We start from the raw sequence: 51,910 nt of genomic DNA, 5'->3' as shown, positions 1-51,910 counted from the left end.
CGCGGTCGGCCGCACTGGTGTTGGCGGTGAAGTACAAAGTGTTGCCTAGGACAGTGAGATTCGACGGTGAGGAACTGGTGGAGCCGGTAAAGATGTCTTTCACCTGCGTGGTGCCCACCGCTGTGCCATCCGTGCTCCAGAGCTCCGTGCCCGAGGCTGAATCTCCAGCCGCGAAATAGTACTTTCCGTCCATCAGGACCCAACTCGACGGAGCGGACGAATTGCTGCCGGGATTGATGTCTTTGATGATCTGTGTGCCTGTATGGGTGCCATCGCTCTGCCAGAGTTCGAGTCCCAGCAGGCCGTTTGAAGCGCTGAACATCAGCCCGCCGTTGAAGGCACGCAGGTTCCCGATGCTGGAGCCTCCCGTGCCAATGAACGTGTCCCCCAGCATGTAGGTGCCGCCCGTGGTGCCGTCCGTCCGCCAAAGCTCCTGACCATGGACGCCGTCCGTGGCTGCAAACACGGCCAGACCCCCAGGAATGGCGGCCATGTTCGACACGTTTGAATTGCTGCTGCCGACCTGGATGTCTTTGACCAGCGTCGTGCCCGCTTCGGTGCCATCGCTTCTCCACAGCTCGAGCCCATTCGTGCCGTCGTTGGCATAAAACAGAAGCTGGCTGCCAAAAGCCAGCAGGGCGGTCGGGAAAGAGCCGGTGCCGCCTGCGAGGATGTCCTTCACCTGGGCCGTGCCCGCATCCGTGCCGTCACTGGCCCATAGTTCCGTGCCAGTTGATGGACCCGTGGCAGCAAAAAACACCTGGCTGCCAATCACCGTCAAACTGGACGGGTTGGAACTGGAAGTGCCTGAGAGAATGTCCTTCACCTGCACCGTTCCAGCGAGAGTTCCGTCACTCTTCCAAAGCTCGTTCCCCTGGGTGGCTGTAGTTGCCCGGAACACCAGCGTTCCGTTGAGATTTCGCAAAAACCCGGGTGAACTGGCTGCGGTGCCCGCATTGATGTCCTTGACCAGGATCGTGCCAGCGGTGGTGCCGTCCGTCATCCAAAGCTCCGTGCCGTTCGTGGGGTCCGTAGCCGTGAAAAACAGCGTGCTGCCCACCACCGTGAAGTTGGCCGGCGAGGAGCTCGATGCGCCGGAATTGATGTCCTTCAGGATGGCCGTGCCCGCGTTGGTGCCGTCACTTTTCCAGATTTCGGTGCCGTTGGTGCCGTTGTTGGCGGTGAAAATCAGGCTGCCATTGAAGTAAGTCAGGTTGGATGGTGAAGAGCTGCTATTCACCGTCGGATGGATGTTTTGGACCATCACCGTCCCTGCGGCTGTGCCGTCGCTTTTCCAAAGTTCGGCTCCGTTGCTGGTGGTGTCAGTGGCGGTGAAGAAAATCACGTTTCCGGCCGCTGTCAGGTTCGCCGGGTTGGAGTTGCTGGAGCCGACATTGATGTTGAGTACCAAACTGGTGCCCGCTGAGGTCCCATCGGTTTTCCACAACTCGGTGCCATTGCTACTGTCAAAAGCGGCAAAGTACAACCACTGCCCTGCCGCGACAAAATTGGCCGGATTGCTGCCAGTAGTGCCGCTCGCAATGTCTCTGACCAAAAGAGTGCTGTCGAGTGTGCCATCCGTCTTCCAGAGTTCGGTGCCTTGCTCAAGCGTGGTCCGCGGCAGGTAGTAGGTACCGTTGAATAGCGCTCCTCCGCTCGAATAGCCAGTATTCCCCACCTGATTGATATCCTGCACGAGGCTCAAGGGACTCGCCGGACCGGAGCACACACCCACCAGGACGATTTCATAGGAAGCCTCGTCCGCATCACTGCTGAGCACATGCAACACCGCATTCCGCGCACCTGCGGTCACAGGATTGAAGGTCACATCAAAGGTGGTGCTGCCCCCAGTCGCCACGGTGGAGGTCGCTGGCGTGCCAGCGGTGTAATCCCCCGCCGCCACCCCGTCGAGCGTGATACCCGTGATGGTCAGCGTGCCCGTTCCGGTGTTTTTCACCGTGAAACTGCGTGTCACCGTTGACCCCAGGGCTATCGTCCCAAACCCAATAGGCGCTCCGTCCGGCCGCGTGGTCCCGGCTGGCTGCTCCAGCGCAATCTCAGCCGGTTCGAGGCAGGTCAGCGTGATGTCATTTCCGTCACCGCCCGTGTAGCTGATCTGGAAGGCGTAACTGCTGCCTCCGAATGTCATGGAGTAGAATGCCCCCTGCGGCAGCCCCGGAAACGTGCCCGTGATCGCGCTGGAGCCTGTATTGTTCACCACCGTGAGCACGTCGCCGACAGTCGGCGCATAACTCAGCGTCGAAGTAAGGCTTGAAGTACCTGCGTTGAATCCCTCCTCGGTGTGTCCGATTCCACCAGCGGCCGAAAAGCTCAGTGTGAGCGCATTATTGACCGTTAATGTGAAAACCGTGGGCACCACGGCATTCCATGCTGAGTCATCCCCCGCCTGAGAAACGGAAACCTCAATTGTTCCCGCTCCAGTGGCCGTGATTGAGTCACCACTGACTGTCGCCGGGCCGGAAATCAGATCCACACGTGCTGGAAGGCCACTGCTGGCTGTTGCCCGCACTGCCGGGCCATGAATCGACACCGCCATCGGCACTGAGACCGTCTGCGCTTGGAGCTGTGGCAGGACCGGGGCCAAAACCGTGGGGTTTCGTCCCGCCCCCAGCAGTCTGGCAAAAGAATTCGGCCCAGCCCCCCAAAGCGTCTGGTCGGAGCGTGTCGCAAGCGTCCACGCATTGGCACCTGCGGCCAATCTCCACCTTTTGTCACTACCCACCTGAGTTAGGCTCGTCACGTTTGCTGGTGCACTCATGCCGAGCTGCCCGTAGAGACCTTGCCCGCAGACCCAGAAAGAACCGTCTGACTTGATCAGCGCCGAGTGCACATTGCCAGCATGGATTTGAGTCCAGTCCGTGGCGGTGCCCACCTGCACAGGCAGGCTCCGGCTTGTCGTGTTTCCACTGCCCAGCTGACCACCACCGTTCCAACCCCAACTCCAAATGGAGCCATCCGTTTTCTGTGCTATCACATGATTGCTCGCCGAGATTTTGAGCCAATCATTATCCGTGCCCACACGCACCGGAGCGCTTTGTGTTACTCCGCTACCATCCCCGAGTCGCCCGTCGGAATTGGACCCCCAGGCCCAGAGTGAGCCATCATTCTTGATCGCGTAGGAGGAAGTGTAACCTGCAAACACCTCTGACCAGTCCGTGTCCGAGCCGATCCGCACGGGCGCATTGCGCTGAGTCGTCGTGCCATCGCCGAGTTGGGAATTCGAATTCAGTCCCCAGGCCCATAGTTCGCCACCCTTGATTGCCAGGCCGTGGCTGGAACCCGCGCTGACCCGAACCCAATCGGACGCCGTTCCCACCCGCACAGGGGTGCTGCGGTTGCTCGTGTCATTGAGTCCCAACTGTCCATTTCCGTTGATGCCCCAAGCCCAGAGTTCACCAACGTTCTTGATCGCTAGACTGAATCCGCTCGTGCCGTCACTCACTCGTACCCAGTCGCTCGCTGAACCGATCTGCACTGGGGAGTATTTGTCCACGGTGGTTCCATCACCGACCCCACCGCTACCGTTGCTCCCCCAACCCCATATTTTGTTGTCGGAACTCAAATAATGCACGGTGTCATTTCCCCCTGTAAGCAGGCTCACTTCTCCAGTGCCTACGGCCGCGAGTGCCAAATTTTTTGGCAACACCCCTGGCATACCACTCGAATGACCCGACACCCAGACCGAGCCGTCGCTTCTGCTGGCCAGCAGGTGATTGCTTCCCGCCATGACGGCGGTCCAGTCATTTGCCGTGCCAATTCTTGTAGGACTGCTGCGTGGGGTGCGTGTCCCATCGGCCAGATGGCCTTGAGAATTGTTCCCCCATGCCCAGATGCTCCCATCTGGCCTCCGGGCCGTCGTGAATCCGTTTCCGCAGGCTACTGACGACCATGTTACTCCAGTGGCAATCTGCACGGGTGAGGTCCGCTGTGTGAGTGTGCCGTCCCCGATTTGCCCAAATCCATTCCAACCCCAGGCATACAATTTGCCGTCCGTACGCAGACCGGCTGCACTCGCATTGCCAGCACTTACCACGCTCCAGTCCGCCGCAGTACCCACTCGCACGGGAGAGAGCTGCTGGGTCGTGTTGCCTATGCCCAGCCGACCGTTTCCATTGTTCCCCCAAGCCCACAGTTCGTTACTGGTATTGATAGCCAGCGTGTAAGCTTCACCGCATGCCACAAACCGCCAATTTGTCGCTGTCCCCACCTGCTTCATCGTAATGCTTTGCGTCGTCGTCCCATCCCCGAGTTGACCATTTCCATTCCAGCCCCACACCCAGAGTGTCCCATCAGACCGCACCGCTGCCGAATGGTCGTTTCCAGCCGATATTACAGTCCAGGTCGAGCCACTTCCGATCTGGGTCGGCACGCTGCGCGTAGTCGTCGTTCCATCCCCCAATCTGCCGTTGGAATTATTTCCCCAGGCCCAGAGACTGCCATCAGCCCGCAAGCCCAAAGAATGGGCACCACCAGCAGCCAAATCCGTCCAATTCGTCGCCACACCGATCTGTGTTGGTGTGTAGCGTGATGTTCCTGTGTCTCCCAATCGGTTGCTTCCGTTATCTCCCCACGTCCACAGAGTTCCGTCCGCTCGGATCGCGAGCGTATGGACTGCTGCCTGGCTGCTCACCACCTTGGTGAAACTCTGAAACCCTGTCGCTACCACAAAACTCCGGTATTCATCCGCCGCAGGCAAAAAGCTCCCATTTCCAGCCTGGCTCGCCTTCAGCGTTACTCCGCCCGGTGCTCCCGTCAGTGTCACCGTAGCCCCGGAGACCGTCGCTGGCCCTGCCACGACCTCAAAACTCACCGGCAGGCCACTGGATGCCGTCGCAGAGAGCGCAAATGGTGCCGCTGTGGGCAATTTCGGCGGTGGTTGCTCAAACGTGATCGTTTGGGCGGTTTGGGCCAGCAAAGAGGCGGATTCATCACCGAAAGCCGTCCACAGCAGCGCAATAACTCCTAACTGTCGGGTAACACTGAACATGACGGATCAATTTTGAAAAGATGATGCTTAAACTAGAGAATTGAGGCAATTGTACGCCAGAAAAACTTATGGGCGGCAAGCCCTATTTGCTCCCATCGTGAGGTTGTGCCGCGCGGAGGGGCGGCCTATAAGGCTGCCAGCCTCCTGTTAGCCACTCCGCCCCGGTTCATTACGCAAAAAGTTTCCGGACCGTCCGCCAAGCTAAAATCCTGGTGCCGAGGACAAAGGAAGGGACTGCAATCCGCCGCCTGCCGAAATAGTTCCGAAACCAGCCGAGTTGTACAGGTGGTTGTTCGAGTAAATGTCTGCCTGTCCGCTCACGTTCACACTGCCCCCCGCCTCCACCTGCACTGTCTGACCCGCAAAAATCGCATGCGGGCTGTTTACCGTCACATCTCCGCGGAAGAGCACCGAGGAGGCCCCTGCGGAGTAAAATTTCAGCAGGGAATCCGCATTGAAGGTTCCTCCATCGATCAAAAGCCCGGTGCCTCCGGCTACTGAGCTGCGCACCCGGATGACATCTGCGGACAAGCTGGCGTTTTTCAGTGTTACCAGCCCGTTGGCTCCTGGGTCGGTGGCATCCATGGCATCCACGGTCAGATTGGCCTCCGCAGTCAGCGTCGAGCCGTCGAGGGTGACTGGCGCTCCCTTGGATTGCACCGTGAGGTGACTGAGCAATGCAGCCAGTTGAGTCGAATTCTGCAGCGTGACACGTGTCCGTGACTCCAGGGCACCCACCGTCACCGTGTTCCGGCCTGTCACCGTTGTCTGGTCCAGGGTGATCTGCTGTTCCGGCCCGGTATTCACAGTGCTGCCTGCCAGTGTCACAGTGTAAGCAGTCAGGGTGCTCTGAGTGAACGAGATGTCCCGCTCGGTGGCACGAATTTCGAGAACCTCGTCCGGGTGTGTGGCGTTCCCGGCCTGCACCGTCGCGTTTGTGCCAGTCACCCCCAGGGCACCGCGGAGGCCGATCCCAACCTCCGAAGGCGTCTGCAGGTCCGTGCCTGCCGCTAGTTGCAATGAATAATCATTGAAAGGATCCACTCCGAATTCCTGCGTCTCAAAGACTAGCTTTTTCCCTGCCACGGCGCTGAAAAGGTCGGCATCCGCCCGGATGGTGCCATGCAACTCAGCGGGGGCGAGATACCCGCCAAAATCATCCACGGCACTCGTCAAAAGGACCGTCAGCTCCTTCGTCTTGGCTCCTGTGCGCGTCATGAGGATGCTAGGCTCTGTCGCTGGAAAGGGAAAAGACGTGTAGGACAGTCCATCCGCATAAGTCTTCTGTGCCACGTTCGCGCTGGAATCTGCCAGATCGTTCACCAGTTGGAACACCGAGCGTTCCTCATCCATCACCCGCCCGCGGGCAGCGTTATCCACCAGATACATGTCTGGCGAGGCCCCCGTGAACACCAGAGGAGTGCGAGAAAGATTGCCATCTCCGCCCTGCGCGCCTGAGGCGGCGTCCATCAGCCCCTTGGTGCTGGGCGAACCCAGGGGGGAGGTGATCAGTTGGGACGTCGCGATGATCCGGCTTAGATCCACTTCCACGGGTTCCGGCAGGCGTTTGTCGCTCGGGTTGATGATCAGCATCTGGCCCGGTTCCAGTTCCTCAAACTCACCCGCCAGCGATTGCAGCGCTACGGTTACCTTTCCTTCCAGCACCGTCACTTTCAGGTATTGCCCTGGATAGTAGGCGATCTGTACCGAGCCGCGCACCTTCATCCGGTAGCCCGGCACATTCACCTCCACGGTCTCCCGCCCGCGCCCGGGATCGCTGCCCACCAGCATCACGCCTTTCTCCATCACAATCTTCTGTCCCTTGTCCAGCCGGACCTGCGAATCTGACCCCACACGGAAAAACGATTTCTTCATGCCCACCTGGGACTGGCTCTTGTTTCGCGTGGCAAAGGTGTCTCCGGGCTGCAACTGCGCCCCTTGTGGTGCGCTCGCTTTTCCCTTCACAAACTGCACATCCGCACCGGGTGCTCCGGTCACGGCACAAAGCATCGTCAGGAAGGTCAGAAGATGGTTTTTCATGTTGGCAAGAGGGGGAGGTCAAAACGACACATGGAAGCTCATTCCGGCACCTGTGGCGAAGTTGTTGTAGTCAAAGGCTGGCTGGTTGGAGCGATTCATCGTCCCTGCGATGGACAAGGTGAGCCGTGCCCAGTCCGTCAGTGCGTAGGAGACGCCGGCGGTGAGGCCCAGATTCCAGTCCGCACGCTTCACCTCAGGATAGTAAAAGTAACCTCCTCGCAACCCTGTCTGTACAGTCCAATTTTCTGTCAGTCTCAGTGTATGTCCGGCATAGGCCGTGAATTCATGCCGCCCTGGACCTGTTGGCTGGGCAGCCAGGCTCAGATCAGCGCTCATCCCGAGGATGAACTGCTGTCCACGCGACACTTTCCAAGTCTTCTGCAGGTTCAGATTGACCATGTGATTCTGGAAGACCGACCGCTGAAACTCGGTGTCAGCGATGTGAAACCAGTAATAGTGAAGGCCTGCATAAGTGTCATTCAGCCATGGCAGCCGTCGAGTCACTCCCAACTCCGTGCGCAGCAGATGAAAGTCGAAGAAGTCATACTTCCCATGTAGAAACCAATGGCTGGAGACGGAGGCATCCATGAACCAGTCACCCACGATGCGATTCGCATACTGCGCGTAAAAGCCCGTGCGCCAGTAGGTGTCGGATAGCGTGTTGTCCGGTGTCAGTGCCACGTTGTTGGTGTGAAAGAACTGCACGTCCGCTCCCAGCGTCCAAGGTTCCACATGCGCTTTTCGTGCCAGGATGATCTGCTCGCCGAATTCGTCATCCCCCTGCATTTTCGGTGCTGGCGCGTTTCTTCCACCGTGGTTGTCATCTGGGCTCACACCAGAAGCGGACTGGTCGGCCTGCCTGATCTGGTTCCGCATAGCATCCACCGCGCGGTTCTGCACCTGCGGCAGCATCTGCGCTTTCGCATTGCCAACCACTGCCAGGAGCAGGCACGCCAGGAGACACAGATGGAATCTGGAGACAGTGTATTTCATGAACGGGAGGTTTTTCTTTTGCCACAGCCTCACTGATCGGACAACCTTCGTTAGCCGTCCCGTTCGCATTCGTTATTCTTCAGACTCATGAATCTCATCCAAAACGCCCGCGAGCTTTCCGAGCATTGGCACAACACCAAGGTCCACTGGCGTGACGCCAAGACGCTGGAGTTTGAAAAGCGCTATCTGGAACCGCTGCCCGGCATGGTCACCAAGACTGGTGCCGTGATGAACGAACTCGAAGTCCTCCTCAAAAAGATCCGCAAAGATTGTGAGCAGTCCTACTGACCTCCGCGCCTCGCGCATTCTCTCCCTCCATCATTCGCTGCGTGACACCGTGGCCGACTTCGCCCGGCGCAGCGAGCAGATCGCGCGCGAAACCCGTGCCCGGCGCTACACCGCGGAGCAGAATCACCTGCAACAGCTTGAAGCCTTCGACGCGCAGCACAACGCCACCCTCGGTGACACGGCGAGGCAGTGGGATCAATATGGCGAGACGATCCGCGCCCGCCATGCCGCCCGCACCACCGCCTTCAAACGCTATGAGGACCGCATCAAACGTGATCTGCCCGCGATGACGCAGAAGGAGCGCGAGCGCTGGCTCGGCAAACTGCAGATCCGTCGCGTGCAGGCGGACTCCGCCCGCAAACGTGGCGTGCAGCAGGCCGACGCCATCGCGGCCTCGTTGCTGGAGCGGCTAACCGCCGCAAGAGACAGGCTGCTGGCGGTGGTGAAGGCCTCCGGCGAGCGTCTCAGCCGCCGGAGCACACCGCGTGTCGAGGGGCTGCTCACGCTCTCGGAGATCCCGGCCTGTGTGGAAGCCATCGAGGCGCATGCCCAGACTCTTGAGGAACAACTGGCGTCCGGCAAGACCTCCGGGCTGCTCAAGATGTTCTCCAAGCCCAGCATCGATCTTGCGCTGCTCAGCCAGGCCGTCGCGGATTACGAGGCCTGTGTCGAGGAGTTGAACATGGCCCGAGAGAACGAGGTGAAACGCCTCCATGCGGAGTTTGAGGCCACCGACGCCCAGGTCACCGCCAACTGGGGCAAGGCGGACGAGGTGGCGGAGAAATACCGCGCGGCGATGCTCAAGCGCCTGGCCACGCAAATTCCCGCGTGCCTTGCGCGCAACGAGCGTCTGCTCGCCCGCAACTTGCGGCGGTTTGAAGCGCAGAAGGCCGCCAGCCTGGCCGAATACGGCGGACCCGTGGCCCAGCAACGCCAGCAGATCATCGATCAGCACGCCACAGCGTTGAATGGGATGCACGCGGCCGCGGAGAAACGCTGGAGCGATCTCACGGCCGAATGGGAGGCCAAGGTGCCGCCACTGCTCGCCGCCGTGGATGAGATCAACAGCGACGAAGCCTCGAAGTCAAAGCCATGGTCGCCGCATTATGAGGCGAGAGAGGCATTTCCAAACGCCTGCCGGTTTGGGCAGTTGAGCCTCGATTTGAGCGCCCCTGCCGCCTTGCTGGAAAAGGACACGCCGCTCAATCTCGCCGGGCATGAGCACGTCACCCTGCCGCTTGCGTTGGCGTTTCCGGGCGAGGGCTCGCTGCTGATCGAAACCGATGATGACGGTGGCAAATGGGTGGCCGATGTGATGAATGGCATCGTTTTTCACCTGCTCAGCCTCGCACCGCCAGGGAAAGCCCACTTCACCATCATTGATGCCGTCGGTCTGGGCCAGAACTTCGCCGGTTTGATGCATCTGGCCGATTACGAGCCGCTGCTCATCAACCGGCGCATCTGGACGCAGCGTGATCACATCGAGGAGCGCCTCGCCGAGCTGAACGAGCACGTCGAGAAGGTGATCCAGATGTATCTGCGCAATGAATATGCGACGATCACCGAGTACAACGAGCATGCCGGCAGCGTGGCGGAAAAGTATCACTTCCTGGTCATCGCCGGTCTGCCTGCCGGCTTCAGCGAGACGGGCATGGCACGGCTGAAGAGCATCGTCACCAGTGGTGCGCGTTGCGGTGTGTTCACGCTGATCCACTGGGATCGCCGCCACAATCTCCCGGAAGGCCTTGCTGCTGAGGATCTGCGCAAAAACAGCCTCCGGGTCGTCAGGGAGAAGGGCGTCATCACGTTTGGCGGGCTGAACACGCTCACGCTTGAGTCTGCGCCGACGGATGCCGTCGCGGCTGAGCTGGCGCATCAGATCGGACAGGCCAGCATTGATTCGAATCGCGTGCAGGTGCCGTTCAGCGTCGTGGCTCCGAAGGAAATGTGGTCGGAATCCACCACGAACGAGCTGCGCATCGCCATCGGCCGCACGGGCGCGACGAAGCTGCAATACCTCGCCATCGGCAAAGGAACGAAGCAGCACGCGTTGCTCGCCGGGAAGACCGGTTCGGGCAAATCGACCTTGCTGCACATCATCATCACGAATCTCGCGCTCACATGCAGCCCGGACGAGGTGGAGTTTTACCTCATCGACTTCAAAAAAGGCGTCGAGTTCAAGTGCTACGCCGATGCGAAACTGCCGCACGCCAAGGTCATCGCTATTGAAAGTGATCGCGAGTTCGCATTGAGCGTGCTGCAACGCATCGACGAGGAACTGAAGCGTCGCGGCGAGTTGTATCGCAAGCTCGGCGCACAAGATCTGGCAGGTTACAAACGCGCCGGTGGCACGGAGCCGATGCCGCGCAGCATGCTGATCATCGACGAGTTCCAGGAATTCTTCGTCGAGGACGATTCGGTGGCTCAAGGTGCCGCGTTGCTGCTCGACCGCATCGTGCGTCAGGGCCGTGCGTTCGGCATTCACGTCTTCCTCGGCTCGCAAACGCTCGGCGGGGCCTACACGCTCGCCCGCACGACGTTGGGCCAGATGGTCATCCGCATTGCCTTGCAGTGCAATGAAGCCGACGCCGCGCTGATCATGGACGAAGGCAATGTCGCCGCGCGATTGCTCTCGCGGCCCGGTGAAGGCATCTACAATGACGCCGCGGGCGCATTGGAGGGCAATTCGCCCTTCCAGGTCGTCTGGCTCACCGACGAGGAACGCGATGAAAACCTCGCCAAGGTGTCGAAACTCGGCCAGGAACGTGGATTTGCCAAAAAACGGCCCATCGTGTTCGAAGGCAACATGCCGGCCGATGTGCGTGACAACCCGCTTTTGGTCGCCGCGCTCGAAAATCCGCCTGCGAAGGCTCCCACCGATCCGCGTGTGTGGCTGGGCCTGCCCAACGCGATCAAAGGCCCCACGGATGCCATGTTCCCGCGCCAAAGCGGCCGTCATCTGCTGCTCGTCGGCCAGAACGACGAAGCCATCGCCGCCATCATGGGCCTGGCCATCATCGGACTCGCCGCACAACATCCTCGCGACAAAGCGCCGACGTTTTACCTCGTCCACGGTGCGCTGGCCGAGACGCCAGAGGTCGCATTCCTCGAAGCCGCTGCCGCCAAAGGGCGTGCGAAGGTCACGCAGGGCCACGAGGCGCCCGATTTCATCGCCGAGATCCACGCCGAGATGAAACGCCGCAGCGACGAAGGCAGCGCGGGCGATCCGCCCATCTTCCTGCTCGTGCATGGCCTGCAAAAGTTCCGCAAGCTGCGCTACGAGGAGGATTTCTCCTTCGGCGGTGACGACTCGCCCAAACCCGGCAACCAGCTCAACGAAATCATCAACGAAGGCCCGCCGCTCGGCATCCATCTCATCACCAGCCTCGACACGCTGAACAACATCCAGCGCTGCCTCAGCCGCAAAGCGCTCAGTGAACTCGGCATGCGCGTGCTCTTCCAGATGAGCGCGAACGACAGCGCCAGCCTGATCGACTCACCCAAAGCCGGCTCGCTGGGCCTCAATCGCGCTTTGTTCTACTCCGAGCACGAGTCACGCATGGAAACCTTCCGGCCGTTTGCGCTGCCGGGGGCGGATTGGGTGGCGGAAGCCACGAGCGTCTTGAGCTGATCGAGGGGCCTGGAATGGCCCCGCTACTTGCCGGTGCCGCTGACGATCAGCGGGGCTTTGCGGCGGACACCGATGTAGATCGGCGAGCGCTGTCGCTCGAGCAGCTTGTATTGAATGGGCAGTTCCGTATTGGCGGCATGGAAGTGCCAGGGACCGTCGTCTGTGCGGATGGAGTATTGCAAGGCGCGGCCGCCGTCGAGCAATGTGGCGTGCTGGACGTCGAGCTTGCGGGCGATTTCAGTGACTTCGCCCACGTTCATCACGCCGCCGTCGCCGGAGAGCACGAAAACGATGGTCCCATCCTGCCGCATGCCGCCGAGGGCACGATAGCTGACTCTCGTGCCGTCGAAGTATTCGTCGGGCTTCATCTCCACATAGGAAAAGATGGTGTGGTTCTTCATCACTGAGGGATAGACCTGCGATCCCTCCTGAATCAGGCCGGGCACGTCGTTCAGGAGAGATTTCGGGCCGAACCACGGACGGCCATCCTTCACGAAAAAGCAGCCGCTCCAGTCGCCGAAAGGCGGATTCACCTGCTTGCCTTCGTGATAGACCCAACCCATCGGGCGTCCCTTTGGATCGCGGAAATTGGCGGTGATGGAGAACCACAGATTGCCGTCGTCCATGCGTTCGCGAGCCGTTGTGAGCGTGAACTTCGGCTGGAAGGTGGTCATGAAGTCGAAACGCTCCGGTGAGAGCGTGACGACATGCAACTCCGCACCGAACACACGCTGCGCTGCGTTCGCCAGGAAGCCGCCGGGACGGCGCACTTTCAGCGTGGACCAGCGCATGCCGGGCTCCTCATGCCGTTCGATGAGCGCCGCGGCGAAATCACCCGGTGTCAGGCCGGTGGCGGGCTTCCATTCCCCCCGTTTGGAGAGAATCTGGAGCGGTTGCCGGGATTCGCGGACGGCCACGGCCACGAGGTTGCTGTTCACGTTGAAGAAATGCTCCACGACGAGCCAGACGAGCAGCACACCGATGAAGGCGGGCAGCAGGAGCTTCCGAAGGCATCCGCGTTTCTTTTCAGACATGAGGGCGTGGCAGAATGGAAGCACTGCGCCGGACGATCAAGCGGGATGTCATTCGCGCAGTTGAAGATTGATTCACCGGACGCTCTGGCGCAGCATCGTCGCATGATTCACCGATCTCTTTTTCTCGGACTTCTCGGCATCACGTTCAGTTTGCAGGCACAGACCGCCCCGCCGGTGCTCACGCTCAAGGCGACCGCCGACCATGCTGACGCGCTCTACAAAGTGGGGGAGACAGCGACTTTCACCATCGAGGCCGCGCAGGATGGCAAACCACTGCCGGAGGGCAAGGTGACGTGCGTTTTGTCCAAGGACGGCGTGCAATCGCAGCCGCCGCAGACGATCACGGTCAAGGACGGGAAGGCCACCGTCATCGGCAAGCTTGATGAGGCGGGCTTTCTGCTGATGCGTGTGAGCAGTGGTAAAGCGACCGCGATGGCCTCTGCTGGTTACGATCCGCTGCTGCTGAAGCCGAGCATGCCCGTGCCGGACGATTTTGAGGCTTTCTGGGCCGCGCAAAAGGCTGAACTGGCCCAAGTGCCGCTGAAACCCACGCTCACACCCGTGCCGACGACGGTGAAGAACGTCGAGGCCTTCGATTTGCAGGTGGAATGCCTCGGCAAGCCGGTCAGTGGCTACTTTGGCCGCCCAAAGAACGCGAAACCGAAGTCACTGCCGGCCATCCTGCACGTGCATGGCGCTGGTGTGCGCAGTTCGAATCCGGGCAGCGTGGCCTGGGCGGCGAATGAAGGCGGCATGCTCTCGCTCGACATCAATGCGCACGGCATTCCGAACGGGAAGCCGAAGGAGTTTTACGATGCGCTGGCTGCGGGTGAATTGAAAGACTATCGGAACGAAGGGAACAAGGATCGCGAGAAGTGCTATTTCAAAGGCATGTTCCTGCGGTTGATCCGCGGCATCGACTTCCTGACCGCGCAGCCGGAGTGGGATGGGAAGACGCTGATCGTGTATGGCAGCAGCCAGGGCGGTTTTCAGGCCTTCGCGGCGGCGGGGCTCGATGAGCGCGTCAGTTTCATCTGTGCGGGCGTGCCGGCGGGCTGCGATCACACCGGCAGCCAGGCCAATCGCATCGCTGGATGGCCGAAGATCGTGCCGAACGACGCGGACGGAAAGCCGGATGCCGCCGCGTTGCAAGTCTCCCGCTACTTTGACAACGTCAACTTCGCCACGCGTGCGACGTGCGAAGGCGCGGCGGTCACCGTGGGTTTCATCGACACGACCTGCCCGCCGACGAGCGTCTATGCGGCCTACAACGCTCTGACCGTACCCAAATCGATCCATGTGGATGTCCTCGCCGGTCACACCAACACGCCCGGCGCCTCAAAGTTCATGCAAGAGGCGGCCTTCAGGCATGTGCGGGAGATGAGGAAGCGGTGAGCGCTGATCAGCCAGGATTTCCGCGAGCGAGACGGGAGTGGTTATCAACCGTGATGATTGGGAAGATCAGAGTTCATTCACGAATGACAGGAACTCGGCTGCCTTGCTCTCCCAAGTCTCTCCAGCGAGCCGCTGGCGCAGCCGTTCAAGCTCCGCCCCGGGCTGGGGCGCAGCCAGGGCAGTGCGCAAGTGTCCGATGAATTCATCGTGATTCGAGGCGACTTTCACGTGCTCGCTCCAATGCATGACTGTCGGATTCATGGTCGAGACGACGGGCCGGCCTGTGGCAAGGTATTCCTTCAACTTGAGCGGGGTGCAGCTTTCCGTGAGAGGATTGACGGCGAAGGGCAGAATGAAGAGGTCCGCCGTCGCAATGGCTTCCGGCAGGCGGGAGTATGGCACGCCTGGTTCGATCCGAATGTTGCGGCACTGTTTTAGAAGCCGTGGCTCCAGCGACTGGGGACCGATGAGCCGAAGAGTTGCGTCTGGAAATTCGCGGGAGACCTGGAGCAGCAACTGCTGATCGAGCCGGTCGTCGATCATTCCGAAATAGACGATTTCAATGCCTGTGCGTGCCTGGCGGACGGGGGGCAGCGTGAAGTGGGAGAGATCAACGCCCTGAGTGATGACGCGGATCTTTTTGCCATGCCGGTCGAGGTGTCGGGCGAGATGATCGGAAACGGTGACCACACCATCGACCCGCCGCAGCATCTCCTCCTCCATTTTGAGCACCTGCGCCGAGTTCATGCCCAGCCACAGTGAGTAGTCATCCATGCCGAAATAGACACTGCGGCTCTCCCGGAGGTGCCCGATGTAATCCACCTGATGGGGACACGAGAGCACCAATACAGGGTTGTTGAGCTTTGCAGCCAGATTGAGCCAGCGCAGCCTCCTTTGCACGCTTCGCAGGTTGAATTCGCGGACCAGCCTGAACTGAGTGAAGGGCAGGGTGACGGGGGAGAGAATGTGAAGATTCGGGTGATCTGGCCGGCTGAGTTCCCGACGGGTCGTAGCAAAGTCGGCAAGTTTCTGGCCTGAGCGTTTGAGATCACGCCAAGTGAACGCCGGAGAACGCAAGCCGACCGTCTCGACCCAGATGACCTGGGTGGCGTCCAGCAAGCAGCGGGCCAGGTGCTGGATGGTGGACGGATGACGATCCCAGTCAGGGCCGAAAACGATGAAGTCACGTTTGGACGCGCCTTCTGCGTGAGTTGGAGACTGGGTGGGGGTGGGCATGTGCTGCTGGCCTGGGCTTCACCCTGGAAGCCACGCTTTGGAAAAACACCATCCAAGCCATTTGTAAAGGGGCAGTGTGGATGTGATGGAAACGACGCCTAGGCAGTCGTTGGGGCGGGCATGCGCCGACGGTGGCCAGACAGGACGGAATCTGCGCCTTTGGGGACGGTGCCTCCGGGGTTATGCTCGACTCAGCTGGAGAACAACCTATACATCCGGTCCTCAGCCAGCGATCGCATTCAGCCGTCATGTCCTTTCTTGGCATTCTCCGCCGCATTTCTCCCACCCTGGCAAAGGCCGCGGTGGTTGCGCACACGTTGTTTGTCAAAAAGGGCCTGTGGCGGAGCCAGTCCTCAGGTCAATCGGTGCGGGCAGACGGCGAGCCGACCCCATGGATCACCTATCCCGCCTTGGACTACCTCTCCCAGTTGGATTTTTCAAAGGCTTCGGTTCTCGAATATGGCTCCGGCAGCAGTTCCTTGTGGTGGGCCCGGCGTGCCCTGCAGGTGACGACCGTGGAGAGTGAAAGTGAGTGGACGGAGTGGTTGAAACATCGTGCTCCGGCCAATTTGAAGGTCATCGGCCCCGTCACGGGAAGCGAATACGTGTCCCGCGCTTTGGAGGAAGGCCAAATGTTTCAGGTCATTGTGGTGGATGGCAAACAGCGTGAAGCATGCGCCGCGGCAGCCTTGCCCCATCTGGCGGAAGGTGGCCTGCTGATCCTGGACAATTCGGACTGGTATCCCCAGATCTGCGCTGATTTGCGGAAGCGCGGCTTGTTTGAAATCGATTTCCATGGCTTCGGGCCCGTCAACGACTACGCGTGGACCACCTCGATCTTTGTCCGTGCCGGATGCGTGGTCCCGCACCTCGGCCAGCAGTGGAATCCGGCTGTGAACGGCAACCTGGTGCAAAACACATGACCAAGGCAGATGATGCAACCCTCTGCCTGCCGCGTGCAACGAAACGCGAAAGACTGGCCGGCATCGTCAGGCCTTGGCTGGAGTCGGTCGGAATCGACTGGTTGTCGCGGCCGGGACTGCATGGCCTTGATGTGAGACTGGCTGCATTGCTTCCGCAAAGGAACGGCTTTTTTGTCGAAGCGGGTGCCAATGATGGATTCAGGCAGAGCAACACCTATTACCTGGAGCGTTTTCGTGGCTGGAAGGGCGTGCTCATCGAGCCTTTTCCACATCTTGCCGACCGTTGCCGCCAACTCCGCCGCCGCAGCATCACAGTCGCCTGTGCCTTGGGCGGTCCAGCAGCCGCTGGAACCACCGTCCGCCTTCGTCATGCCGGACTCATGAGTCATGTCGAAGGGGCCTTGGGCTCGGATGAAATGGAGCTCAATCGTGCCAGACAAGGTCAAATGACGCAGGGGATGATCTGGCACGACTGGGTGATCAAGGCACCGGTCCGCACATTGACAGAGGTGCTCGATGAAGCCGGTGCGCCATCGAAGTTCGATCTTCTCAGCCTCGATGTGGAAGGATTTGAGGTGGAGGTGCTGAGGGGGCTGGACCTGGTCCGCTATCTGCCGGGGGCGATCTGCGTGGAGGTGCGCCATGAGAACCGGCCGGCGGTGCGGAAACTGCTGGAGAATCATTACCAGCCTGAATTGGTGCTGACCTCGCATGCCGGGCACGCGGATTGCTATTTCACCGCGAAGACGGTCTCCTGATCTGAAGGTCGTAGCAGATCTGCAGCAATGCCGAAGCTACCTCGTCGGGTGGAATGTGGCTGATGCAGCGAGGCTCGGGGTGAATGCAGTTCCACCGGCATTGAAAACAGTCCATGGGATGTGTCAGCCAAGTCTGGGCACGGCTGCGCCACCAGGGTGCGAACATGCCGTGATGTCCACCACCGAGCAAAAAGACTCCAGGTTTGTCCATGGCCACAGCCAGATGCGCAGGTGCGGAATCAGGGGCCAGAACCAGACTCGCCTGGCTGATCAACTGACGTAATCCTTGGAAATCCCCCGGCTGCTGCCAATCCACCTGCGATTCAATCCCTTCATTCTTCAGCGCCTGCAGCCACGGAGTGAGAGGCGCGCCAGCGGGAAGACAAAACGTGATGGGCATCTCCGGTTCAGCCTTGATGAAGGAGCGTAGCGCCCTGGCGAGGCTTGCGGCAGGATACTGCCGGATCTCGCTGCCTGTCATGGGACAGACCAGCAATGTGCGCATTGGATGATCGGGCCGGTCATTGAGCGCCGGGAGAATCTCGTGGTGTTCCACGTGGCGGGACAGGACGCTTTGAACGATCCGCCGGTGAGCTTCCAACTCAAGGCAGCCGTCACAGGATTGCTCCGGGTATGGGACTGGATGAAGTCCAGGATAGTTCAGGGCTGTTCGCTCCCACGTTTTCTCCCAGAGTGATGCATGCACCTCGCCGGCCTCCATGAGGGAGGATATGCCATGGAGATAATCCGAGGCTTGATGACGCAGGATGACAAGCTGCTCCGTCTGGATGGCTCTGAGCCGTGCGGCATGACGCGTCATGGCCATCACAAAATCCGGCCAGAAGCGGCTGCAAAAGGGAGGCATCACCAGCAACGCCACCCCTGGAAATTCCTGGCGGAACAAAGGTTCTGCGATGGGGGACACCACAAGCAGGCTCGAAGAGCTTCCACATTCCCGGATCAGCAGCCGCACGGCACCGAGTGACAGAACGGCGTCGCCAAGCCGGTCGAGCTTGATGATCACAAGCCGGTAATGCGTCTTCCGAAAACGTGGAATGAGACGGAGGAGTCCCACCGTGATGCGGTAGAGACAAGTTCGGAGCCAGGCGCTCATGGAAAAAGAACTGCGCGTAAAAGATCGAGGTAGCGCCCTTTCATCTCGGCGATCCATTGGAGTGGAGCGGCGGTGGCGGGCGCCTGAAGCAGTTCTCGCATGCGATGAGGGAGTGCTTCCATGGCATCACTGACGGGCAGAATGGTGACTCCTGGAACCTCCGAGGCAGTGAGCAACCGCGAATCATTGCCGATGAGAAGCGCCTGACGGCCCATGGCACCCGACACTACGGCGGCATGCACGCGATTCACCACCGCAGCCCGGCAGCGTGAGTAGGTGTGCAGGTACTCCCGCCAATCTTCGCTGTAAAAGCGTGGGATCTCTGGAAAAAGCCGAGCGGCTTCGGCGACCTCCTCCTTGTCGTGGCAGACAACCAGGCAGGGATGATTGCGAGCCAGTTCTTTTACTGAGGAACAAAACTGTTGCTCCCATTTCGTCTTTGCATGGGGCCCTCCGCGGTTCAGATCGTAATGTCCTCCGTATGGCATGTAGTTCAATGCCACGAAATCTCCGCCACCTGGCTCAACTCCAACGGATTCAGGGGCTAATATCGATGGACAAGGCAGCATGGGCACGTCGTGGCCGCACTCGTGCAGGATGCGCCTGGCCAGTTCATCCCGCACCGTCGTCAGCGCGCTCCAGGATGTGAACTCTTGAATGAACTTGCGGCACCTGGCATCCGCGATGATCTCGGAACCATCACTTCCCCAAGATTGGCAGGAGCCAGCTCCCAGATTCAGGAGTGGAACGTGTCTAGGATGCTTCTTCCAGCGGCGCCTGATCAGCGGTTCGAACCACTCGGTCCGGGCGCATGAGGACCAGTCGTTCTTCCAATAAACCGGTGTGCCTGCCTGGATGACGAGGTCGCTGCTCAACACAGCATCGGTGGCGGCTTCAACTGGCATGAAATCCGCCACATCGGACAGGCGGGAGCGCCAACGCAGCCAATCAGGGACATGTCGGGTCCTTTGATCGAGGATTCTCCAAAACTCCCCACGAGTGGTGGCGGGGAAGTGTTTGTGCACGACGCGGGATTCGACTTCGCCGAGAAGCGACTTGAGCAGGCAAAGAATGCCTTCACGAACAAAGTCGTCGCCGACATTGTGATGCACTGTGGAAATGAAACAGACCCGCTTCATCGGCGAAAAAGAGATCGCAGCCTGCGCCGGAGGCTTTTTAAGGACCAAGCGCTTCGTGGCAGTCCGACAACTTCCGTCAGATACGCACGATCGCCTTCCAACCACGGCTCCACGGCCGGTGGATGAACCAGCGGTGCGCCTATATCCTGGGTTTGCATGGCAGCACGAGCGTCGGCAGGATCGTGAGTGTGAGTGGCGTAAGGTCCAAAGCCGATGTTCGAGACCAAATTGACGGCAGGGACAATGTTCAGGCCTCCACAGCGGAGCTTCGCGAAGGCCCATTGGTAGTCCCAAGTGTCCACTGCTCCGTGGTAAACAGAGTCAAAAACTTCGCGTCTCCAGGCGGCTTCGAAGGGTTCAGGACACCAAATATCCATCTGTCTTGTCTTCCGGACCGATGGCCAGGCTTCCATTTTCACATCGTAGGCCCGCCATGCCCGTCGCCACGTGGCCCAGCCCCAGATCGGACCGAATCGCGAAAAAAGATAGCTGGATTGATCTGGAGCCGTGCGGGTGAGATTGCTTCCGCAGATTTGCATGACGTCAGACACCTCCTGATACCGGTCAAGGAGTTCATCGCAAAAGGGAAAGAACGAAGCGTGCGGGAGGCAGTCGTCCTCCAGAATGATCAGCCTCTCGCACAATTCAAAGGCCCAGTCGAGGGCGGAGGAAACTGCCGTCTTGCACCCAGTATTGACTACGAGCAGCCGCTTCTCCACCCGACACGGCCAGTCGATCTGGCTCAAGACCACTTCTCGAGTTTCGCGACATTTCGGATCATCCATCGGGCCGTCTGCGGCTATCAACAAGGTCGCAGGACGGGCCTGCCGGACCGCTGCAAAGACCTGCCGGGTCAGCTCAGGCCGCCGATGAATCAGAAAGAGTAGAGGCGTGTTCATCGGCAGTAGATTCAGATGGCCGGTGGCGTGAGGCAGAGAGGATTTTGACGCAACCAACGGTGGCAAACAACGAATCACATGCGCCGATAGACCAGCAGGCGTCCTTTGTGCCAAGGTTCGCGGGTGATTGATTGCTCTAGTTCGACCTGCCAAAGTGCTGGAGCGGATTCCAGCGCGGCTTGAAGTCGGTTTTCATGATCGGCGCGGCTGGATTCTGGCAGGGAAAGGTCCAGGAAAATGCGGGTCACCTGAAGTTCGTCCAGATGCTTGAGCAAACTCGCCTCCGAGGCATGCAAGAGCTGGTAATCCCTGCCCATCCAGTCGCTTCTGGCCAGTTCTTTGCTCCCCCGATAGACCCGCAACAGGGAAGGGGAGCGTTGGGGACATGCAAATGCCGCAGCCGCGATGATTGCGCCTTCGCCCCGAGGATCCGACGCCACCAGCCATTTTTGCTGGTGTCCGCCAATGCCCGGAATTCCCGTCTTCAGCGCAGCGGCTTCAAATCCATGTACAGCTTTTCTTGGAGGAACGTCTGAAGATTGGAGGGGAGCTAGGCTGAGTATCAGCAGCAAAGCAGCAGAAGCCAGCATGCCAAGTCTTCCTTTCTGGGACCATGGAGCCGCCGCCAGCACTGCCGCACCTCCGAGTAAAATCGCAGGCGCCAACGTGAGCATGTAGCGGAAGGTGAGACCAACAGGTACAAGCAACAGAACAGCGGACATTCCAACGGTCATGGAGATCAGCGACGCACAATCTGGCTGCATTTTCCCGTTCTTCCTCCAGGTTCGCACGCCAAGGCAAACGGCAACCACCGCCAGCAGTGTGAGTGGCCAGCCGAACACCGCTGGCATGGCCTTCGCATGAAACGGCAAGGCCTCCAGCAAATACTGCCACGGTGTCAGCTTTGTCATGCCCTCTTTGGAGATCTTGGTCGAGTACAACATCCAAGGGCCAGCCAGGACAGCCACCGGAACTGCGGAGCACCACCATGATCTCGTCATCATCAGACACCACCGACCCGCCAGGAGGGTGCCCAGGGGAGGGACCAGGCACAAGCCAATTCCAGACCCCTTGGTCAATATGGCGGCTGCCGCAACACACCCCCAGGTCAGCGCTTTTCGAAGCGAGGGAGCACGAAGATAGTCGGCCCACAGCGTGACTGCCCACAGGCAGGTCAGGGCGAGAAGCACATCCGCCATCACGTGGAGGGTCAGTTTGAGCGCCACTGGCAACAAACACACACCAATGCTGGCCGTCGCTGCAAGCGCAGAAGGCAAGAAGTGCCTGCCAAGAATGAAGGTTATCGTCGCCAAAGCAGCCATGGTGACCACTTGCAGGGCGATTAGCATGTCAGTTGAGGGCCTGAGGAGCAGCAGCGGGCCCGCTATGCAATAATAGAGTGGAGGATAATGGCCAAGGGCCACTCGAGGGAAGTCTTCATAGTACGCCCTGGCGAACTTCATCGGCGACTGACCAACGCTGTCCGATAGGTAGTCACGCACCATCAGCGACGTGACAGCATGCGCGGCTTCATCTGGATCGCCACCGAGATCAGACTGAAAACCTCCCGCGTGGAAAGAAAACCCGCCCAAGAGCCCTACGGCGATCACGAACATGATCCAGACTGGTCGTGTTCTGGCAAGTGACGAGGGTGGCGCGAGAGGGGATGGCATGATTGAAGGGTAAAGGCTTCAACATCCACTGGAGCTTTCTGTAAAGCAACTTTCGCAACCTGCCGGCACATCCAGCGGGCTCGCAATCTCTGTTTTTGGGCATTGCGGAGTTTTCCCGAGACGCTAACTCCAGCAATGCTGCATGAATCCGCAATTCCGGCCTCCACTCATCCATCCGCCTTCTATGGTCTCATTGGCAGTGGACTGGTGGGCCGCGACCCTTTCGATCGGCGCAGTTTTTCCGGTATCAGCTACTACTTTTTCAAGGAGTGTGAGCGGCAGGGATTGTTGCTGGGTGCCGAAGGATGCGAACTCGATGGATGGAGAAAATGGCTTTATCTGGCGATGAGTTATCACCGAGAGAAGTCGCTGTGGAGGATGCGCTACTATCTGAGCCCCCGTTATCGAAGCCAGCTCACCCGGATCCTGCGTAACAAGCTGCCGCGTGATCGCCGGATTGGCACCTTGCTGCAGATCGGTGCTATGTTTGATGGCTCCCAACTCTTGCAGGAAGGCGGGTATCTAGCCTCTTATCACGATGGAAACATTGCCATGCGCCTTCGGAGTCCTTACGGTGCCCGCGGATTTGACGAGCGTCGTGCGCAGGAGGCGTTGAATTATGAACGCAGGGTGGCCAGCCGGATGGACCGGGTTTTCGTCATGGGCGATTATCTCGCCGAATCCTTTGAAAAAGATATCGGTGTTGACCGAAGGAGGATCGTGAATATCAGCCATGGAGCCAACCTTGACGACTTGCCGGAAGTCGATTCTGGCAAAGACTATGGTTCACAGGAGGTGCTTTTCGTGGCTGTGGAGTTTGAGCGCAAGGGCGGGCATGTGCTCCTTCCTGCGTTCCAACGCGTCCGTCGTCTCCTGCCGAATTCAGTATTGCACGTGTTGGGGGCACGCGGTGAACCTCCGCCAGGTCTGCCTCTGGATGGCGTGCGTTGGCATGGCTTCATGCGAAAAGAAGTGCCTGAGGAGGCTGCGATCATCACCGAGCTTTATCGTCGTTGTTCAGTGTTTGTGCTTCCCTCGTTTTACGAGCCTTTTGGCATCTCCGTATCGGAAGCCATGCTCTATGGCCTGGCGCCGGTGATAACCGGAGATTGGGGGGTGGCAGAGAAAGTCGTTCCGGGGGTGTCGGGACTGCACGTCAAAGCCGGTGATGAGGACGCATTGGCGGAGGCTCTGCATGAACTTCTGTCGGATCCAGCCAAAAACGCAGCTTTTGGTGCCGCTGCTCGAGAGCGCGGATTGGAGCGGTTTACGTGGCCATCTGTGGTTAAACGCCTGGGCAACGCCTTGGATGAAATGCGGGGAGATGCGCCAATGGCGCTTTCGAACGCCAAACAAAGACTGGGTGTTGCATGACGGACGTCGTGTGGCGATTCCGTGTCTCATCAAATAGATGTAAATCAGGCATAATCGCTGCTTTACAGCGTAGGTGAACCACGCTAACGGCGTTTAGGTTTCTCTAAACAATGCCCTCCGCTCCGGCTTCCAACACAGTATTCTCAGCGACCGCTGAATCTTCGGTCGTGTGGGATCGCGAATTGACCCGGTTCATTGAGGCAGGCGGGAACACGACTCGTGCTTTCGGGTTTGGACGATTGATTGGTCGTTTGTTTGCTTTGTTGTACCTTAGCCCAGAGCCGCTCTGTCTAGACCAAATCGCCCATAAGCTCCGCATCAGCAAGGCTAGTGCCAGCATCACCGTGCGTCAGCTCGCCGCCTGGCAGGCCGTGCACAAGGTGGAGGACACCGAGGGCAGGCGGGACTTTTATGAAGCAGAGCTTCGCTTTGGTGTGATTTTGAAAAACGGCTTGCTTCCTAGGCTGCGTAAAAAGCTGCGTGTCGCCGGTACCCAGATTGAGCGGGCGCTGGGGGCCGCCCCCACGGCGCAGCAGATGGAACTGGAATCCGTCGCCATCAGCGCCCGGCACAAGGAAATTAGCCGCCGGCTGCGCCTAGCGCGCGGCGTGCACCAAAAGGTCAATGCCTTGTTCTCCAGCACTGGTTTGGAGAATCTCGTATAGTTCGCGCGTCAATCACATCGCACCATCTCTCGCGTGCGCATCCATTCATGTTTTTCCACCTCGTTAACGGTTCACGGAACCGAGGGCGGCAGCGTGAATTCGCGCTGATTGTTTATCGTCTCTCGGCATGTTCCAAGCTGTATCAATGACTTCGAAAGATGAAAAAGAATGGGATCTAGTGATCCGGCCCACTTCAGGCTGGTTTCAGTTACACCTCCGTGACTTGTGGCATTATCGCGACCTTTTACGCATGTTTGTCTGGAGGGATTTTGTTGCCGTATATAAACAGACCATCCTCGGTCCGATTTGGTTTTTCATCCAGCCCTTGCTCACCACGGCAACTTTTACGATCATTTTCAGTGGTGTGGCGAAGATTTCTACCGACGGACTCCCGCCCTTGTTGTTTTACCTGGCGGGAACCACTCCGTGGAACTACTTCGCAACCTGCCTGACGAAAACCTCGACGACTTTCAAAGACAACGCGAGCCTGTTTGGCAAGGTGTACTTTCCCCGTCTGATAATGCCGCTTTCGGTTGTTATTTCGACCTTGATTCAGTTTGTGATCCAGTTTGCCACCTTGGGAGTGGCGCTGCTTTGGTTCCTTTCGAAAGGCATAGTGCTTCATCCTGATGTGACGGGCATCATCGTTGGAACGCCAGCCTTGATACTCATGCTTGGGGGGCTCGGGCTTGGCTTTGGGATCATCATATCATCGCTGACCACGAAGTATCGTGACCTGGCTTTTCTAGTCGCCTTTGGAGTGCAGCTGGCCATGTATGCCACCCCTGTGGTCTACCCGCTTTCGTCAGTGCCGGAGAAGTATCGCTTCTGGCTTTCCTGCAATCCCATGACTGGCATCATCGAGTCCTTCCGGGCCATCTATTTAGGCCAGGGATTCTTCTCCTGGCCCCTTCTGGTGTATTCGGGGTGCGTCACGGCCCTTGCTCTTTTGCTCGGCGTACTCGTCTTCAACCGGGTCGAAAAAAACTTCATGGACACTGTCTGATCTGTCCAGCATGCGCTCCTCTGTGATCAAGGTTGAAAACGTGTCCAAGCTTTACCGCCTGGGCCAGGTGGGCACCGGCACCATCCAGCATGACATCAATCGCTGGTGGCACCGGGTCCGCGGCAAGGACGACCCCTACGCCAAGGTGGGGGTCTCCAATGACCGGACCCGCAAGGCGGGAGCGGCGGACAGCACGGACTATGTATGGGCGCTGAAAGAGGTGGATTTCACGGTCGAGCAAGGGGAGGTTCTGGGTCTCATCGGCCGCAATGGCGCGGGCAAGAGCACGGTGCTTAAACTGCTCTCACGCGTGACTGCCCCCACCTCGGGCTCCATCAAGGTGAAGGGGCGCATCGCGTCCCTGCTGGAGGTGGGCACCGGTTTCCACCCGGAGCTTTCCGGGCGGGAGAACATTTACCTCAACGGGGCCATCCTTGGAATGCGACGGCAGGAGATCACGTCTAAGCTGGACGAAATCGTGGACTTTTCCGGCTGCGCAGCCTATCTGGACACGCCGGTGAAGCGATACTCCAGTGGCATGTATGTGCGCCTGGCCTTTGCGGTGGCGGCATACCTTGAGCCGGAGATTCTCATTGTGGACGAGGTGCTGGCGGTGGGCGACGCGGAGTTTCAAAAGCGCTGCCTCTCCCGCATGGACAAAGTTTCCAAGCTCGGAAAGACCGTGATTTTCGTGAGCCACAATATGAGCGCCATGCAGTCCCTCTGCACGTCCATCCTGCGCATTGCGGATGGCAGGGCGAGGGTGAAGAGCCGCAATGTGGAGCAGGAGATCAACAGCTATCTGCATGACTGCCGCGCAGCGCAGCCCTCCTTCCCGGTGGCGTTGGAGGATGGCACGCGCATCCTGGGGCTGGAGTTGAACCCGCCTATCCTGGCATCCGGGCAATCTCTCTCCATGATCTTCGACATGGAGTTCAGCTCCGAGACAGTGGTCACAGATTTCGCGCCGATCATTTACAATCAGGCCGGCGTCCGAACCGGGGTGATGGATGGCCGTGGCAAACTGGCCCTGCCTAAAACTTTCTCCGCAGGCCGCCACCGTCTACGGTTTGACATCGTCACCCTGCCGCTCATGCCCGGCGACTATGTCGCAGGCCTCTATCTCAGGACTCATTCCGCGTGGGTGAACCACGAGTGTCTCGGAGACATCCAGGTCATCTCAGATGCTGGCATGGAGATCTCCTCCTACCCGGTGGAACACTTGGGAATCCTGAACGTGAACTTTTCTGCGGCTAAAATCTAAACTGAACGCATTCCTCCCGCGCGTCATGCCTTACTCCAAATCCAAGATTGTCCGTGGGATGCAGAAAGTGCTGTCCGGCCAGCTCCCTGACTTTTTGTTTCCGATCATTGAGAAGATCAAGTATCGCGAGTGGTATCGCCTGGAGAGAGGGGAGTGCGCGGAGATCACTTGGCCCGTGGGGGCTGGGGCCAAGCTGCGGCTGCACAAAAACTCCTTTCTCTGCCGCCCGATTGTCCGCGGGAAGTTCGAGATTGGCGAGCGTCGGCTGCTGGAAAGGCTGCTGGGCAAGGGAGATGTGTTTGTGGATGTGGGGGCCAACATCGGGCTCTTCACCGTCATCGCCGGGAAGTGCGTGGGGCCCACAGGCAAGGTCCTGGCGGTGGAGCCTTCGCTGCCAACCTGCAACATTTTGAAGTGCCAGATCGAGTTGAACAGCCTGCAGAATGTGGAGATATGCCAGGTGGGCATCTCCAAGGAGGAAGGTGAATTGGAGCTTTACCAGGGCACGGATGTCAACGATACGTTCAACAGCTTCGGCACGCCGATATGGGAAGGTGAGTTCAAGCCGACCAAGGTGCCAGTGAAAACTTACGACGGACTGGTTCAGGACCATCTGCAGGGAAGTCCGGTTCGTCTGGTGAAGATCGACACCGAAGGCTGGGAGTGTCACGTTCTTGCAGGTGGCGGTACCTCCTTTGCGCATTCTGACGCGCCTGATCTCATGATTGAGTTTTGCGAGAAGGCATTGCAGACCAGCGGAAGCTCTTGTCCGGCGCTTTACCAAGTGGTGCGGGAGTATGGCTACTCCACCTATGTCATTCATCGTGACAATGGCACCCTGCGGCAGCTGAACGCTCCGGAGGAGTTTGAATACGCGAACATCTTTGCCACCAAGTCGCCGGGACGATACCAGGCGCTCATCACGGCATGAACGTTGTGATTCCTGGATGTTTCATTTCTGAAAGATGATTCTGCTTCAGATCGCCGGTGGTCTTGGGAACCAGATGTTCCAGTATGCCGTGGCCAGAAGGCTGGCCGGCAAAGGCGACGGCGTGGTGCTGGCGGATATGTACCACCTTGGGGTGCAACTTCAGCCTGCGCGGAAGTACCGTTTGGATAAGTTCTGTGTGCAGGCCGAACGCGTGTCCTGGCAGCACGTGCTGGCTTACAATCCGGTGGAGTTTGTGACGCGCGTGGCGCGCAAGCTGCCCAAGGGCCTGGCTAAACGGTTGCTTTACCGCATGGACCGCCATGGCTTGAAATCCACCTGCGAGTATCGCTTTTATAAGTACCAGCCCGGCAAGCCAAAGCCTCCGCTGAAGATCGGCAAGACCGTCTCCGAGCGCCATTTCCACTTCGACCCTGAGCTGCTGGAGCTTTCTGGTGACATGCTGCTGATGGGCTACTGGCAGACGGAAAAGTATTTCGCCGACATCGCGCCACAATTGCGTGCTGACTTTCAGCTGCGTGCATCGCTGCAAGGGGAGGACGCCCGGGTCGCGTTGCAGATGAGGGAGTCGATTTCAGTGTCGCTCCACATCCGGCGCGGAGACAAGGCGGTGGCCAAGGACTTCAATGGCACCTCCGCAGAATACTGCCAGCGTGCGGTGGAATGGTTCCGATCGAGGCTGGGAAACCCCAGGTTCTTCGTTTTCTCTGATGATTGGGAGTGGACGCGGCAGCATTTGCCGGAGGCTGAGGACATCGTGTATGTCAGCCACAACAGCATCGGGCCGGATGTGGAGGACTGGATGTGGGAGGAGAATATGAATCTCATGAGCCGGTGCAGGCATCACATCATCGGTCCAAGTTCCTTCAGTTGGTGGGCGGCGTGGTTGAATCCTGATCCGGACAAGATCGTGCTCAGCCCGCCTTATCAGCGCTGGCTGAACTTTCCCAACTGTGATACCTCCGATGTGATTCCTGAAAACTGGATCCAGATCGACGACCGCTGACACAGCCCCCTTCCTCTGATGATCCTTTTTGAAGTAGCCGGCGGACTTGGGAACCAGATGTTCGAGTATGCCACCGCGCGCAGACTGGCCGCCCAGGGGGATGGAGTGCTGCTGGCAGACGTGTATTTCCTGGGGTTGTACCTGCAGCCGCAGCGCCGCTACCGGCTGGACAAGTTTCAGGTGCAGTGCAGGGTTGTGCCGTGGCACCATGTGTGGCGATACAGCCCGCTGGAGTTTATGACGCGCGTCATGCGTCGCCAGCTTCCTGCTGCCATCTTCAAACGCCTCCTTGCGGGAGCTGCCAGACGGGGGGTGAAGTCCGCCTGCTGCTTCCGTTTTGACAGCTACCAGCCGGACTTGCCCAAGCCTGCTCTAAAAAAGAGGAAGGTCGCTGCCGAAAGACATTTTCATTTTGATCCCGAGGTGCTTTCTCTCTCGGGAGACTGTCTGCTCGTTGGGTACTGGCAATCGGAGAAGTATTTTGCTGACATCGCATCGCAGCTTCGCACCGAGCTTCAGGTGAAAACACCCCAGCAGGGGCAGGACGAGCAAATGGCGGCGCGCATCAGGCGATCACAGTCGGTGTCCCTGCATGTTAGGCGCGGAGACAAGGCCACGACGAAAGATTTCAACGGCTCTTCCTCCGAATACTGCGCGCGTGCGGTGGCGTGGTTTCGAGAGCGGCTTTCCAGTCCGGTGTTCTTTGTTTTCACAGACGACTGGGACTGGGTGCGGCGAAATCTGCCGGAAGCGCCTGACATGGTGCATGTCAGCCACAACGGAGACGACCAGGAATATGAGGATCTGCGCCTCATGAGCCAGTGCCAGAATCACATCATCGCCCCCAGTTCCTTCAGCTGGTGGGCGGCGTGGTTGAACCCCAATCCTGACAAGCTGGTATTGGCCCCGCCGCACCACCGCTGGCTGAATTTCCGCCACTGCGACACCTCCGACGTCTATCCTAAATCATGGGTCCAGCTGGATGACCAGTGACACTTGGCGCAGAACGATCTTTCCCATTGTTTCCTCATCATGAAGCTCAGTCCCAACGCCGTCCGGACACCCACCCCCTGGTTTGTTCTCCGCAGCCTCGTCAGCCAGGCGCTGGGACGCTCCAACCAGATCATCCAGTCTTACCGCAAGGACCGCATCTCGCATGTGGACTTGGAGCAGGACATCCGCCTGCTGGTGCCGAAAAAGGATCCGTTGCTTATCGACGTGGGTGCCAACGCGGGGCAGACGGTGCACATGTTCAAGCGACTGTTTGAGCGGCCGGTGATTCATGCGTTCGAACCGAATCGCTCCTTGGTGGGGGGGCAGCTCGCCGCGGCTTTTGGTCAGGATAAAAATGTGATGCTCAATGCCGCGGGCCTGGGTGCCCAGGAAGGAACGCTGACACTCCATCAGTTCGAGAAGGACCAGATGAGCTCGTTTCTTCCCATGGAGCGGGGGAAACGCAATCCCTATGCAGACGAGGCGGTGGTGGCCAGTTGCGAAGTGCCGGTGTGGACGTTGGACCACTATGCGAAGAAGCATGGGCTGGGGAAAATAGATCTGCTGAAAACCGACACGCAGGGTTATGATCTCCAGGTGTTGCTAGGGGCGGAGGAGCAACTCGCATCAGGCAACATCGGGCTCATCATGTTGGAGATCAATTTCATCCCGTTGTATGTGGGGCAGCCTGCCTTTGGCGAGCTAGACGCCTTCCTGCGCAAACGTGGCTACGCCCTGGTGGATCTGTATGAAAAAATATGGGTCGAGAACCGCATTGCGTGGTGCAATGGGCTCTACCAGAAGATATGACATCCCAGGAATCCGCCCGCCCTGCTCACTGCCATGAAACTTAGTACTCACTCCGTGCAAAATACCAGCCCCTGGTTTGTGCTACGCTGTGTCATCAGCCAGTTGCTTGGGCGCTCCAACCAGGTGCTCCAATCGTACCGCAGCGACCGCATCTCCCGTGTAAATCTGGAGCAGGACCTGCGGGTGCTGGTGCCGCAGCCGCAGCCGCTCATGTTCGATGTGGGTGCCAACAAGGGACAGACCCTGGCGATGTTTCAGCGGGTGTTCAACAAGCCCGTGATACATGCGTTTGAGCCCAACAAGGCGCTGGTGGAGCAGACGCTGTGCCCGGTCCACCGTGGCAATCCCGATGTGGTGATCAATGCTGCCGCGCTGGGCGCGGAGTCCGGCAGCCTGACTTTTCACGAGTGTGAAAACAACGAGCTGAGCTCCTTCCTCACCTTGGAGGCGAGCGAGCAAAATCCCTTCAAGGACAAAATGGTGAAGGCCAGCACAACCGTTCCGGTGTGGACCCTGGACCAGTATGTGAAAGAGCGGGGACTGCCACAGCTCGACCTGTTGAAAATCGACACCCAAGGGTATGACTTGCATGTGCTCCAAGGGGCGTGCGAGCAGCTTAAAGCGGGTCGCATATCCCTGGTGATGCTGGAGATCAACTTTGTGCCCATGTATGCCGGCCAGCCGTCTTTTGGCGAGGTGGATGCCTTCCTGCGCGAGCACGGCTACGCTTTAATCGACATGTATGAGAAGATATACCAGGACAATCGGCTGGCTTGGTGCACCGGCCTGTATCAGAGGTGCTGAAGTCGTTTGCGACTGAACACTGCGGCAAAAGCTTCACAATCGCAAGCATGGGCCTTGTCAGTGTCATTGTTCCAACCTTCAACCGCGCGGCCTTGATCCGCCGGTGCTTTGATTCGGTGGTGGCCCAGCAGAAACGGCCGCTACAGTTTATCGTGGCGGATGATTGCTCCACGGATGACACTGCGGAGGCTGTTAGGCAGCTCCCAGCTAATGACGGAGTGGAGGTGGTTTACCTGCGCCAGCAGACGAACCGTGGTGTTTCTGCTGCACGCAATGCCGCCTTGGCGGCCGCGCGTGGGGAGTGGCTGGCGCTGTTGGACTCTGATGATGTCTGGTGTTCCGACCACTTGGAAAGGCTTCAGGAGGCACTGCAAAACACCGGCGCGGACATTGCCTATTCGAGGGGAGACATCCGGGAGAGCCCGGAGGCGCCGCCTTCGGGGCGAAGCAGTTTCGGTCCAACTGAGCATGAGGAGCGGCACATCGGCGAGTGTCTGTACTATTACAATTTTGTGCTGCCGTCTGCCATGTTGGTGCGCGCGGGCTTTTTTGAAAAGACTGGATTTTTTGATGAAGATCCAGAAATACAGCATGCGGAGGATTGGGACATGTCCCTGCGTGCGGCGGCAGCGGGGTTGAACTTCACACATGTGCGGCAGGCTACGGTTTACTACACCACCCCGGCGCAAGTGCCCGAGGCCAAGAAACAGATGATGATGCGTCGATTCATTCACTGCCTGAAAAAGCATGAGCGCTATCGAGGCACGTCCGCCGGGCGGCGGAGGTTCACGCTCGGTTATTACACCATCTGGCTCGGCATCATGCTGGGGCCGCTTGAGACGGAGTCCCAGGTGCTGTTTCGTGAGGCACGTCGCCTGGCGTGGACCACTCCCTCCCTCCTGCTGCCCAGTTTCTGCGGGCACCTCATGCCGCGTCTTCCGGGCGTGCTGGGCCGGAGAGTGCTGATGCGCCTGTTCCGCGGACTACGAGCCAGACACCGTACCCTGCGCGGCTTTCCTGACCCATGGGACTGATTCCATCCATGAGCTACCGCCCCGATATCGATGGCCTGCGTGCTCTCGCGGTGCTGTCTGTGCTGTTGTTTCACGCCGGACTGGGTGTGCAGGGTGGTTATGTCGGGGTGGATGTTTTTTTTGTCATATCGGGGTATTTGATCACAGGGCTGATCCTGAAGGATCTTGAGGCGGGAAAGTTTAGCCTGCTGCACTTTTGGGAGCGTCGCATCCGGCGCATCATGCCACCCTTGGTTGTGGTGGTGCTGGTCACTCTGGCTACGGGCTGGTGGCTGCTGCTGGCCGAGGATTACAAGGAACTGGGGCAGTCCGTTGTGGCACAGGTGCTGCTGCTTTCCAATGTGTTCTTCTGGCGTGAGTCAGGCTACTTTGAGCAGAACTCGGACTTGAAGCCCCTGCTGCATACCTGGTCTCTCGCGGTGGAGGAGCAGTTTTATGTCTTTTTTCCAATGGTGCTGCTGGTCCTGATGAGGGCCCCACGCCGTGTGGTGTGGCCGGTGCTGGCAGCCGTTCTTCTGGCATCCTTTGGGCTTGGTGTTCGCTGGAGCCATAGCCGCCCCGAGGCTGCCTTCTACCTGCTGCCCACACGTGCCTGGGAACTGCTACTGGGGGCGCTGCTGGCCATGGCGCCGGATGCGCTGTCTTTCTGCCGCCGGTGGCTGGCGGAACTGGTGGGCATTTCCGGCCTGGCGATGATCCTGTGGGCAGTCATCACTTATGACACACAAACTCGCTTCCCTGGGGTGGCGGCGCTGGTGCCCTGTATGGGGGCCGTGCTGGTCATCGGGTGTGGGACCCGCTCGCTTGCTGGCAGGATCCTGACCTGGCCCTTGTTGGTAGGTTTGGGCCTGGTTTCTTATTCGCTGTACCTCTGGCATTGGCCTCTGCTTGTCTTTCCCAAGTACTGGGCCTCCATGCCGCTCACGGTCTTGCAGCGCATGCTACTGCTGGCCTTCAGTGGCCTGCTGGGCTTCCTGTCCTGGCGGTTTGTGGAGCAGCCCTTCCGCAAGAGAGTGGTCTGCGGTACCCGCCGCTCCATTTACGGGTTTGCCGTCACCTGCTCCGCGTCGCTCATGCTGCTCGGACTGGGAGTGCACCGCGCACAGGGCATTCCCTCCCGCATCCCGGCCGCGGCGCAGGGCTACGCCGACGGCAGGTTTGACAGCCTCTATCGCAAGGAGGTCAGCTTGGATCAGGCGCGGCGTGGCGAGTTCATCAATCTGGGGGGGCAGCAAGCTGGCACCTCAGTGAGCGTCTTAGTCTGGGGAGACAGCCACGCCATGGCCTTGTTGCCGGTCATTGACGACCTGTGCAGGGAGAAGGGCATGCGTGGCGTGGCCGCCGTGCATTACCAAACTCCACCACTGGTCAACTACGAGTGCCGGGGAAGCTACAGCCTCAAGGAAAACACCCCCGCATTCAGTTCAGCCGTTGTTGATTTCATCCGGGACAAGAAGGTGCCACGCGTCATTCTCACGGCCGCATGGAACTACCATTTTGAGGAGGGCGGGGGGCCGCGCATCCAGCAGGCGTTGCAGGAAACCATGGTTCAACTGAAAGCGGCGGGTGCCCGGGTCTGGGTCATGGAAGACGTTCCCAACCACACGTTCGACGTGCCCCGTGGGCTTGCCTCCGCCGTACTTTTCGGCGGGAATGTGGCCAGTTTGGGCCTCCCGTTGGAGGCTCATCGCTCCGCCTCTGCCGTACAGCATGAGGTGTTGCAGGCTGTGGCGCCGCAAAACTACACGTTGCTGGATCCTGCCGTAGTCTTCTTGAACTCCGAGGGTCTCTGCCGCGTCGCCTCCGATGGCAACGCTCTGTATACCGACAACAGTCACATCAGCGCCCACGGCGCTCGACTGCTGAGGCCCTTGCTGGCCCCGGTTTTTGAATGAACATCGCCACTCCCCTGTCTTTGATGATCAGACGGCTGGTCCGAAACTTCCTGCGAACGCTGATGAAGGGACGGGATGTGCTGCGGCATCGCAAGGAACTGGCCACCTTTTTGAATTTCCGCAACCGTACCCAGCCGGGTTTTGAAGGCTCCGTGCAGCCGGAGGAGCTTGAGTTTCTAAGTGAACTGGTGCGCCGCTCGAACGCCTTCGACGGTCCCATCATCGAGGTTGGCACGCTGTTTGGATTCACCACCCAGGCCATGGCCGGCTGGAAGATGAACGGCAAAGAGTTGATCTCTATTGACGATTACAGTTGGAACCCCCTCGGCCTCGCGCCCCTGGCGCACCGGGACTTTGCCGTCCGGAGCCTGCACTACATCCGGCAGAATTGCGACGTCACGCTGTTTGAGGGACCTAGCACCCAGTTTTGCGCCAGCTATGATGGCCCCACGCCTGCCATGATTTTCATTGATGCGAGCCATGAGTATGAGCATGTGCTGACCGACATCACCTGGGCCAGGCAGAAAGGCGTGCCGATCATCGCCGGTCACGACTACTCGGCCTTCTGGCCGGGCGTAAAGCGTGCTGTCGATGAGTCCTTTGGCTCTGCCATCACCGTGTATGGCACGCTCTGGGCCCATGTAAACCAGGGTGCATCCTGACCACCTGCTGTTTCCCGCCCTCCAAGAGCGCTTGCCCCTAACTTCCACACCACCCCTTAGCTGCCCAGTTCAACCATGAAAACACTCCTTGTCACCGGATCCTCGGGCCTCATCGGCTCTGAAGTCGTCACCCATTTCTCCCAGGCCGGATGGACAGTGCACGGGGTTGACAACAACATGCGCGCAGATTTTTTCGGCCCTGGTGGTGACACTCGATGGAACACGCAGCGACTGAAGAACGAGTTTCCGTCCTTCCAACATCATGAGCTGGACATCCGTGACCGCGCTGGCGTGCTTGCCCTGCTACAGGAGTTGAAACCTTCCGCCATCGTCCACACCGCCGCGCAGCCCAGCCACGATCTTGCCGCGAGCCGTCCCTTTGATGATTTCGATGTCAATGCCGTGGGCACTCTGAACTTCCTGGAGGCCTCGCGTCTGGCCTGTCCAGAGTCTCCCTTCGTCCACATGAGCACCAACAAGGTTTATGGGGACGCGCCGAATGAGATCGCTCTGAACGAGCTGGAAAAGCGTTGGGACTACGCCGACGAGACCTACAGTGATGGCATCCGCGAGACCTTCCGCATCGACCAGAGCAAGCATTCGCTCTTCGGTGCATCCAAGGTGGCCGCGGATGTAATGGTGCAGGAATACGGCCGCTACTTTGGCATGCCGACCTGCGCGTTGCGTGGCGGCTGCCTGACCGGCCCAAACCACAGCGGCGTGGAACTGCACGGCTTTCTCAGCTATCTAATCCGCTGCAACCTGGAAGGGCGCACCTACCGTGTGTTCGGCTACAAGGGAAAGCAGGTACGCGACAACATCCATAGCCACGACGTGGTCAGCTTCATGGAGCACTTCATCGCCACGCCACGGCAGGGTGAGGTGTACAATATCGGCGGCGGTCGTGACAATTCGATCTCCATCCTGGAGGCGTTTGACCTCATTTCCTCCATCTCCGGCAAGCCCATGCACCATGAATACGTGGAGCAGAACCGCCAGGGGGACCACATCTGCTACATCTCCAATCTCGACAAAATGAAGGCTCACTATCCAGGCTGGGGCATCACCAAAGACCTCAAAACCACATTTGAGGAAATCCACCAGTCCTGGGTCGCTCGCACCCAGACAGCCTGAGGCCGTTTTCCCCCCACACAGCCATGAGCGACACAAGCAACACCCCGTCCCCCGACGGCTCCATACTTTGGGGCATGGCCGCCATTGAAGGCAAGCGGCAGAGCATTGTCCAGTCTGCTGAGGCCAACGCCGCGCAGCGGGACTACCACATCAGCCGCAACCAATACTTCTACGATCTTGTGGGGCAGGAGTTGAAGACACTGGTCGGGAGCGCGGGCCGTCTCCTCTTCATTCGCTGCCAGACGGGCAAACTGCTGGAGTATGTGACGGCCTCCTCCGTGACCGCCGTCGACGTCAGCCCGAAGATGGTGGAAATTGCCCGCCAGAAGCATCCGCAGGCGGACGTTCGCGTCATGGATCCGGAGACCAGCTTGCCGGAGGGCCCGTTTGACACCATCCTCATCCAGGACACGACCGATACCGTGGACATCCAGGCCATGCTCACGCTGGTGAACGGGGTCTGTCTTCCACACACGCGCATCATCATCTTCACCTACAACCACCTTTGGGAACCGTTTGTCTCCTTTGCCGAACGGTCTAACCTCAAGAGCCCCAAAGTGGAGCCGAGCTGGCTCTCCGTGCGGGACTATGAGAACCTGCTGAATCTGTCCGGGCTGGAGATGCTGCACGTCACCCGACGTGTGCTCATGCCCTTCGGCATTCCTGTGCTGGGACGGCTGATGAACAAGTTCATCGCCTGGATGCCGGGCATCGAGCGACTGAATCTCTGCCACTTCATCGTGGCGCGTCCTGCGCCACGTCCTCAGCCTGTCACCAACTTCAAAGTCTCCGTGGTCATTCCGTGCAAGGATGAGAAGGGCAATGTGCGATCCGCTGTGGAGCGCATGCCGCAGCTTGGCAGGGAGACGGAGATCATCTTTTGCGATGACAAGTCCACAGACGGCACTGCTGATGAAGTGCGTCGCATGCAGGCGGAGTTTCCGCAGAAAAACATCCGCCTCGTCGAAGGTCCCGCCATTTCCAAATCGCGCAATGTGTGGACCGGATTCCGTGCCGCCACAGGGGACATATTGCTAATCCTGGATGCTGACCTCACCGTGATGCCGGAGGAACTGCCTCGATTTGTTGAGGCCATCGCATCTGGCAAGGGGGACTTCATCAATGGTTCCCGCATGGTCTATCCCATGCAGGGACAGGCTATGAAGTTTGCCAACATGCTGGGGAACAAGGGCTTTGCGACGCTATTCTCCTACCTGCTCGGATCGCCAGTTCGCGACACACTGTGCGGCACCAAGGTGCTGTGGCAGCGCGACTGGGATAAGATCAACGGCATGATCGACACCTGGGGCGCCGAGGACCGCTGGGGAGACTACGAACTCCTTTTCGGAGCGGCGCGGTTGAACCTGCGCATTGTGGACATGCCCGTGCACTACCAGGAGCGCACCTACGGCGACACAAAGATGAACCGCCGCTTCAAAAACGGCCTCGTGATGCTCCGCTTCTGCTGGGCCGCGTTTCTGAAGCTCAAGCTTCCCCAGATGTGAGCGGCCAGCTTCTCTGCCATGATCGAAATCTCCCAGCACGACATTGAGATCCAGGAGAACCGCGCGCACTGGGAGCGCAAGCCGGTGCTACAGCGTGTTTACCGTGATTTTTATCAGAAGATTGCACGATGGACTCTGCCGGGAAACGGGGGGGGCATGCTGGAATTGGGTTCTGGCATGGGGAACATCAAGGACGTGCTCCCTGATTGCCTCACGTCAGATCTTTTCCCCAATCCATGGCTGGACCGTGTGGAAAATGTCTATGCATTGAACTGGCCGGATGCCGCCGTGGGGAATCTGATTCTTTTCGATGTGTTCCATCACCTGCAGTACCCAGGACGGGCGCTGGCAGAGATGGCGCGTGTCGTTCGGCCTGCAGGCAGAGTGATCATCTTCGAGCCTGGCATGGGCTGGCTTCCCCGGCTCATAATGCGCTTCTTCCACCATGAACCTCTTGGCTTTGGAGTGCCCATTGAGTGGAATGCGCCTCAGGATTTTGATCCGGCCACTCATTCTTATTATGCTGCGCAGGGAAACAGTTGGCGCATTTTTGTGCAGCACGAGGGGCTGGTGGAAAATATCGAGCGGGACTGGAGGGTGATCCATGTGGGCCGCGAACCTGGCTGGGCTTGGTTGTTGTGTGGCGGCTTGCGTGGTCCCCAACTGTACCCTGACAAGCTGTTGCCTCTCGTGCGTCTGGTGGAGCGTGGGCTGCGACTCCTTCCAGCCCTTTTTGCCGGCCGCCTGCTTGTTGTTTTGGAACGCAAAACCACTCATGTTGATGACAAGCTTGCGTGATGCCGCCTCCAGCCGCCTGCCGGGCGTTCTGGCTGTGCTGTTTGCCGTGGTGGGTGTGCTTCCCTTCGTGTTACTGGGAATGCATGCCCATCCCTCCGCAGACGACTGGTACATGGCCGCTGACACTCTGGAGAAGGGCTTTGTAAAGGCCAATGTGGACTATTACAACACGACCACCGGACGCTTCACTTCGTCGGCGTTCCTGTTCATGAATCCCATCCTGCTGTCGTTTGGAGCCTTTAAATGCTACAGCGTCTGCCTCGTTCTGGGCTTGGTGGCCTCTGCCCGCTGGGCGGTGGGCGCCTGGTTTTCAGACCAATCTCGCTCCTGGAAATGGGCTGCTGCGCTTTTGGGAGTGACGTTGTTTCTCTGGGGCATGGCCAGCACAGCACAGGGCTTCTACTGGGGCACCGGATCTTCCGGCTATATGCTGCCGGCGGTCATTTCCCTGGTGATGGCGGCGCTGGTAGGTAGGCGCAGTCTGGAACCCGCATGGCGGCCGTCCGTCATGAGGCTCGTGATCATAGGTCTGCTGGCGGTGCTCGCCACCGGATGCACGGAGGTGGCCATGGCCTTGCTGCTGCTCCACGCCTTGGCATGGAATGCCTTGTTCCTGTGGAGAAACCGCAGCCTGAGCAAGCCGCTGGCCGTGATGCTTCTCGCCATTGTTCTGGGGGTCGCTCTTGTAATGCTTTCCCCTGGAAATGCCAACCGTAGCTCTCTTTATTCCAATGGTGTCAACCATGTCTTGCCCGCGTCGCTGGCGCTGACTCTGAAACTGGGCGTGCAGCACATCGGCTCCTGGCTTGTTCACGTGCCGTTTGTTCCCTTCTCACTCATCGCCCTCAGCGCATGGCCGGTGTCCTGGATTGTGTCGCGGAAGCAGTCCCTGGAGCTAATAGTCCTGGCGCTGCTGCTGATGGCTGGCGGTGTGTTTGGGGCGTTCTTCCTCGGTGCCTGGAGCATGGGGGCTGCCCTTCCACTGCGTGCGGTGAATCTCATCCTGTTCTTCTTCATCATCGACTGGTGGGTGCTGCTGGCGGGGTTGGCCGGGCTGCTGCGTTCCCTGGACCTGCGGCTGCCGCGGCCACGCGTGTTGTTCTCCGTGGGTGTCTTCCTTCTCCTCGGCATGGCGGTTGTGTTTCCCGCCAACAACGTGAGGAATGCATGGCGTGATCTGGTCAGTGGCGAGGCGTTACGCTACGACCTGCAAAGCTCCTGGCGCCATGAATACATTCGCTCCAGCACTGAGGCGGAGGTCCGGGTGCCGCCGCTGATCGCGCGCCCGTCCACCCTGTTTTTCAACGACCTCACTCCCGACCCCACCGACTGGCGCAACACCGGTTGCGCCCGCTTCTTCCACAAGCATTCCGTGTCCTTCTGAACGCTCCAGATTCCTCCTATTTGTGAACACCAAAACCAAGATCGGCGTCGCCAAGCTCATCTATCGTGCCCTGCGGCTCATCGGCTTCAGACAGCAGCGCGTCATCTCCCGCAATGGCGTCCGCTTTGACGCGGATCTGGCGGAGGGCATCGACCTCTCACTGTTTCTCTTCGGCAGCTTTCAGAAATGGGTCATTGATGACTCCCTTCTCCCGCGCAAAGAGAACTTCTGCGCCATCGATATTGGTGCCAACATCGGTGCCATCTGCCTGCCACTGGCGTCGCGGAATGCCAGCACTCGGATCATCGCCGTGGAGCCCACAGATCACGCTTACAAGCGACTCATGCGGAACATCGACCTGAATCCTGACCTTAAACCACGCATCAAGGCGGTGCAGGCCTTCATGGGAGACGGCTCTCCGGCAACTGCGGGCATGATCGCCTATCCGAGCTGGCGGCTGGACGATGCCGGCGGGGAAATGCATGAAGTACACCTCGGTCAGGCGCACCACGTCAGCTGTCCGACCTTGTCCATTGACGGCCTGGCGCAGCAGGAAAGGCTGACGAACCTGGACTTCATCAAGATCGACACGGACGGCCACGAGTATGAGATCTTGGAGGGGGGGCGAAAGTCCATCCAGCGCTGGCGGCCCGTCATCGTGTTCGAGTTCTGCTTCTATGAGAATGAGAAGCGTGGCCACACCTTTGAGAAGTTCTCCTCCTTCTTCAAAGAGATGAACTACGACATCTGCCTCAGCGACAAGACCACTCGCATTGCAGATGAGGCATCTGCGCGGCGTGTGGTTCCGGAACTCGGTTCTTACGACTTTGTGGCTGTGCCGCGCTGAGGCGATGCAAATACAGGAACCGGTAATGCCATCCAACGTCCAACATGGGGACTACCGTTCCGAGATCGATGGCCTGCGCGCCATCGCGGTGCTTGGTGTGGTCTTTTACCACGCTGGTCTGAAGTGTCCGGGCGGCTATGCAGGGGTAGATGTCTTCTTTGTCATCTCAGGCTACCTAATCACCTCTCTGCTGCTGCGGGATCTGGACTCCGGCCACTTCAGCTTGGTGCGCTTCTGGGAGCGTCGATGCCGACGCATCATGCCTGCATTGGTGGTCATGGTGCTGGCGACACTGATCGCTGGCGGGCTGCTGCTGCTGCCGCAAGACTATGCGAAGCTGGGCAGGTCAGCACTGTTCCAGTCACTGTTTGCCAGCAACATTTACTTCTGGCAGGATACGGGCTATTTCACCTCAGACGCCTGGGAGAAACCGTTGCTCCACACTTGGTCTCTAGCGGTTGAGGAGCAGTTTTACCTGGCCATGCCGCTGCTGCTGTTCCTGGCCAGCTGCGGCGGTCGCAGACTCGTGTCTCTTTTGTTGGTTTCTATCCTTGCCGCCAGCTTGGGCTGGAGCGCGTACCGCATGGGGTCCGATCAGGCCTCGGCATTTTTTTTGCTGCCCTCGCGTGCGTGGGAGTTGCTAGTCGGCGCGTGCTTGGCTGCCATTCCCAGTAGCTGGGGACAGCGGCTGGGAGTGTTTCGGGAGCCTGTTTCCTGGCTCGGTGTTGCGGGCATTCTATTTACCTATGTCACCTACAGTGACGAGACACACTTTCCTGGCTTCGCGGCTCTGCCACCCGTCCTGGGTGCCAGTTTGTTCATCTGGAGCAACCAGCGCACTGCTGGTGCCCCCCCGCCCACTTGGTGCGGCCGGGTCTTCTCCCTGAGGCCGCTGGTCTTTGTGGGGCTAATCTCCTATTCTCTCTATCTTTGGCACTGGCCGGTGCTGGCGTTCATCAACTACTGGAGTTTTGTCTCGTTGGGCAAGGTGACAAAGTTTTTCGTCATTCTCAGTTCCTTCCTGCTGGCGGTGCTGTCGTGGCGTTTTGTGGAAACGCCGTTTCGGCGGCACTTGCTGTCCGGCCAACGTTCACTGCTCCTGGCTGCCGGTGCGGCGGCGCTGGTGCTGTTACTGACTGGGTTGGGCATCTTCCATTTTAATGGGCTCCCCTGGCGCGTGCCGCCTGGCCTCAGCCACGGTTACGGCAGAAATTCTGAGGCGTCCTTCATGTTCACCCATCAGACAATGCTGGATGACCTGAAAGAAGACAAACTGGTGCTCCTGGGAAAGCCAGCGCCGGCAGCTGAGGTTCAGGTTGTACTTTGGGGAGACAGTCATGCCATGGCCGCCATGCCCGCTTTTGATCAGATGTTGAGTGAGGCCGGTGTTTCTGGGGCGGGCATTATGCATGCGAGCACCGCTCCGCTGTTGGATTTCCACGCCACCGTGCCAAACGGACCGAAGACGGACACCGTGGCGCTAAACCAAGCCGTGTTCGAGTGGTTGGTTAAGCACAAAGTGCGGGATGTGGTGCTGGCTGCTTACTGGCATGTCTATGAACTCAAGGGAAAGGTTGCTGGTGTTTCTGCCACCGAGTATCTGAGCTATTACCAGCAGCGTATCATTCTCACTGTTAAACAACTGGTAGGTTCGGGCTGCCAGCCCTGGATCATGTTGCAGGTGCCGGAGCACCCTTACCTTGTCCCCAAGGCGCATGCGTATTGTACGCTTTTTGGTGCGGACGAAAGGCTATTTTCGGCCCGGCCTGACGCATGGAACGGCGTCGCCGGAGAAGGGGAAGGCTTTTTGAGGGCGGTAAGAGAGGCCGGGGCACGCATCATCGATCCCAGGCCAGCATTCCTCGACAAAGCGACCGGACACTATCGTTTCTCGCTTAATGGACATGCGCTGTATGGCGACAAGCACCATCTGGTTCGTGAGGGCGCGACGAAAGTGCTGACTCCTGTTTTGCGAGTTTTTTTGGAGCCTTCAATAGTGAAATAAGTGGCTTGGTGGCGCGGAATGGATGGTGCTGTATGCTGCATGTTGCTGAGAATAGATTCTGTCTTGCTTGTAGTGGTGAAAACGGTTGGCGTGAACGGTAAACAAGACACAGGAAAACGTTTCCCTTTAATGATTGATTTCGCGTTCAAAGAGTATCCGATAGCCGTCTTTTGGCGGATTAGGGTGTTAGCTCTGAAAGCTGCTTTTGAATGGGTTAAACTGAATGGCGAAACAAAGTGGTGCTCTGGCTGTGCTGCATGGCTTTCAAGCGATGCGGGGAATCTTCGCACTCCTGGTGGTGTGTCATCACGTTAGCGTGCATGCAGCTCGCTACTGGGACTATAACTGGCTGGGAGGTCTGTTTTACCACAGCATTTTCCGGGTGGATTTCTTCTTTGTTTTGAGCGGTTTTGTCCTCTGGGGCTCCCATCGGTCGGATGCCGGTCAGTGCGGCATGGCGCAGCGGTTTCTCTGGCGGCGTGCGTGGAGGATATATCCTCTGCTTATCACCCTCACGTTGTTCAAATTGCTGCTTCTGGCTCTGGTTCCTGGCAGAAGCCTCGGCAGTTATCAGATCATTCCATCCCTGCTGGCACTTCCGCAGAAGTCTTTTCCCATCATTGTGGCTGCATGGACCATGTCCTTCGAGGTGTTTTTTGGTGCGTTGATGGCAGCCTGCTTGATGCTTCCCCGGAAAGTAGTATTGCCGGCATTGCTGACCACGGGTGGCCTGCTGGTGGGCACCGGGGTGCGGCAGGGCATCTCACCTGCTATTTCAGGCCCTGGGTTTTTTGTGCATCCTTTCATTCTCGAGTTTTTGGCCGGGGTGGTTGCGGCGGAGTGGGTCCGGCAGCGCGGGAGCCGCACGTGGGGCATCGCTCTGTGCGCCGCCGCGCTGGGTGGTCTGATCGCTGGGAACTTCCAGCATGCTTGGCTCTCCGACCATTCAGTACTCTGGCAAAAGGGTTTTTGGGCGGCTGTTTTCTCGCTGGGGCTTGCCGGGTTGGCATTGTTCGAGCGTTCAGTAGTTCCCGAAAACTGGCGGCTGAAGGACATCGGGAACCTGGGCCGTGCCAGCTATTCCATCTTTCTGGCCCACGGGTTCGTTTTGATGGCCGTGTTTGCCTTTGTGGATCCTGACATGCTGAGGAACCAACCTCTCTTGATGGACTTGTTTTTGTTCCTGGCTGCCGCTTTGGCCGTTCTTTTTGGCATGGCGGTTTGGAAGTGGTGGGAGCAGCCGCTGAGCCGTTGGTGCAAGCCAATGGCGCAGACACTTCAGGTTCGCTGTGAATCGCCGCAGCAGGCTTCCTGAGTTCTATTTATGCCGAAATTCTCCCCTAAAGCCGTGACTCGGCTTGCCTTTGCCGCATCCTGCGTGCTGTCTTTGGCACTACAGGGACACACTTTGCTGCGTCCGATGCTCCTCACGGATGATATTGCTCAGCACCACGTCTGGCTGGATGCCGGCCCCGCTGGTGGATTCCGTGGTGATGATCCCTGGCTGGACTCTGCCAAGGCCATCCAGCCGTATATGACAGCCATGGTGTTCCAGGCGCTGCACCTGGTGCTGCCCACCCTGTTGGTGGGAAAGGTACTGGCTCTGGCGATGCATGCGCTGACGGGTTTTCTTATTTTCCAAATCGGCAGATGGCTAGGCGGTATTCGCCTGGGCTGGCTGGTCATGGCGTTCTTTTTTGTTTCAGACGCATGGATCGGCATCAGTGGCGGTTTTGCCCGCAGCTTCGCCTGGCCCTTGGTGAGTGGCTTTCTGCTTTCGGTCCTGGCGGAGCGTCGTGGTTGGACCGCTATCTGCATGTTTCTGGCCGCAGCTCTTTATCCGATCGTCTTTGTGCTTCTGTGCCCGGCATATGGGCTGCTGTGGCTGTATGAGCAGATGGCTGGAAAAGTCGGCGGCTGGCGTGAGGCTCTCCATGTGTCAGCCCAACTGCGCCAGCAGTGGCCTGTGATGGTGGCTGTGGCGGCAGGTGCCATCTTGGTGCTGCTGAAAAGCCACGAACTTGCATTGCACCCGTGGGTAGGGCCTCAAGTGACGCTTGCGGAAATCCAGAGGGATCCTCTCTATCACCAGGGGGGGCGTGTGCCGGTTTGGCCGCCTGCTTCGCTGGGCGATTCCATGACTTGGTTCCTGATGCCCTGGGACAAGATTCTGCTGGAGCCTGTGCTTCGTCACGCTGCCAGTCTGGGCAGTACTTTGCTTGTCATGTTCCATGTCGTGGCGGGTATCCTGCTGCTGGTGGCTCTGGGCATCGTTTTCCGCCGTTGCCGACGGCATGGATTTGTCCTCCTGGCGCTGATGTTAAGCGCGGTCATCACCTTTGAGATAGCGGTGGTTCTGCTGCCAAGATTGTATGAGCCTTCCCGCTACCTGACCTGGAGCTTGCCAGTGCTGGCGGTCCTGTCTGTGGCAGTGGTGCTGGATGCGGCGTTTGGACTGGTGACGCCAGGCAGAGTTCGGCAGGCGGGCATCGTATTTGTGGTCCTGGCCATCGCCACCCGTTCAACGAGCATCCGGGGGAAAGGAGCGGAGGACGTCTCCGAATACTCTGCGTTGTATTTTGAGCTGGCGCGCACCGGCGGAGAGGAACTGATAGCCTGCTTTCCGCGCACGGCCGACTTTGTTCCTGTGCTCTGCCATCGTAGCGTTTACATCAGCAACGAGTGCTCCCATGGCGTCTTGTTTACTCGCTACCGGAAGCTGGTGATGGAACGTCATGCGGCACTTGTCCGTGCCTTTTATTCGTCCCGTCAGGACGATGTGCGGGCCTTTTGTGCTGACAACGACATCTCATGGCTGGTGGTGGAGGAGAAATACTACCGCCAAGGCATGCCGTCCGATGTCTATTTTGTCCCTTTTGTTGACCATCTGCGGGAGCTGCTTAAACAAACTCCAGAACCTTGGCTGCTCAGTTATGCCCGAAAATTGGGCAAAGAGGTGCAGCCTGGTGTTTATCTACTTAATACAGCTCCGATTATCGACAATCCAGATCGCCAGCCATGACCCGACCAACCCTGACAGTCCTCATTCCGTGCCTCAATGAGGAGGTGGCCATAGCTGGGGTAGTGGCCGAATACAAGGAGGCCTTTCCCTTGGCTCGCATCCTGGTGGTGGACAATGGCTCCACCGATGCCACCAGCGCCTGCGCACGTGCGGCAGGTGCGGATGTTCTCCTGGAGTCACGCCGGGGCAAGGCGAAGGCTGTGGCCACCGCTTTGGGCCAGATCGACACCGACTTGGTGCTGATGGTTGATGGGGACGGCAGCTACCCGGCCGCAGGAGGAGTGCTTCTTTTCGAGCGTTACATTCAGGCACCGGCGGACATGATCACCGGTGTGCGCAAAACTAAGGAAGATGTGTTTCGGCCGGGCCACCAGTTCGGAACCTCGATGTTTGCGAAGTTTGTGAAGGCTGTATTTGGCCAGGAACCCGGGGATGTCTTTTCAGGCCTGCGTCTGTTTTCCCGCCGGTTCTACATGAACGTGCCGGTCTTGTCCCGTGGTTTTGAGCTGGAGATCGAACTGACCATCCAGGCCATCGACAAGGGGTTTTCCACCGTGGATGTGCCGATCCCCTTCGGAGACCGGGCGGAGGGCACGGCCTCCAAGCTGCGCACGGTCCACGACGGCCTCCGGATTCTGCGTGTGTTGCTCATGCTGTTCCGCGACTACCGCCCCATGCGCTTCTTCGGTGTTCTCGCGCTGCTGGGGTATTTTCTGGGCCTGCTCATTGGTGCCCTGCCTGTGTATGAGTTTATCACCACAGCCTGGGTCAGCCGCGTACCCAGCGCCATGCTGGCCGCGAGTATCATGGTCATCTCCACCGTGGTGCTTCTGGTAGGACTGATCCTCGACTCGAATCTGCGCCACCATCGTGAGATTTACAACCTGCGGCTGCGCAGTTTCGGCAAAACCGGTGGAGCCAGTGAATGACACATCCATTACGTCGCAAGTGAACTCTTCATCAACTGCTGCGGTGCCGCACAAAGCCGGGCACGAGCGCATCATCGCGCTGGACGCGCTGAGAGTGATTGCCGCGTTCATTGTGCTGGTACAGCATTTTCGGCTGGTGTTTGAGTTGCGCTGGCCGGAGTGGCTCACGAAGGGCTTGCTGGACTCCAAGGCCGCCGTGATGCTTTTTTTTGTGCTAAGTGGCTATGTGCTGGCTCTTTCCATCGGGAACAAGGCACCTTCCTTCACTGCTTACGTGAAGTTTGGTGTGAGGCGCATTTGCCGTCTTTATCCCGTGTATTGGGCGGCATTGCTGCTGGCCTTTTTGGTGTTGTGGGCGGTGCAACAAAAAGGGGCGGGGCAGGTGAGGGGACTTCCTGCCTGGTTCCTCGACGGCACCGGCCTGCAACTGAAGCAATGGTTTCTCCAGACGACCCTGGTAGCCCCAGGCATGAAGTCTGACTTTGCCCTGCCTACGGTCTGGACGTTGATGACGGAAGCCAAGGTTTCATTGGTGTTCCCGCTTCTCGCCTGGGTCATCCTGCGCAGCCGGGCTGCTTTAGCCTGGGGCATTACCGTGGCGCTGGTGCTGAGCAGCCACTGGCTGGATACGCATGTGGTGGGCACTGCCGCCTTCCTTGGCATGTTTTCCTTGGGCACGGCACTCTGCCGCGTGCCCGCATCGTTCTGGATCCGTATTAATGCTGCCGCCTGGTGGGGCCTGATGTTGCTGGGACTGGGGTTGTACGCGGCTATTTCGTGGCGATATGTGATGCCGAGCATCTGGTTGGGATACTACCTTTGTGGTCTCGGCTCCCTGATACTCATCGCTGGAACCCTTCACTGGCATCGGATGCACTCGACACTTACACGGCTACAGCAGTGGCTGCGGGTGGACCTATCCTACGGCATCTATATCCTGCACTATCCTGTACTGGTGGCCTTGAAAACGCTCGCAGGCACCCAGATGGTCTCCAATCCCGCGTTGCCATTTCTAATGGCGGTGACTGTCACCGTTGGCTTGGCACTGCTACTGCATCACATTTTGGAAAAGCCCGCCATCGAATTAGGAAGGCGGCTGACCAGAAATCACGCGTCAAGGGCCGGTTAGGAACCACAAGCAACGATTGCTCGAGTTTACAATGCCCCTCGGGCATCAGGACGCGGGCTAGGTCGGTGCGTATTGATGCGCCCGATAATCTCCTGACTTTCTGGGCAAATTTCGCGAAGGAGGCGCTTCAGGTACTCGGTCAGAGGTTTGGGGCGGCGTTTAGTCTCTGTTGTGGCTGCCGAAGCGGCGCTGGCGTGGCTGGCCCATGCGGTCAGGTTTCTCTTGATCAACGCCAACCTGGCCAGAACACACAGGGAAAGACTCCCAGTCGTCCCGTTTTCCGCGATGTCAGACCCTAAAATAAACGTCTGCCAGATATTCCCGCACTACGCGCCCGTGCTTGCCGGTGCTGCGGAACGTTTCCGCCGTTATTCGCCTGGTCTGCGGAAACTGGGCGTGCAGACTTCCGTCATCACGTCTCGGAGTGATCCAGCCCTGCCGGTGCAGGAGCGCATGGACGACTGCGTGGATGTCACTCGCATGGAAACGGGCTCTGTCCCGCGTGAGCGCGACCTGCTTCTCTTTCAAGAAACGGAGCGGTATCTCGCGGCGCAGGGCAAGGACAGAGCGCAGGTGGTGCAGACAATCAAGATGGACCGCCGCATTTTTCACAGCCTGTGGCGGATCAAACGCCAGGGCCGTGCTCTTATCTTTGTTTCCACCATGGTGGAACCAGAGACGTGGGGCCGCACCGCCCTGCACCGCTGGGTGAATCTTCAACTACAGATGTGGTTTCAGCGGATTTTTGATGCCGTGGTGGTAGGGTCTCCGGCCATGGCCGCAGCGCAGCGGCGCATGGGGGTTAGCCCTCGTCGGTTGCATGTCATCTCCCATGGGGTAAACATCGAGCGTTTCCAACCCGCGCCTTGGCCAGCAGCATGGCCGGAACTGGCCTCCGCAGTCCTTCCGTCGAATGCCAAGATCTGTCTCTACGTCGGGCACCTGATCCCGCGCAAGGGAGTCTCGACCTTGTTGCAGGCATGGCCTGAAGTGGCGGCTAAACATCCTGACGCCTGGCTGATTTTGGTGGGATCCGTGTATAGGCCGACCGTCTCGTCCGAAAAGGAGCGTTCCGAGATAGAAACTTACCAAGCTGGCCTGTTCAGAGACCTTGCATCCCTGCCGCGCGTTCTGCACATCACGCAGCAGCCCGACATTCAGCGCTGGTACCAGATGGCGGACATCTTTGTCTTTCCCTCCACGCAGGAGGGATTCCCGAACGCCCTGCTAGAGGCGATGGGGACCGGTCTGCCCTGTCTAACTCGTCGTTTCATGGGCTTCCCGGACGGGCAGTTAGGCGAAAAAGAAGGGGTTATCCGTGTGGTGGATGATCCCGCGCCCGCTTGGTCCGCCGCCATGACTGAAGTGCTCAGTAACGCTTCCATGAGAAATAACATGGGTAGGGATGCGCGTGACATCATCGTGCGTAACCATGCCTTGGACAAGACCTTGGGCGCTTATGCGTCCCTCTATCGCCGCCTCGCCGGTGTCAAAAACTTGACGACACATGGGAAATCCTCGTATTAGTGTCATCATCCCGGTGTTGAACGGAGCACCCTTCGTCGAGGAAATGCTGCTTTCCCTTGAGCAGCAGACCCTGCGGGACTTTGAGGTCATGGTGTGGGACAATGGCTCCACCGACGGCACTCTTGAGATCCTGGATCGGTGGTTGCCATCGCGTCTGCCGGGCCGGGTCTTTCGCGGGATGCCGTTGTCCCTGGGACTTTCCCTGAGTCGTCTCGTGGAGGAGGCCCCCACAGAGTTGTGCGCCCGTATGGATGTGGACGACATCTGCCACCCGGAGCGTTTTCGCCTACAGATCGATTTTCTCCAGCGGCATCCAGAAATTGCCCTCGTGGGTACTGACCGCGACTGCATCGACATGGCTGGCAACCCTGTTAATGGAGCTTCTAAGCTTCCTTACGCAGCCACGGATGTGCTGCATGCCACCCTTGTCGGGCCGAGGATTTGGCATCCTACGGTCCTTTTCAAGCGCAGCGCGGTTCTTGAATCCGGAAATTACCAAGATCACAGTACCCCCGAAGAACCATACTGGTCTGAGGATTACGATTTATGGATGCGTCTCCAGACTCGATTCCTTGCCGCCACAATGCCTGACCGCTTGCTGAGATATCGAGTCAATCCAGACGGTGTCACTCAGAAAGCAATGAGAGAGAGGCGAGCGGCGTTTGCACGGCGCTGTGTATGGGAACGACACGGGGCTGCTTTCACTGGCTTGTCCTCTCGTTCAGCTATGCTCCTGCATGACCGGACCGGCAATTTCGCGTTACCCTCGATTTGGCGGATAGCGCAGCATTTTCGTCGCCTGGATAGAGTGCCTGCAATTAAACGTATGTGCCTGCCGTCATTTCTTGACGCAGTTGAAAAGCTAATTTCAAAGAATGACTTGGCAGCAAGGTGCTGGTTCAAATCCTGCCGCGCTGTGAGTCAGCAAGGTCTGCAAGGTGCTTCCCCCAGCTTTTAACCGGATCCGCTGGAATACGGGATCGCACAAGTTCTCTTCCGGCTTCTCCCAAGCTGCCCCAGCGATCGCGTTGGCTCCAAGCTTCATCCATAGCCCGATGAAGAGCTTCGACCTCGCACGCCGAAGCAAGGTATCCCGTCTGACCAGGTTTCATCATCTCTGGTATGCCACCAGCCGGAGTGGCTATGACGGTGCGGCCTGCAATCATGGCCTCAATTTGTGCGATGGGCAATCCCTCATGGCGCGAGGGAAGGACCAGTGCGTGATGATGGAGCCACACATGATCCATATCCTCCACATGCCCGGCAAAGACCACTTTGTTACCGAGTCCCAACTCCGAGCGCAATCTGCGCAGTGAATCTTCGCAGCTTCCCGTTCCAAAAAGCGATACTTGGATATTCCGCACTTGCCACTCAGGACGGGAAAGCACACTAAAGAGCATGTCTTGCCCCTTCGTCTTTGGGTGAAGCCTCGCAGGTAATGCCAGTCGAACAGGTGTGCCCTCGTTTTGCTCAGGCATTGGGATCTGGGCTCCCTTAACCAAAAATGGATTCCGAACGATGGAGCTATTAATAAGCTTTCTGCCTGTTTGAAGCGTGTACAACTCAAGATTGTGCTGAGAGACGAAGCAAGTCTCGATGGCACGGCTAAAAAGTGTGTGAATTCTCGTGGCCAAATCATCATTCGGCCAGTTGTCGGTGGATACGAGATGGGTCACTACGACGTAAGGAACCTGTTCATCTTGAATGACCTGGAGCAATGAAATGCCGTCCACCAGGGTGCCGGAATTAAAAATGACGAGGTCTGGCCGCAACGATTTCAATATCGACCGGAGATTCCGTTGGTTCCAAGGCTGCCGACGGAAAATGCGCTCGGTAACCTTGTTGATTATCGCCCCCCCTCCTGTCGGATCGGCTGTGGAATGCGAGACATTAAAACTATCGAGCTGGTCCAATCGTCGAACTGCTGCCGTCTTCCATTCCGTCACGGCGTGTACCTTGTGGCCAAGATTTCTGAGCCATCCAGCGGTTTGGATCCAAAGTTCCTCGCTTCCCCCTCCCCCTTGGTTTGCGCTGACGAAAAGGAACTTCATTTTGTTTTGACAATAGTTTATGGGCGGCAATTCAGACGAAGAGGCATCGCAGCATCTGTAAACTCTGTCAAAAAATCTAGCTAGAAACGCGTTATTAAGTTGCCTCAGTTACGTGATGAAGTCAGTGTCTGGAGAGGCTCAAATGACAGAGCATGAAGAATGTTCTTTTCACCACTATTGTTAGGTTTGACTTGTATTATGACTAATAAAGACCATGGATTGACCATACTGGAATCTCTTGTTGTTATGACCGTGAGTGTAGTTTTACTTTGGATTGTAGTTCCTGTTGGAATGGTGCGCCTGGGCTACAAGGAGGCCGGAAAAATGGTTGTGACTCAAGATGATCAGGCTCCGGAGGATAACGAGCATGCCTTGCCGCCGAATGCATTTAAGCCTCGCGTTGACGAGATTCCCAAGGTGAGAGTGCTTATGGACAGTCAGTTGGTTCCAAAGGCGCCATCGCCGCCTAAGCAAGATCCGCTTCGTTAGGGCGTGTTTGAAAACTCTCAATCGGCATAGCGAATCCAGTCGTTGAGGTAGCACGGACAAGTGTGTTGCGGGGGGGGGGGGCTTGCTGAGGCCAAGAGACTCAGGCGGCAAAAGTAGTTCTCCACTTACTTTATAGCGGTTGCGACAGGGTTTTATTCTGAGACCTTCTTGCATCGGTTCGACCCGCTGAGAATGGTCCCCAAGCTACACACAGCGTGTGCTCTCGACGCAGGCGCTGACACCCCGCCTCAAGAGCGATCTTGCGGCCCTTCAGGCTGCGACCCGGCGTGGCTCTTATCAGCGCACAGCAGGGGCTGCGCCCGCTGCCTAATGCTTGTTGTTGCTTACTTTGCACGACTCCCTGAGGTCTTGAGTTCTTCTCACTCAGCTTGATTCGCTATTTGTTATGGGCCATCCCTGCCTAGCAGTAACGTGAAGGAGTGTATCCGAGCAGGAGGCGGAGGCAAGACTCGTTTAGCTGGAGGCGCGTGGCGCGC

General features: G+C 58.6%; 40 protein-coding genes. 30 read left to right on the top strand and 10 right to left on the bottom strand.

The features are described 5' to 3' along the window. The 3 genes from IAE77_RS23425 to IAE77_RS23415 all read right to left on the bottom strand — a co-directional run. On the bottom strand, positions 1-2,380 hold a 2,380-nt coding region (locus IAE77_RS23425), incomplete at its 3' end, for an ELWxxDGT repeat protein (RefSeq protein ID WP_294231976.1). A gap of 2,829 nt (positions 2,381-5,209) precedes the next feature. Then, positions 5,210-7,048: a FecR domain-containing protein gene (locus tag IAE77_RS23420; protein WP_294231974.1), complete on the bottom strand. Its 1,839-nt coding sequence runs from the start codon at positions 7,046-7,048 to the stop codon at positions 5,210-5,212. An 18-nt stretch (positions 7,049-7,066) separates the two neighbouring features. Continuing rightward, positions 7,067-8,041 (bottom strand): hypothetical protein, encoded by a 975-nt coding sequence (locus IAE77_RS23415; protein WP_294231972.1) that lies wholly within the window; start codon positions 8,039-8,041, stop codon positions 7,067-7,069. An 87-nt stretch (positions 8,042-8,128) separates the two neighbouring features. Here IAE77_RS23415 and IAE77_RS23410 point away from each other — a divergent pair, with 87 nt between their 5' ends. Together IAE77_RS23410 and IAE77_RS23405 are read left to right on the top strand one after the other, a co-directional pair. Beyond that, positions 8,129-8,329, top strand: a complete 201-nt coding sequence (locus IAE77_RS23410) for a hypothetical protein (RefSeq protein WP_294231970.1) — start codon at positions 8,129-8,131, stop codon at positions 8,327-8,329. Beyond that, the gene (locus IAE77_RS23405) at positions 8,313-11,960 is read left to right on the top strand and encodes an FtsK/SpoIIIE domain-containing protein (protein ID WP_294231968.1); all 3,648 of its coding nucleotides are present in this window, start codon (positions 8,313-8,315) and stop codon (positions 11,958-11,960) included. The genes IAE77_RS23410 and IAE77_RS23405 overlap by 17 nt, the downstream gene beginning before the upstream one ends. Before the next feature lie 23 nt (positions 11,961-11,983). Here the strand turns inward: IAE77_RS23405 and IAE77_RS23400 are convergent, their stop codons facing one another. Next, complete coding sequence (locus tag IAE77_RS23400) at positions 11,984-12,994, bottom strand: phosphodiester glycosidase family protein (protein WP_294231966.1); 1,011 nt, start codon at positions 12,992-12,994, stop codon at positions 11,984-11,986. A gap of 102 nt (positions 12,995-13,096) precedes the next feature. Here IAE77_RS23400 and IAE77_RS23395 point away from each other — a divergent pair, with 102 nt between their 5' ends. Further along, positions 13,097-14,389 (top strand): acetylxylan esterase, encoded by a 1,293-nt coding sequence (locus IAE77_RS23395; RefSeq protein WP_294231965.1) that lies wholly within the window; start codon positions 13,097-13,099, stop codon positions 14,387-14,389. Between the two features lie 66 nt (positions 14,390-14,455). On the opposite strand, the gene IAE77_RS23390 is transcribed toward IAE77_RS23395, so the two are convergent. Then, positions 14,456-15,625: a glycosyltransferase gene (locus IAE77_RS23390; protein ID WP_294231963.1), complete on the bottom strand. Its 1,170-nt coding sequence runs from the start codon at positions 15,623-15,625 to the stop codon at positions 14,456-14,458. Positions 15,626-15,873: 248 nt separating this feature from the next. On the opposite strand from IAE77_RS23390, the gene IAE77_RS23385 reads away from it, so the two are divergent. Next, positions 15,874-16,548, top strand: a complete 675-nt coding sequence (locus tag IAE77_RS23385; RefSeq protein ID WP_294231961.1) for a hypothetical protein — start codon at positions 15,874-15,876, stop codon at positions 16,546-16,548. Continuing rightward, complete coding sequence (locus tag IAE77_RS23380; RefSeq protein WP_294231959.1) at positions 16,545-17,306, top strand: FkbM family methyltransferase; 762 nt, start codon at positions 16,545-16,547, stop codon at positions 17,304-17,306. The genes IAE77_RS23385 and IAE77_RS23380 overlap by 4 nt, the downstream gene beginning before the upstream one ends. Here the strand turns inward: IAE77_RS23380 and IAE77_RS23375 are convergent. The 4 genes from IAE77_RS23375 to IAE77_RS23360 all read right to left on the bottom strand — a co-directional run bounded on the left by IAE77_RS23375 (position 17,284) and on the right by IAE77_RS23360 (position 22,074). Beyond that, positions 17,284-18,330, bottom strand: coding sequence for a glycosyltransferase family 9 protein (locus IAE77_RS23375; protein ID WP_294231957.1), 1,047 nt, complete (start codon positions 18,328-18,330; stop codon positions 17,284-17,286). The two genes, IAE77_RS23380 and IAE77_RS23375, sit on opposite strands and share 23 nt — an antisense overlap. A gap of 86 nt (positions 18,331-18,416) precedes the next feature. Beyond that, positions 18,417-19,607: a polysaccharide pyruvyl transferase family protein gene (locus IAE77_RS23370; RefSeq protein WP_294231955.1), complete on the bottom strand. Its 1,191-nt coding sequence runs from the start codon at positions 19,605-19,607 to the stop codon at positions 18,417-18,419. After that, positions 19,556-20,458, bottom strand: a complete 903-nt coding sequence (locus tag IAE77_RS23365; RefSeq protein ID WP_294231953.1) for a hypothetical protein — start codon at positions 20,456-20,458, stop codon at positions 19,556-19,558. The genes IAE77_RS23370 and IAE77_RS23365 overlap by 52 nt, the downstream gene beginning before the upstream one ends. Before the next feature lie 74 nt (positions 20,459-20,532). Beyond that, complete coding sequence (locus IAE77_RS23360; protein WP_294231951.1) at positions 20,533-22,074, bottom strand: hypothetical protein; 1,542 nt, start codon at positions 22,072-22,074, stop codon at positions 20,533-20,535. Between the two features lie 192 nt (positions 22,075-22,266). On the opposite strand from IAE77_RS23360, the gene IAE77_RS23355 reads away from it, so the two are divergent. The 24 genes from IAE77_RS23355 (at position 22,267) to IAE77_RS23240 (ending at position 49,831) form a co-directional block, all read left to right on the top strand. Then, positions 22,267-23,505 (top strand): glycosyltransferase family 4 protein, encoded by a 1,239-nt coding sequence (locus tag IAE77_RS23355; RefSeq protein ID WP_294231948.1) that lies wholly within the window; start codon positions 22,267-22,269, stop codon positions 23,503-23,505. Positions 23,506-23,672: 167 nt separating this feature from the next. Continuing rightward, entirely contained in the window at positions 23,673-24,170 is a 498-nt protein-coding gene (locus IAE77_RS23350; RefSeq protein ID WP_294231945.1) for a hypothetical protein, read from the top strand. A 127-nt stretch (positions 24,171-24,297) separates the two neighbouring features. Beyond that, a complete protein-coding gene (locus tag IAE77_RS23345) occupies positions 24,298-25,176 on the top strand; it encodes an ABC transporter permease (protein WP_294231943.1) in 879 nt (292 codons plus the stop codon). Positions 25,177-25,186: 10 nt separating this feature from the next. Then, positions 25,187-26,440 carry an ABC transporter ATP-binding protein gene (locus tag IAE77_RS23340; RefSeq protein ID WP_294231942.1) on the top strand — a complete coding sequence of 418 codons (1,254 nt, stop codon included), beginning with the start codon at positions 25,187-25,189 and terminating at the stop codon, positions 26,438-26,440. A gap of 25 nt (positions 26,441-26,465) precedes the next feature. Next, positions 26,466-27,371: an FkbM family methyltransferase gene (locus tag IAE77_RS23335; protein ID WP_294231940.1), complete on the top strand. Its 906-nt coding sequence runs from the start codon at positions 26,466-26,468 to the stop codon at positions 27,369-27,371. Positions 27,372-27,405: 34 nt separating this feature from the next. Further along, positions 27,406-28,395, top strand: coding sequence for an alpha-1,2-fucosyltransferase (locus tag IAE77_RS23330; protein WP_294231938.1), 990 nt, complete (start codon positions 27,406-27,408; stop codon positions 28,393-28,395). 18 nt (positions 28,396-28,413) lie between these two features. Beyond that, positions 28,414-29,388 (top strand): alpha-1,2-fucosyltransferase, encoded by a 975-nt coding sequence (locus IAE77_RS23325; RefSeq protein ID WP_294231936.1) that lies wholly within the window; start codon positions 28,414-28,416, stop codon positions 29,386-29,388. Positions 29,389-29,391: 3 nt separating this feature from the next. Next, positions 29,392-30,198: an FkbM family methyltransferase gene (locus tag IAE77_RS23320; RefSeq protein WP_294231934.1), complete on the top strand. Its 807-nt coding sequence runs from the start codon at positions 29,392-29,394 to the stop codon at positions 30,196-30,198. Positions 30,199-30,231: 33 nt separating this feature from the next. Beyond that, entirely contained in the window at positions 30,232-31,002 is a 771-nt protein-coding gene (locus IAE77_RS23315; RefSeq protein WP_294231932.1) for an FkbM family methyltransferase, read from the top strand. Positions 31,003-31,049: 47 nt separating this feature from the next. Then, positions 31,050-32,036, top strand: a complete 987-nt coding sequence (locus IAE77_RS23310) for a glycosyltransferase family A protein (protein WP_294231930.1) — start codon at positions 31,050-31,052, stop codon at positions 32,034-32,036. 8 nt (positions 32,037-32,044) lie between these two features. Next, a complete protein-coding gene (locus IAE77_RS23305; RefSeq protein ID WP_294231928.1) occupies positions 32,045-33,931 on the top strand; it encodes an acyltransferase family protein in 1,887 nt (628 codons plus the stop codon). Then, the gene (locus tag IAE77_RS23300; protein WP_294231926.1) at positions 33,928-34,593 is read left to right on the top strand and encodes a class I SAM-dependent methyltransferase; all 666 of its coding nucleotides are present in this window, start codon (positions 33,928-33,930) and stop codon (positions 34,591-34,593) included. The genes IAE77_RS23305 and IAE77_RS23300 overlap by 4 nt, the downstream gene beginning before the upstream one ends. Before the next feature lie 75 nt (positions 34,594-34,668). After that, positions 34,669-35,727 carry an NAD-dependent epimerase/dehydratase family protein gene (locus IAE77_RS23295; RefSeq protein ID WP_294231924.1) on the top strand — a complete coding sequence of 353 codons (1,059 nt, stop codon included), beginning with the start codon at positions 34,669-34,671 and terminating at the stop codon, positions 35,725-35,727. 23 nt (positions 35,728-35,750) lie between these two features. Next, the gene (locus IAE77_RS23290) at positions 35,751-37,232 is read left to right on the top strand and encodes a glycosyltransferase (RefSeq protein ID WP_294231923.1); all 1,482 of its coding nucleotides are present in this window, start codon (positions 35,751-35,753) and stop codon (positions 37,230-37,232) included. An 18-nt stretch (positions 37,233-37,250) separates the two neighbouring features. Continuing rightward, a complete protein-coding gene (locus IAE77_RS23285) occupies positions 37,251-38,030 on the top strand; it encodes a methyltransferase domain-containing protein (protein WP_294231921.1) in 780 nt (259 codons plus the stop codon). Then, positions 38,008-39,414, top strand: coding sequence for a DUF6056 family protein (locus IAE77_RS23280; RefSeq protein WP_294231918.1), 1,407 nt, complete (start codon positions 38,008-38,010; stop codon positions 39,412-39,414). The genes IAE77_RS23285 and IAE77_RS23280 overlap by 23 nt, the downstream gene beginning before the upstream one ends. Before the next feature lie 22 nt (positions 39,415-39,436). Next, entirely contained in the window at positions 39,437-40,261 is an 825-nt protein-coding gene (locus tag IAE77_RS23275) for an FkbM family methyltransferase (RefSeq protein ID WP_294231916.1), read from the top strand. 25 nt (positions 40,262-40,286) lie between these two features. After that, complete coding sequence (locus IAE77_RS23270; protein ID WP_294231914.1) at positions 40,287-42,266, top strand: acyltransferase family protein; 1,980 nt, start codon at positions 40,287-40,289, stop codon at positions 42,264-42,266. Positions 42,267-42,489: 223 nt separating this feature from the next. Next, positions 42,490-43,581 (top strand): acyltransferase, encoded by a 1,092-nt coding sequence (locus tag IAE77_RS23265; protein WP_294231913.1) that lies wholly within the window; start codon positions 42,490-42,492, stop codon positions 43,579-43,581. Positions 43,582-43,614: 33 nt separating this feature from the next. Then, positions 43,615-45,288: a hypothetical protein gene (locus tag IAE77_RS23260; protein ID WP_294231911.1), complete on the top strand. Its 1,674-nt coding sequence runs from the start codon at positions 43,615-43,617 to the stop codon at positions 45,286-45,288. Further along, positions 45,285-46,217, top strand: coding sequence for a glycosyltransferase family 2 protein (locus IAE77_RS23255; RefSeq protein ID WP_294231910.1), 933 nt, complete (start codon positions 45,285-45,287; stop codon positions 46,215-46,217). Before IAE77_RS23260 ends, IAE77_RS23255 begins: the two co-directional genes overlap by 4 nt. Next, positions 46,210-47,346, top strand: a complete 1,137-nt coding sequence (locus IAE77_RS23250) for an acyltransferase (RefSeq protein WP_294231908.1) — start codon at positions 46,210-46,212, stop codon at positions 47,344-47,346. Before IAE77_RS23255 ends, IAE77_RS23250 begins: the two co-directional genes overlap by 8 nt. A gap of 222 nt (positions 47,347-47,568) precedes the next feature. Next, the gene (locus tag IAE77_RS23245) at positions 47,569-48,873 is read left to right on the top strand and encodes a glycosyltransferase family 4 protein (RefSeq protein WP_294231905.1); all 1,305 of its coding nucleotides are present in this window, start codon (positions 47,569-47,571) and stop codon (positions 48,871-48,873) included. Further along, the gene (locus tag IAE77_RS23240; RefSeq protein WP_294231903.1) at positions 48,854-49,831 is read left to right on the top strand and encodes a glycosyltransferase; all 978 of its coding nucleotides are present in this window, start codon (positions 48,854-48,856) and stop codon (positions 49,829-49,831) included. The genes IAE77_RS23245 and IAE77_RS23240 overlap by 20 nt, the downstream gene beginning before the upstream one ends. On the opposite strand, the gene IAE77_RS23235 is transcribed toward IAE77_RS23240, so the two are convergent. Continuing rightward, positions 49,773-50,924: a glycosyltransferase family 4 protein gene (locus tag IAE77_RS23235; protein WP_294231901.1), complete on the bottom strand. Its 1,152-nt coding sequence runs from the start codon at positions 50,922-50,924 to the stop codon at positions 49,773-49,775. The two genes, IAE77_RS23240 and IAE77_RS23235, sit on opposite strands and share 59 nt — an antisense overlap. 159 nt (positions 50,925-51,083) lie before the next feature. Between IAE77_RS23235 and IAE77_RS23230 the strand changes: the two genes are divergently transcribed. Next, positions 51,084-51,413 (top strand): hypothetical protein, encoded by a 330-nt coding sequence (locus IAE77_RS23230; RefSeq protein ID WP_294231898.1) that lies wholly within the window; start codon positions 51,084-51,086, stop codon positions 51,411-51,413. Positions 51,414-51,910 lie beyond the last annotated feature (497 nt).

The sequence above is a fragment of the Prosthecobacter sp. genome, from assembly GCF_014879935.1.
Classification (GTDB): Bacteria; Verrucomicrobiota; Verrucomicrobiia; order Verrucomicrobiales; family Verrucomicrobiaceae; genus Prosthecobacter.
The sequence above is the reverse complement of the archived record's forward strand: the minus strand, read 5'-3'. Positions and strand labels throughout refer to the sequence as shown.

Coding starts and splice junctions, on each gene's coding strand:
- IAE77_RS23335 (WP_294231940.1), top strand. CDS start 26,466: ATGCCTTACTCCAAATCCAAGATTGTCCGTGGGATGCAGAAAGTGCTG.
- IAE77_RS23310 (WP_294231930.1), top strand. CDS start 31,050: ATGGGCCTTGTCAGTGTCATTGTTCCAACCTTCAACCGCGCGGCCTTG.
- IAE77_RS23235 (WP_294231901.1), bottom strand. CDS start 50,924: ATGAAGTTCCTTTTCGTCAGCGCAAACCAAGGGGGAGGGGGAAGCGAG.
- IAE77_RS23280 (WP_294231918.1), top strand. CDS start 38,008: ATGTTGATGACAAGCTTGCGTGATGCCGCCTCCAGCCGCCTGCCGGGC.
- IAE77_RS23345 (WP_294231943.1), top strand. CDS start 24,298: ATGTTCCAAGCTGTATCAATGACTTCGAAAGATGAAAAAGAATGGGAT.
- IAE77_RS23285 (WP_294231921.1), top strand. CDS start 37,251: ATGATCGAAATCTCCCAGCACGACATTGAGATCCAGGAGAACCGCGCG.
- IAE77_RS23330 (WP_294231938.1), top strand. CDS start 27,406: ATGATTCTGCTTCAGATCGCCGGTGGTCTTGGGAACCAGATGTTCCAG.
- IAE77_RS23360 (WP_294231951.1), bottom strand. CDS start 22,074: ATGTTCGTGATCGCCGTAGGGCTCTTGGGCGGGTTTTCTTTCCACGCG.
- IAE77_RS23365 (WP_294231953.1), bottom strand. CDS start 20,458: ATGAACACGCCTCTACTCTTTCTGATTCATCGGCGGCCTGAGCTGACC.
- IAE77_RS23230 (WP_294231898.1), top strand. CDS start 51,084: ATGTTCTTTTCACCACTATTGTTAGGTTTGACTTGTATTATGACTAAT.
- IAE77_RS23390 (WP_294231963.1), bottom strand. CDS start 15,625: ATGCCCACCCCCACCCAGTCTCCAACTCACGCAGAAGGCGCGTCCAAA.
- IAE77_RS23270 (WP_294231914.1), top strand. CDS start 40,287: ATGCCATCCAACGTCCAACATGGGGACTACCGTTCCGAGATCGATGGC.
- IAE77_RS23290 (WP_294231923.1), top strand. CDS start 35,751: ATGAGCGACACAAGCAACACCCCGTCCCCCGACGGCTCCATACTTTGG.
- IAE77_RS23295 (WP_294231924.1), top strand. CDS start 34,669: ATGAAAACACTCCTTGTCACCGGATCCTCGGGCCTCATCGGCTCTGAA.
- IAE77_RS23305 (WP_294231928.1), top strand. CDS start 32,045: ATGAGCTACCGCCCCGATATCGATGGCCTGCGTGCTCTCGCGGTGCTG.
- IAE77_RS23265 (WP_294231913.1), top strand. CDS start 42,490: ATGGCGAAACAAAGTGGTGCTCTGGCTGTGCTGCATGGCTTTCAAGCG.
- IAE77_RS23380 (WP_294231959.1), top strand. CDS start 16,545: ATGACCAAGGCAGATGATGCAACCCTCTGCCTGCCGCGTGCAACGAAA.
- IAE77_RS23315 (WP_294231932.1), top strand. CDS start 30,232: ATGAAACTTAGTACTCACTCCGTGCAAAATACCAGCCCCTGGTTTGTG.
- IAE77_RS23395 (WP_294231965.1), top strand. CDS start 13,097: ATGATTCACCGATCTCTTTTTCTCGGACTTCTCGGCATCACGTTCAGT.
- IAE77_RS23325 (WP_294231936.1), top strand. CDS start 28,414: ATGATCCTTTTTGAAGTAGCCGGCGGACTTGGGAACCAGATGTTCGAG.
- IAE77_RS23240 (WP_294231903.1), top strand. CDS start 48,854: ATGGGAAATCCTCGTATTAGTGTCATCATCCCGGTGTTGAACGGAGCA.
- IAE77_RS23385 (WP_294231961.1), top strand. CDS start 15,874: ATGTCCTTTCTTGGCATTCTCCGCCGCATTTCTCCCACCCTGGCAAAG.
- IAE77_RS23400 (WP_294231966.1), bottom strand. CDS start 12,994: ATGTCTGAAAAGAAACGCGGATGCCTTCGGAAGCTCCTGCTGCCCGCC.
- IAE77_RS23300 (WP_294231926.1), top strand. CDS start 33,928: ATGAACATCGCCACTCCCCTGTCTTTGATGATCAGACGGCTGGTCCGA.
- IAE77_RS23420 (WP_294231974.1), bottom strand. CDS start 7,048: ATGAAAAACCATCTTCTGACCTTCCTGACGATGCTTTGTGCCGTGACC.
- IAE77_RS23255 (WP_294231910.1), top strand. CDS start 45,285: ATGACCCGACCAACCCTGACAGTCCTCATTCCGTGCCTCAATGAGGAG.
- IAE77_RS23415 (WP_294231972.1), bottom strand. CDS start 8,041: ATGAAATACACTGTCTCCAGATTCCATCTGTGTCTCCTGGCGTGCCTG.
- IAE77_RS23340 (WP_294231942.1), top strand. CDS start 25,187: ATGCGCTCCTCTGTGATCAAGGTTGAAAACGTGTCCAAGCTTTACCGC.
- IAE77_RS23355 (WP_294231948.1), top strand. CDS start 22,267: ATGCTGCATGAATCCGCAATTCCGGCCTCCACTCATCCATCCGCCTTC.
- IAE77_RS23410 (WP_294231970.1), top strand. CDS start 8,129: ATGAATCTCATCCAAAACGCCCGCGAGCTTTCCGAGCATTGGCACAAC.